This is a genomic window from Bacillus thermotolerans, from assembly GCF_000812025.2.
Taxonomy (GTDB): Bacteria; Bacillota; Bacilli; order Bacillales; family Domibacillaceae; genus Quasibacillus; species Quasibacillus thermotolerans.
Genome location: NZ_JWJE02000002.1, coordinates 115,343 through 173,013 on the forward strand (window position 1 = coordinate 115,343; position 57,671 = coordinate 173,013).

Below are 57,671 nucleotides of genomic sequence, written 5' to 3' on the forward strand. Positions count from 1 at the left end.
CTGCATCCCGCTGAATGTAGCGGCCATGCCGCACAGCCATCCGGTCTCTCAGCTTAGGCTCTCTCAGCTTAATAATTTCGATCGTGCCCATCTTCTCCAAGATGGACTCTAGCCTTCTAATTTGATCCTCGCTTTCAGCAAGCATCAGCAGACCGCGGCTTGCTTCATCCACGCCGTTAATAGTGACAATGTTAATGGAAAGCATACCTAACAAGGACGAAATATCACCTAATAGTCCCGGCCGGTTTTTGGTAATTCTGTACTCTAAATACCACTCTTTTTTAGACATAACAAACGCTCCTAATGGCTTTCCCGTAAAAGCCCAATTATTATTGATGTCTAAAGTCTATGATATATGATTTACGCGGCGAATGAAAGAAAAAAGAGAGGGAAAAGTTCCCCTCTCCTTACAATCTAATTAACCTTATCGCTGCACCAGCTTTACCATGATGCTGGCAATTGCTTTTTGCTCTTCTTCAGAAGCAACAGACCACAAATCAGCTAACACTCGCTCCTGCTCATTTTTAGGATCTACTTGAGCTGCAAGATAATCACCAACTTGATAAGCGATGTTATTAATTGTGTCGTTATTCATTCCTGCAGTCGTTGCTTGATTTAATTTGTCTCCTAAGAAGCTTTTCCATTCTTGCCAGTTGTCAAGTACAGACATCTGCAGTCCCTCCTTTATTGAGTTACAACAGTAGTTTGCCCCGCAAAAATGAGTTTATGCATTTATTATGTGTACCAGCCTCCATTTACTCCCAGAACCTGGCCGGTAACATAAGAAGAAGCAGACGAGCAAACGAAATGAACAGCTTCAGCGATTTCAGCTGCCGTGCCTAGCCGCCCAAGCGGAATGTCGTCTGCAATTTCTTGTTTTTCCTCCGGCGAAAACTGGCCCATCATTGGTGTGTCTACTGCTCCGGGGGCTACTGCATTGATTCGAATCCCCGAGGGGGCCAGCTCTTTTGCCAGTGCCTTAACAAAAGCAATTTGAGCTCCCTTTACAGTGGAGTAAGCAACCTCACAAGCAGCCCCTGTTTGTCCCCATACCGAGGAAACCAATACGACAGATGGCGCTGCCGCCCTTCTCAGCTTCGGAATAAGCTTCTGGATAATGACCATCGGGCTCTTTACGTGCAGCTGCCACAATTCGTCAATTTCCTCCTCTTTTATGTCCTGGAACAGGCTGTAATGAGCAGTTCCCCCTGCAAAGACAGCTGCCTCCACTGCAAACAGCTGCTCTGCCAGGAGAGCGGCGCTGCCGTGTTCCGTTAAATCTGCTTGTATGGTTATGACCTCTGCCCCCATGGCCGCTAAATCCGCTTGCAGGCGCCTTACCTTTTCTTTGTTTTTAAAGTACTGCAAATATAAGTTCCAGCCTTCTGCCGCCAGCTTGCGGGCAATTTCCGCTCCAATGCCGCCGCTTGCGCCAGTGACAAGCGCCCATTTCTCCATTATGTATTCTCCTCTATTTACAAAACTTATGGCAGCAGGAGGTGTCTGTCAATTAGATGGACATCTCCTGCTGCCTATTTCAGTTATTTCGGTAAAATTTGAAACGTGCTTAACCGGTCCTCGGAGATCATATGTTTCGCTGTATCCATTACATCAGTTAACGTAACACTCTCATACACCGGCACTACATCAAATAGGTTCATCCCATTAAAGGCGTAACGTGTAAATTGGTTTGCAATATATTCAGGCGAGTTAATGGATCGCAAGAACGATCCGATTTTCTTCTTAACAGACCGCTGCAATGCTTCTTCTGTTAAGTGCTTGCCTGCTGAAGCTTCCATCAGAATTTGTTTCACCCGTTCTGCCAGCTCTTCAGGTTTGGCTGTATTTCCGCCGACCATAGCGAAGCCAAACCCTTTCTCCTGGGTAAAGTCATAATAAAAAGTTTCATCAATCAGACCTTCCCGGTAAAGCTGGTAGTAAAGCGGCGAGCTCTTTCCAAACAGCGCATCCAATAAAACATTCATCACAGCTTCCCGTTTTTGCAGCTCTTTGCCTTGCAAATTCGTATCGACAGCCTTGAGCCCCACTTCACACTTAGCTGTTTGTACGTTCATTTGACGTACCTGCTTTGGTTCTTTCACCTGCTCCGGTTCTTCCTCGAATGCACGCTTCACCTCTGGCTGCTCCTTATAATCTTTCTTTCCTTGGTTCGCTCTGACAAATTCAATCGTCTCTTTAGGATCAACGGAGCCGACAACGAATAAGAGCATGTTGCTCGGATGATAGAAGGTGCGGTAGCATTCATATAAATGATCTTTCGTAATATCCGCAATGGATTCCACTGTTCCTGCAATATCAATTTTAACCGGGTGATGGTGATACATATTTTGAATAAGACCAAAATAGGCTTGCCAATCCGGATTATCGTCGTACATGCGAATTTCCTGTCCGATAATCCCTTTTTCTTTCTCTACCGTTTGTTCTGTAAAATACGGCTCCTGCACAAAATTAAGCAATGTTTCTAAATTCTCGTGTACACGGCTCGTGCTTGAAAATAAATAGGCCGTCCGTGTAAAAGAAGTAAAGGCATTCGCCGAGGCCCCTTGCTTGCTAAAGTGCTGAAACACATCTCCATCTTCCTTCTCGAACATCTTGTGCTCTAGAAAGTGAGCAATCCCATCCGGAACACGGACATAGTCATCTTTCCCTAGAGGAATAAAACGGTTATCGATGGAACCGTATTTCGTTGTAAAGGTGGCATATGTTTTGTTAAAGCCTTTTTTCTGGAGAACGTATACCTCTAAACCATTATCCATCTTCTCATAAAACAGTTCCTCCTGAAGCTGGTCAAATGCGATCTTCTCCATTATTCTCCCTCCGTTCCCGACAAGAAATAAATCGTATCCATTTCCACTTTGCCTGCAGCGGAAACTACTTCCTCTTTCGTTGTTCTTTCCACGGCCTCGAGCCATTGATCGATTGTAATCTCGCGTCCTCCGACCACATTCTGATAAAGCATTTCGATAATCCCTCTCGCTGTATCAACTGTTTCAAGCAGCTGGTTACGCAGCACAGCCTTTGTCTGCTCAAGCTCGTTGTCAGAAATTTTCCCGTCCTTCATATCTGAGAGCTGTTCGCGAATAATCGCAACTGCTTGCTCATAGTTTTTACTGTCAATGCCTGATAAGATCATCAAAAAGCCTTTGTGGCTCTCCAAGCGGCTGGCTGCATAATAAGCCAGGCTCGCCTTCTCTCTGACATTGGTGAACAGCTTAGAATGAGAAAAGCCGCCAAAAATACCGTTAAACAGCTGCATAGCAAAGTAATCTTCGTCCTTGTAAGCTACATAGGTGCGGCAGCCAATATGAAGCTTGCCCTGCTTGATATCCTGTTTTTCTTTTACTTCTTTCACTTCAGCAGGCTGGGAAGAGGATGAGGATGCGTCGGCAAGTTGAGGAGTTCGAGCGGTAAACTGAAGGAAGCTATCTGCCATTGTCTCCACCTGATCCGCTTGCACATCTCCAACTACATATAAGTCCAGTTCATCTTCTGCAAATGCTTGCTCATAGTATTGATAAAGATTAGATGCATTTAACTGATCAATATCATCAAGCCGGCCATTGACATGAAGAGAATACGGATCGTCTTTATACATCTCTTCAAGCAGACGTGCATTCGCATAACGCATTTTGTCGTCATACACGGATTCGATACGCTGTTTTAGGCTCCGTTTTTCATCGTCTACGATATCTTGATTAAAAGAACCATTTTCAACGAGCGGCTTTTGTAACACTTCGTGCATAAAAGAAAATGCACGTTCAAGCAGTGATTCACTTTCTTTTAAGAATTTTTCATTGGCCACTTCCATCGTAAAATTAATGACATGATAATTTCCTTTTTTGCCCAAGTCCACATAGAAGCTTGCCCCATATAGGTCATCCAAATATGAACGTAAATCTGTCGATGTGGGATATTTCTCTGATCCGCCCTGAAGCACATAAGGCAGCAAAGCTCTTTTCGTTATCGTTTCTTCTTTAAGCGGGGCTTTCATTTTCCACATAAGGGTGATCGTTTTATACTTATCCGTTGGTACAATGTGCAGCTTGTATCCATTCTTATCAATAATTGTTTCATTTACTAATGCCATTGAAATTCCCTCCTTCTCCAAACAGCTATGTCTTTATTTTTATCCGTTTATTCATAGATTCATGCTTGTATTTAACGAAATCTTACTTTTTACTATACAGAAACGTCAAAAGATTGAAAAAGAAAATGCTCTACACAAAAACCGTCCTACAGCGGACGGTCTTTCATGTAAAGCATTAGTTCGGATAGATGCAGACTGAGAGGCTACAGTCGCTTTCTCAAAACATGAAAGCGAAACTTGTCTGCTTTAAAATAGTTCACGGAATAAAGAACAGCTTTATCCTGCTCATCATAGTGAAGCTGCTTTAGCGCGAGCAAAGCCGTTTCCGGGTCACATTCTAAGATAGGAGAAACCTTCTCATGATAGCCGAACGGTTCGATATGAGCGACTGCATAAGAAATTTTACGGTTGCTTGAACGATCAAACAGAGAAAAAAGCGACTCCTCCTTGTATTGATGATCTTCAGGATAATATTTGAAAGGGATCTTATCCAGACAGTATACAACTGGTTCGCCGTTTGCCGTGCGCACCCGTTCGACAACGAACAATTCTTCATCGGAGCTGCATCCTAAACGGCGCTGCTCTTCTTCTGACGGCAGCTCGGTGCTCGAGCTTAGGAAAATAGTGCCCGGCTTCATACCAGCCTGAACAATCATATCTGTTACACTCGTGAGCTGCTCAATTCCTGAAGTAAACAACGGTTTAGCATTTACAAATGTTCCAACACCGTGTCTGCGGATAATGACATTCTCCTCTTCAAGAATACGCAATGCTTCTCTCAAAGTAGCCCGGCTAACTCCCAGCTGCTTAGAAAGCTCAAATTCAGAGGGGAGCTTTTCCTTTTCCTTGTAAACGCCGGCTTCAATATCTCTTTTTAAATGATCAATCACTTGGAGATATAAATGCCGGCTATCCGGCTTAATTGTCATGTTATCACCCGCTTTCTTTCTGTCTATTCTTTAGTTTTCCACACTTATAATATCATACGCTTTACCCTGTCTTTTTAACGGAAACGGCCAGCAGCACCTGATAACAGGTCTATCTATTGAATGGTCTCCTCCGTCGGCTTAGGAATTAAAACAGTACGCGGTTTGCTGCCTTCATAAGGGCCCACAACTCCACGCATTTCCATTTCATCAATCAGCCTGGCAGCTCTGCTGTAGCCGATCCGGAAACGCCGTTGAAGCATGGAAACTGAAGCGGTCTGCATTTCGGCCACCAGCTGTACGGCCTCCTCGTACAGTTCATCCTCTGCCTTCTCCTTCTTCTCAGGGACCTCCTCTGGAATCATGTCTTCCTGATACTGAGCTTTTTGTTGAGAGATCACGTAATCAACAACCTCTTCCACCTCTTCATCCGACAGAAAGGCCCCTTGTACGCGAACCGGCTTTGAAGCGCCTGCTGGGAAGAAGAGCATATCTCCCCGGCCAAGCAGCTTCTCTGCTCCGCTCATGTCCAAGATTGTTCGTGAATCTGTAGCCGAAGAAACAGCAAACGCAATCCTTGAAGGGATATTTGCTTTAATAACGCCGGTAATTACATCGACCGATGGGCGCTGAGTAGCGATAATTAAATGGATCCCTGCTGCTCTCGCCATTTGAGCTAAACGCATAATGGCGTCTTCTACATCATTGGAAGCGACCATCATTAAATCAGCAAGCTCATCTACGATGACAACAATATATGGAAGGAGCGGCTGTTTTTCGCCGGTCTCTTCGTTTTGGCGCCTCACATAGGCATTGTAGCCTTCAATATTTCTTGTGCCGCTGTGCGAAAACAGATCATATCGGCGCTCCATTTCACCGACTACCTTCTTTAATGCCTGTGAAGCTTTTTTCGCATCCGTTACAACTGGAGCGAGCAGGTGCGGAATACCGTTATATACATTCAATTCCACCATTTTCGGGTCAATCATCATCATCTTGACTTCATGGGGCTTTGCACGCATGAGGATACTTGTAATAATGCCATTAATGCAAACGCTTTTTCCGCTGCCGGTTGCCCCAGCTACTAACAGATGGGGCATTTTGTTTAGTTCCGCCGTAATTGCTTTGCCGGTAATATCACGACCAAAGGCGATCTGCAGCTTTGCACTCGGCTTCTCATTAACAGTAGCTTCAAGTACCTCCCTCAAGGAAACCATCGCTACTTCGGAATTAGGCACCTCGATACCAATAGCCGACTTGCCAGGGATCGGGGCTTCCATCCGGATATCCTTTGCTGCCAAGGCAAGCGCTAGGTCGTCGCTTAAATTAACGATCTTGCTGACCTTTACACCAATGTCTGGATGCACCTCATACTTTGTAACCGCCGGACCAAGGTGTACTTGAGTGACCTTTGCTTTTACGCCGAAGCTCTGGAAAGTCCTCTCCAGCTTTGCAGCATTCGCATGGATTTGTTTATATTCCTTGCTTTGATCCGTTTGTTTCGGCTTTCCCAGTAAATTTAATGAAGGAAGCTTGTAATCTTTATTCTCTACTTCTGTAAAAGACATCGAAGGAGCCTGAGCATCTTCTTGCTCATTGTCAATAGTTTGTGACGGGGCTGCCTGTTCCTTTTGCCCCGAAGAGGCAGCCGTACTTTGGTACGCCTCCTCCGCAAAGCTTGAAATGATCGGCTCTGAAGCCGTATAAGAGCTGTCCTCTATTTCTGTCTTTGAAACAGCTTCAGAACTAGGGGATGGCTCATCCTGTACAGCTTGCTTTGATTTTTTCGTTTGTCTTTCTTCCTTCCAATCTTTCATATCCTGAAGAAACGCCTGCCATTGCTTTTGCCATCCCTTCTTCAATGCGGCAAACAGCTTATTAAAGGTGTCGCCAAGAGAGCGGCCAGTGATCAGGATTAAACCAATAACAATCAGAACAAAGCTTAATATCCTTGTACCTAACGTATCAAATAAAAAGTAAGAAACAGCAAACAGCAAGGCACCGACCATACCTCCGCCTAGATCTTTATTAATCGTCATACCTTCTCTCACTTCAAGCCAATACAGTTCCCACGTATTAATAATGACACTAGGATCATTAAATGGACGCCCGCTGCCTAAGAGCTCAAACAGCTTTACATGGCTTAACAGCAAAATACTAATAAGGATAATATAGCCTCCTGCTTGTCTCCTCGAAAATAAAAATGGCTTCTTTCGTTTCATCATGATGTAAACACCATAGGCAATCATCCCAATAAAGCCTAACATGTACCATTCTCCTAGGAAAAAGCGAAAAAAGTAAACAAAGGCTGTTCCTACTGCGCCGAGTTGAATAATCCCGATAATACTTAAAGCAACCATAATAATTCCGCTCAATTCTAGCTGAATTGCTTGTTTTAGCTGGGCTGACTTCTTCGTCGTCCGTTTAGAAGGTTTTCTCTTTTTATTCGCCATATTCCCCACCTAACCCTTAGATTAAAACAAAAAAATAAGAAAGCAGCCGGCGTATGGCTGCTTTCCCTATTATAACATATTATGCATATTTACAGCATTTGAACCTGATCTACATAGAGATGAATTGTCCGGGGGCAATCGATTCATCTAGATAGTGGACAGGATCGGTACTCATGATACGGATCACTTTGTATTGGTTCTCTGCTCGCTCAACCATTAAGGGGATCCCTTTCCAGTTTACCAGCTCCATGCCGTTCTCCTCATAATTTGGCGGAAAGACTTGCTCTAGGGGCATCATCGTATATAAAATCATTGAATCATCGTCCCTTTTGTTTCCCTTGCTGCAATCAGCTCATTCAGCTTACTCATTGCTTCGCCGATCCCTCCTGTCTCCTGGATCAGCCCATATTTCACCGCATCCCTGCCCACGACATTTGTCCCGATATCTCTCGTTAAATTCCCCTTGGCCAGCATTAGATTTTTAAAGGTTTCTTCGGTAATAGAAGAATGCTTCGTAACGAAATTGACGACTCTTTCCTGCATCTTATCCAGGTATTCAAAGCTTTGAGGCACACCAATAACTAATCCCGTTAAACGAATTGGATGAATGGTCATAGTAGCCGATTCTGCAATGAAGGAATAATCACACGAAACAGCGATAGGCACCCCAATTGAATGCCCTCCTCCAAGAACAATGGAAACTGTCGGCTTAGACAAAGAGGCGATCATTTCTGAGATAGCCAGTCCCGCTTCCACGTCGCCGCCAACGGTGTTTAATACAATTAACACACCTTTGATAGACGGGTTTTGTTCAATGGCTACAAGCTGCGGGATCACATGCTCATATTTAGTTGTCTTGTTCTGAGGCGGAAGCTGCATGTGACCTTCAATTTGTCCAATAATCGTCAAGCAGTGAATAGGTGTATCATTCGAAAGCTGCGGCACATTCGTTTGTCCGAGCTGCTGAATCTTTTCCATTAGCGAGGAAGATGTTTTTTCAGACGGCTCCCCTTGCCCTGCTTCCTCTGGCGGTTTTTTCTCCATATCCATATGCGTTAACTCCTTTCAGCACTTAGCCAGCGGATTCATATAGATATTCTTTTCATCTTAGCCGTTATTATACAGTGGAAGTAAAAGGAGAGCCCAGCAGGCACTATTTGAAAGCAAATACTCTCCCCTCCGCAAAGCTGAAAACAGCATCCCGAAGAGGAGAGTATTTAATGATAGGGCAAACTAAGCGCTTTCTATACTTCCATAATGATCGGCAGGATCATTGGTCTCCGCTTTGTTTTTTCAAACAGGAAGGAGTTCAACTGGTCCTTAATGTCTTGCTTAATGCTAGACCAATCAAATGATTCGCCTGCCATATTTTTTTCTACTGTATTTGTGATTAGGGTTGTGGATTGCTCCATTAGTTTTTCTGATTCTCTTACATATACAAAGCCACGTGAAATGATTTCCGGGCCGGATACGATTCGTCTATGCTTCTTGCTGAGTGTAATAACCACAATAAAGATACCATCCTGAGAAAGCAGCTTGCGGTCACGCAAAACAATATTGCCTACATCGCCAACACCAATACCGTCAATTAGCACATTGCCGGCAGGCACCTTTGCGCTCATTTGCATTTTGCCGTTCTTATATTCAATGACATCTCCCTTTTCCGGAATGAAAATATGTTCTTCCGGAATTCCGACTTTAGCAGCAAGCTTTGCATGTGATGTGAGCATGCGGTATTCTCCTTGAATCGGAATAAAGTAGCGCGGTTTCATCAGGTTCAGCATCAGCTTTAAGTCTTCCTGAGACCCATGACCTGATACATGCACTTTCCGGCTTCCTGTCAGCACATTAGCTCCTGCTCGCGCGAGTAAATCTACAGTTTTAGCCATGAGCACTTCCAGCCCTGGTGAAGGTGTGGCTGTAATCAGCACGGTATCACCCTCTTTAATTTTGACATGCTTATTGGCGCCTTTTGCCATCTTTTGCAACGCTTCAATCGGCTCTCCCTGCAGGCCGGTCGTTAAAATCACAACCTCATCCTCAGGGTATTTATGAATATCCTGGAGGCTGATAAGCACGTCTTCCTGCACAGTTAAATATCCAAGCTTCATAGCAATGTCATTTACCCGCTGTATGCTTTTTCCGCTAGTTGCAATTTTTCGCCCATTTTCATAAGCCGCGTCAAACACCTGCTGCACACGAATTAAATTAGACGCAAAAGAGGCAACAATAATTCTTCCTTTCGCTGAGTGGAATGCATCGGATAATTGCCTAGCAATAACTTCTTCAGAAGTCGTATACCCGGGACGCTCTGCCTCTGTTGAATCAGATAACAGCAAAAACACGCCTTCTTTGCCGAGTTGAGCCATCTTTCCGATATCAGGCTCATAGGCTCCTGTTGCCGCCTGATCAAATTTAAATTCACCCGTATGAACGATCGCTCCCTCTGATGTGTGAATCGCTACACCGACAGAATCCGGAATACTGTGGGTAGTCCGGAAGAACGTTACCTCTACTCCGTCAAACCGCAAACGCGAATTAGAATGAACGGTATAATATTTAACCTCTTCTCTTACATTCTCTTCTCTCAGCCGCATTTTAGCCAAAGCAAGCGTCAGCTTCGTTCCGTACACTGGCGCTTTAACTTGTCGGAGGATATATCCTAAAGAGCCGATCGCATCTTCATGTCCATGTGTTAGGAAAATTCCTTTAATTCGGTCTTTATTTTCGACTAAATAAGAAATGTCAGGGATGACAATATCAATTCCCAGCATTTCATTCTCAGGGAACATTAAGCCGCTATCAATAATAAAAATTTCTTCATCCACTTCGATGACTGTCATGTTCTTTCCAATTTCCCCCACTCCGCCAAGCGGAATGACTTTTATTAATTCATTTTTCTTCTTGCCCACTCTAGATTTCCTCCTATACTTAAGAACAACCCGTCCTATCACAACATTACGTCTATTATAAAGTATCTAGGAAAGTAAAGCCAATACTATCTATCGGAAGAGGAAAAGGAAGCAAAAAAAAACCTCACTCTGCGCTTTTGATGGCACAGAGTGAGGAGGGATTATAATAGCTTTTGCAGGGAAGCTCTCTCTTCCTCCGTAAGAGGAATGAGCGGCAGCCGAACGGATCCCATATCAAGTCCTTTAATCTGTAAAGCTGTTTTCACTGGAACTGGGCTCGGTGCAGCAAACAAACCTTTTACTAACGGAACAAATTTTTGATGCAGCTTGGCAGCCTGCTTAAAGTCTCCATTTAAGAAAGCGGCAACCATTTGCTGCATTTCATTCCCGGCAACATGAGACGCGACTGATACGACACCGTCTCCGCCGATTGCCAGCATAGGAAGTGTAAGACTATCATCCCCACTGTATACTTGGAAATCATCGTCTGTTCCCGCAATAATAGCTGTAGCAGCATCTAGATCTCCGCTGGCTTCTTTGACAGCAATGATGTTTGGTACTTTCGACAGCCGAATAATAGTTTCCGGGGCAATATTCACACTCGTTCTGCCAGGAACATTATACACCATCACCGGCAGGCTGGTAGCCTCAGCAATCACCTTAAAGTGCTGGTACAGCCCTTCTTGACTCGGCTTATTATAGTAAGGAGCAACAAGCATAATCGCATCTACGCCTGCTGCCTCTGCTTTTTTCGTCAATTCAATTGACTGGTGTGTGTTGTTGCTTCCTGTTCCCGCAATTACCGGCACACGTCCAGCCGATGCCTTTACCGCATGCTGGAACAGAGCGACTTTCTCTTCTGCCGTTAAAGTAGGTGACTCTCCCGTTGTACCGGCAACAACAAGGGAGTCCGTTCCATTGTTAATTAAATAATCGATTAATCTAGTTGTTTTTTCAAAATCGATGTTTCCTTTTGAGTCAAATGGCGTCACCATTGCCGTCGACACCCGTCCGAAAGAAACCATACGAATTCCTCCTTCATTCAAACACTGACTTACTTATTCTCTTCGTATTCTACGTGGTCCTCGTGCAGGAGAAAAGCGTCGTGAAGGGCATTAACTGCTGTTACGAGCTCCTCATTTTTCACAAGAACCCAAATGGTTGTATGGCTATCGGCAGATTGGAGAATGCGGACACCCTGCTCAGAGAGGGCCGTGACGATTTTGGATGTTACGCCTGGAACACCTGTCATTCCTGCACCTACTACTGATACTTTCGCGCACTCTCTTTCTACTTCCGGTTTGTAACCCATATCTTCTAGCACTTCAATCGCCCGATCAGCTGTGTTTCCGGCAACAGTATATATTACACCTGTAGGAGAGATATTAATAAAATCTACACTAATCTTTTCATTAGCCATTGCTTTAAACACTTCCGCCTGTACATCGTATCGATCTTTTTTCGCTTGCACCTTAATTTGAGCTACATCGCTAACATGCGCAATACCAGTTACAAGCCGCTCTCTTACATCAAGCCCTTGGTTCGGTTTTGTAATAGAAGTTACAAGCGTGCCAACGCCAGAAGAATAGGTAGAACGTATGCGGATAGGCACCTTTGCCTGCATAGCAATTTCTACCGCACGAGGATGGATCACCTTTGCCCCTTGATACGCCATGTTGCACACTTCATTATATGTTACAACAGACAGCGGGCGTGCCTTTTTAGTCAGACGCGGGTCGGCCGTCATGATTCCTTCCACGTCGGTAAAGATGTCTACCCATTCTGCTTTCAATGCAGCACCAAGAGCGGCAGCGGAGGTATCGCTTCCTCCGCGGCCGATTGTTGTTACGTCGCCCGTTTTTGCAGCTCCCTGAAAGCCAGCTACAACTACTACATCATGTGATTCTAATTCCTTTAATAGTCGGTCGCATCTCATTTTAAGGATTTTGGCATTCGTGTGATCATCATTTGTGATAAATCCTGCTTGAGTGCCATTTAACGCACAAGCGGCAATATCGCTCTCAAGAAGCATATTCGTGAAGACAAGACTGGATATGACTTCCCCGCATGATAGGAGAGCATCCTGTTCCCTGGCTGACAGCCTTGTGTCTGTCCCGTTTACTAAAGAGTAAAGCGTGTCTGTTGCATACGGATCCCCTTTACGGCCCATAGCAGATACGACTACGACTACTTTATAGCCTTCTTTCATCGCTGCTTCGATATGACGTTTGGCATGCTCGCGTGCTTCTTTATCGCGAACGGATGTGCCACCAAATTTTTGCACAATAATTTTCACTATCAAACACCTCTGCGTTTCCTTAATGAGATTATCCGGCTATTACTTTTCCTTTACAATTTCCATATCAATAAGCGTTTCAGCAATTTGGACAGAGTTCCAGGCAGCGCCTTTCAGCAGGTTGTCAGCAACGACCCACATATGGAAGCCTGTATCCTCATCCAGGTCTTTACGCACCCGTCCAACAAATATTTCTTTCTTGCCTACGCAATCAGCAGGCATTGGATAGATTTGCTCTTCAGGCTGGTCCTGTAAAACCACGCCGGGCGCGCCAGATAACTTGCTTTTGATGTCTTCTGCTGACAGACCTTGCGTTTCCACTTCAAAGTAAACAGACTCTGAATGGCCTGTTTCTACCGGAAGACGCACACAGGTAGCTGCTACACTAAGCTCAGGCATATGCATAATTTTCTTTGTTTCATTGATCATTTTCATTTCCTCGAAAGTAAAACCGTTATCTTGGAATTTATCAATTTGCGGAATCGCATTGAAAGCAATTTGGTAGTGCTTTTTGTCGCCTCCTACCGGCAGAATTTCCGGCTTGATCTCTTTTCCATCAAGAATTTCCTGAGTCTGGTTATACATTTCATCAATTGCTTCTTTACCCGCACCTGATACAGCCTGGTAGGTTGAAACGAGAACCTTCTTCAAGCCGTATGCCTGGCGAATCGGCTCTAACGCAGCAACCATTTGAATGGTTGAGCAGTTCGGGTTGGCAATAATCCCTTTATGATTCTTCAAATCTTCTTTATTCACTTCCGGCACAACAAGGGGTACCTCTTCATCCATCCGGTATGCACTTGTGTTATCTACGACGATCGCACCGCGCTTTACAGCTTCCGGTGCAAACTTCTTAGATACACTGCCCCCTGCACTGAACAGGGCGATGTCTACTCCTTCAAAGCTTTCCGGCTTTGCTTCTTGAACGACAATTTCTTCCCCTTTATAGCTTACCGTTTTTCCGGCAGAACGGGCCGATGAAAGCAGCGTTAGCTGACGAATTGGAAAATCTCTCTCTTCTAGAGTGCGAATCATTTGCTGGCCAACTGCTCCAGTCGCACCTACAACGGCTACGTGAAACCCTTTATTAGTCATCATCCATTTCCCCTTTCCCTATTCTGTAAATAAATTCGTGCCTATGTAATTCATATAAATACTATAATATTCAGCACATTCAATAGCTACTATTTTAACACAATAACATCATAAATGGTCTAGTTCTAAAAAAAAAGAGAAAAAAGAGGGAGACATCAACTCCCATCTTTAAAACGTTCAATAACAACTGGCTGTATCTGTTTGCCCTGCAGAGCTGCCTCAATCGTCTCTGGCAGACTGCTCATACGCGCAACCATTGAATTTGGCTTTTTAACGGGATCATCCTGACCAAAGGGAATGAAATAAATATTCTTTACAGACATCAGTCTCATAATGTTCACACCATTTAGTCCGAGAGCGTCGTTCGTAGAAATACCAACAACCACCGGCTTCAAATTACGAAGCGTCGCTTTGGTAGCCATGAGAACCGGAGAGTCCGTAAGAGCATTGGCTAACTTGCTGAGAGAATTTCCTGTCAACGGAGCAATGACCATGCAGTCAAGTGGATACTTTGGGCCAAGCGGTTCGGCATCCACAATAGAATCAATAACTTTTTTTCCTGTAACCTTTTCAATCTTCTCTACCCATTCTCCCGCTTCACCGAAGCGAGTGCCTGTTCCCTTCACCGTCGCTGAAACAACGGGAACTACTTCTGCCCCCAACTCCATGAGCTTCTTAATCTGAGGATAAACCTCCTCGTACGTACAATGAGAGCCTGTAATTCCAAAACCAATCCGCTTTCCTTTTAGCGACAATTCGCTTCTCTCCTTTCATTGCAAATTATTATCTTTTAATAATTCCGTCAGCACTCCTGCTAGAATCTGTCCCGCTGTTTTCGGGGCTACAATCCCAGGCAGGCCGAGGGCAAGAATCGCTTTAATTCCACGCTTTTGAGCAAACCGAAAATCAGTTCCACCCGGTTTAGAAGCAAGGTCAATGATCAGTGTATGTGGTTTCATTCTTGCAATTGATTGAGGGGTAATAACTAGAGAAGGTATGGTGTTAATGATGATATCTAGTGATTCCGACTGTTGGGGAAGCTGATCGATAGCAAACGGGGTTAAGCCCATCTCTATCGCCCGGGCAAAGTGCTCGCTTTTTCTGGCACCCGCTTTCACCTTTGCACCTAGATTATGAAAAACTCTTGCTGTGCTCATTCCTACTCGCCCCATACCGAGGACAGCCACAGTAGAGCCGTGAATGGTGAAATCAGTGTGCTGGATAGCCATCATGACGGCCCCTTCTGCCGTTGGAATAGAATTGTAAATGGCCACGTCATTGCGATCGAACAAGCGAATAAGCTTTCTATCAGCCTCTTTTGCCATCTCTGTCAGAAGCGGCGGGCTAATCCCTGTAAAAATAGAACAGTGTGCTGGCGTTTTCTTAAGCATCTCTCTTGTTAAATAGATGGGTTCAGATGAAAAAACTGTTTCAATTTCACCTGTCGCCTTTATACCGGCTACCGGCAGCACGAGCGCATCTAGATGTTCAAAAGGCAGGTCCTCTACCCTTTCCTTTACTGCCCCCGTAAAACTCTGCTCGAGCTGGTCAAATCCTGCTAGATACACCTTGGCATCAAGCTCTGTTAGCTTTCTAATAATCTCTATCTGACGAGCATCTCCTCCTAAAACGGCTACTTGAAGATCAGTCAGCATTCCCTCCACCGTCCTTTTGTCTCTCCTTTCTACTTTTATATTGTATGAAGGAGGCTCATTTCGGTGAGCTATTTCGCCTAGCTTATAGAAAAAAGCTTCTGCCGGGTAAGCAGAAGCTTTTTGTGGATATATTTTATTACATATTTATGGGCAGCTTGCCCTCTGGACTGATCAGTGAAGCAGAGAAGTCACCCTCGAACATGCGATTGCCCAGTTTATTTACACTATCAATGCTGACTTGATCAATCAAACGGACAATCTCATCAAGCGAGCGATGCTCCTTGAGCAGCAATTCATTCTTGCCATTCCGGCTCATCCGGCTATTCGTACTCTCAAGGCTCATCATTAAACTGGCTTTGAGCTGCTCCTTGCTGTTACGTACCTCTTTCTCGTTGACTCCCTTTTCCTTTAAGGAAGCCAGCGTCCTTTGAATAGTCGAGAAGAGTTCGTCCAGCTGGTTTGCTCCTGTTCCACCATATATTGTCATCAAGCCGCTGTCACGGAAAGCGGAATGATAAGAGAAAACTGAATAGGCAAGCCCGCGTTCCTCGCGTACTTCCTGGAATAAGCGTGAGGACATGCTTCCCCCTAGAATATTGTTTAACACAATTAAACTGTAGACACTTTCATGCCCAATCGGCAAGCCTTCAAAACCAAGGCAAAGATGAGCCTGCTCGGTATCCTTCTTCCGAGTCATCTTTTCCGTTGCTACCTGTGGCGGTGCACTAGCAGCTGGCCGGCTGCCTCCTTTAAAGGAACCGAAAAGCTCCGACGCTTTTTCGATCAATTCAGGCTTTACATTACCTGCAATCGAAATGACAATCCGATCAGGCGTATACATATCATGCATATATTGCTTTAATTTGTCCCTTGTAAAGGAAGCGAGCGTCTCTTCCGTTCCGAGAATGGAGTAGCCGAGCGGGTGATCCTGGAATACAGCCTTACTTAACATATCGTGCACAATATCATCAGGTGTATCTTCATACATCTTAATTTCTTCAGCTACGACACTTTTCTCTTTATCCATTTCTTCCTTAATAAAAGTAGAATTAAAAAACATATCAGCGAGCATATTCAGTGCATATGGCGCATGATTATCAAGAACCTTCGCATAATAGCATGTGTACTCTTTCGACGTGAACGCATTCACTTGACCGCCGATGCTGTCAAAACCCTCGGCTATATCCTTCGCCGACTTCGTCTCGGTCCCTTTAAAAAACATATGTTCTAGAAAATGAGAAATCCCGTTGTTTTCCGGTGTCTCATCTCTTGAACCTGTTCCAATCCAGACACCGATCGCTGCTGAGCGCACAGTTGGTATTTCTTCTAGTACAATTCTAACTCCGTTATCACAAACAAACTTTTTTATCAATGTAATCCTCCTAGTCGTGCAGCTGTTGTAAAATTCATCTTTAATTACTGATCAGTCGCTTTATGTGAAATGATTCTTGTTTCATTTAACAAGTTTGTTACAGTATCTACTTTAAACTGTTTTGCTTTGAGTTGCTTAATTAATGTATCTAAGGAGGAAGAAGTAACCTCAGTTGGATGCATCAAGATGATCGCACCGGGATGGACGCGGCTCATGACACGGTTAATCAGCACATCAGGCGATGGTTTCTTCCAGTCAACCGTATCCACTGTCCATAAAATCGTATACATATCTAGCTGGCGGGCAGCTTTGACCGTTTGGTCAGTAAAGCTTCCGCTCGGGGGAGCAAATAACGAAGGTCGCATACCTGTTACTGATTCGATCACCTCATTGGTTTTTTCCATCTCTTCTTTGGTGCGCACTTCACTTAAAACAGCCATATCTGGATGAGTATAGGAATGATTTCCCCCTTCATGCCCGGCTTTTATTACCATTTTAGCCAGATCTGGGTTCTTTTTTACCCATTGACCCTCAAAGAAAAAAGTAGCATGAACGGAATGCTTTTTCAACACTTCCAGCATTTTCGGTAAATATTCTTCTCCCCATGCCACATTAATAGCCAGACTGACCATCGGCTTGTCTGGATGTCCTCTGTAAATAGGGGAAGGTGGAAGATCATCTAAGTGAACCTTAGGTGGTATTTGCTTATAAATTAAGCGGCTCTCTGTGAACTCCCCTTCCTCCTTCATTGATTGATAGGACTTTTCTATATCAACTTCTATTCCATTATAACCGGGGGTAGCTTTCCACACAGGATCAACCTTGGCATCTTGAGGCTCTTTTTTTCGTTCTTCCGCTTCTTTCTTTATTTTAGCCAGCAGCGGCTGGGTCGGTTTGTATACAAATTCTGCTTCACTTTTTAATTGACCGAGGTAGCTCTCTACTGCTTGACTCCCAATGAGCAGCCAACTGATCATAAGCATGATTAATATACTCATCATATGTTTTATTTTCTGCATTGTCCATGCCCCCTTCTATAGTTTTAAAATTATGAATAATTTAAAAGAAGTAGAACATGACAAAAAACCAGAGGAAATACCCTCTGGTTTCTTAACAATACAGAAAGAAGATGTGTATCAATGAATGGTGTACCGCGAGACAGCCTACCATTTAAAGAAAGATTGTTACTGTACCTCCAAGGTCACTTCAATGTTCCCTCTTGTTGCTTTGGAGTAAGGACAAACTTGATGTGCTTGATGAACCAATTCTTCTAATTGACTTTTTTCAATATCGGTTCCTTTTACCTGCAGGGTGACCGCTAATTTAAAGCCTTGATCGGCATCATCTTTCATCAAGCTCACATTTGCTGTCACCTCTGACTCAAACTTCACCCGAGCTTTGCTGGCAACTAATTGAAGCGCGCTATCAAAGCAAGCTGCATATCCAGCCGCAAATAATTGTTCCGGGTTTGTGGCTGCATCGAGCTTCTTAGCTCTTGGAGTACCTGGCATGGCAGTGTCCATATTAATAACATCATCCGATGATTGAACTCTTCCTTCTCGTCCTCCAGAAGCCGTTGCTGTTGCGGTAAATAAAGTATCTGACATCTTGCAGTCTCATCTCCTTTATCTAATTTCCAACCCTGCTTGCTCTACGCACATTACTATTCCCCTATCTAGAAAGCCTAAACAAAAGGAAACAGCTTGCAGCACGGAGAGACAGAAATCAAAATAAAGATAAAGGCTTTATATTTTAGATCCCTGGAAAAGTTAAGCGTTCTCGTTCGTATCAGCCGCTTCTTTCTGCTCCTTTAAGACAGCTTTACGAGAAAGATTCACGCGTCCCTGGTTATCGATCTCGATGACCTTAACTAACAGCTTATCTCCGATGGATACGACATCTTCGACCTTGCGCACTCTCTCTTCAGCAAGCTCGGAAATATGAACAAGACCATCTTTGCCAGGGAAGAGTTCTACAAACGCACCAAACTTCTCAATACGCTTGACAGTTCCGTCATATAACTGTCCTACTTCTACTTCACGAACAATGTCTTCAATAATTTTCTTCGCTGCTTGGTTGTTCTTGGCATTTACAGAAGAAATGAAAATTGTACCATCTTGTTCGATATCAATTTTTACGTCTGTTTCTTCAATAATCTTGTTAATTTGCTTGCCGCTTGGCCCAATAACATCACGGATTTTATCCGGGTTAATGGTCATTGTTAAGATCTTCGGCGCATAAGCGGACAATTCCTCACGCGGCTCTGAAATCGTCTCATTCATATGCTCTAGAATATACATTCGGCCCTGCTTTGCTTGTTGAAGCGCCTCTTCTAGAATTTCCCGGTTCAAGCCCTCAATCTTAATATCCATCTGCAGGGCAGTTACACCTTTAGACGTACCAGCAACCTTGAAATCCATGTCGCCCAAATGGTCTTCCATACCTTGAATATCTGATAAAACCGTATAATGTTCTCCAGATTTCACAAGACCCATCGCAATCCCAGCGACCGATGCTTTAATCGGTACACCTGCATCCATCATCGCCATCGTACTGGCACAAATACTTGCTTGTGAAGAGGATCCATTCGACTCAAGCACCTCAGAAACAAGGCGAATCGTATATGGAAAATCCTTTTCGCTTGGAATAACCGGTTCAAGTGCACGTTCACCAAGAGCCCCATGGCCAATTTCGCGGCGGCCTGGTGCACGGAGCGGACGTGTTTCCCCGACACTAAACGCAGGGAAGTTATAATGATGCATAAAGCGCTTCGATTCTTCTACACCAAGCCCATCTAGGATTTGAACATCTCCTAATGCTCCGAGTGTACATATGCTAAGCACTTGGGTTTGTCCACGTGTAAATAATCCAGAGCCGTGCGTGCGAGGCAGTAACCCGACTTCGGAAGCAAGCGGGCGAATTTCATCCACTTTCCGGCCATCTGGTCTTACTTTCTCTTCAGTAATCAAGCGACGGACTTCTTCTTTTACAATCTTATCCAGAATTTGAGACACTTGTTTCATCGTTTCTTCATCTGCTTCTTTAGCAGTGAATTCTTCAATGACGGATTGCTTAACAGCTTGAATCGCATCTTCACGAGCATGCTTTTCCTGCACTTGAATAGCTTGAATCATTTCCGTTTCACACATAGAGCGAACTTGCCCTTCGATGTCTGCATCGACTTCATAAAGAGTAATTTCCATCTTCTCTTTGCCGACTGCTGCTGCAATCTCCTCCTGGAAAGCGACCAGGCGTTTGATTTCTTCATGGCCAAACATAATGGCTTCAAGCATAACTTCTTCCGGCACCTCATCAGCGCCTGCCTCGACCATGTTGATAGCGTCTTTTGTACCGGCAACTGTTAGATGCAAATCACTCTGTTCAAGCTACTCTACAGATGGATTAATAATGAACTCATCATTAATGCGTCCGACAATCACGCCAGCAATTGGGCCTTCAAACGGAATGTCAGAGATGCTCAGTGCAAGTGATGAACCAAACATAGCTGCCATTTCCGATGAACAGTTTTGATCTACACTCATTACCATGCTGATTACCTGCACTTCGTTACGGAAGCCTTCCGCAAATAGCGGACGGATCGGCCGGTCAATCAAACGGCTTGCTAAAGTCGCTTTCTCACTAGGGCGTCCCTCACGCTTGATAAATCCCCCAGGAATTTTACCTACTGCATATAAACGTTCCTCATAATTTACTGTTAACGGAAAAAAGTCAAACGGCTTTGCTTCTTTTGAAGCCGTAGCTGTACTCAAAACGACCGTCTCTCCGTAGCGGATAAGCGCCGCTCCATTTGCTTGCTTAGCGACCTGACCAACTTCAACAGTTAGTTCACGGCCTGCCCATTCTATGGAAAATGTTTGTTTCCCTTGCTCCATAAATGAACCCCTCTCTATATCGATAAAATATAACATGTCTGTTAATCCTAACTAATAGCATAGCATTCGTTTTCCCTCATGCAAAGCCAAATCCCTCGGATTTACTTATCTTATGTATTTTTCACTAAAAATCATAAGTTAGTCATGTTTTATTAAAAAATATGTGTTATTTATTTCCATTTATTTTTACCCTAACAAAAAAGCGGGAGTGTATCCCGCTTTTTGGCAGCTTAGCGACGTAAGCCAAGTCTTTGAATTAATTCACGATAGCGTTGAACATCTTTGTTACGAAGGTATGTTAATAGGTTACGACGGCGTCCAACCATTTTTAACAAACCGCGACGTGAATGATGGTCTTTTTTATGAGTACGTAAATGCTCATTCAATGTATTGATTTGCTCTGTAAGTACAGCCACCTGTACTTCTGGTGAACCTGTATCGTTCTCGTGAGTTTTGAACTCATTGATAATTTCGTTTTTACGTTCTTGTGTTAATGCCATTTTAATTCCTCCTTAATTTTTAAAAATCCCCTGTTACCAAGCAGGCGCTGGAGTGGCGTACTGCCTCGCAAAGGTTCCTTGTAATGACTCACTTATCATACATGATTTTTCTCTTTAACGCAACCATTTAATCAAGCTTCTTCAAGTAATCTATCGCTTTTTGCTTATCCCTGTCAATTTGTGCAACCAGCGCTTCGATACCGTCAAATTTTTGCTCCCCCCGCAGGCGCGTATACCACTTTACAGTTACTTCCTCACCATATATAGACTGTTTAAAATCAAAAATATGAACTTCTATCGATAAAGAGCGCTCGTCCGGGTTTTTAAAGGTAGGGCGGTATCCGATGTTACATACTCCATTATACCATTCCTCTTTTATTTTCACCTTCACTGCATAAACACCCGATTGAGGAACTAAGCACTCTTGTTCTACCTCTATATTCGCTGTAGGGAATCCGATTTTCCGACCTCTCTTATCTCCGTGGATGACTGTGCCTTTTACTTCATACGGCCGGCCAAGCAAACGGGACGCTTCTGCTACTTCTCCTTCATTAAGAAGCTGGCGGATCCTGGTAGAGCTGATCTTCTCTTCGCTGTCCTCCAGTTTCTCGACAGTCGTGAAAGTAAAGGCCTCTCGCGAATGAAAAGGAAGGGTCTCCATCGTTCCTTTCCCTAACCTGCCATATGTATAGTCAAACCCTGCCACTACATGCCGGACATTTAAGCCAATAATATAACTATCTATAAATTCTTGAGGATTAAGTGCAGCAAAGCTGGAGGTAAACCGCACAACAAAGAAATAATCAACACCAAGCAATTCAATTCTTTTGATTTTCTCCTCGAGAGGCGTGATATATTGCACTTGTTTATGTTTATGGCCAAGCACAATCGATGGGTGCGGGTCAAAGGTCATTACTGCACTTTTCGCCCCCTGCTGATTTGCTTTCTCCACAGCTGTTCCGATTACTTGCTGGTGCCCAAGGTGCACACCATCAAAAAACCCAAGCGCCATGACTAAAGGAGGCAAATCGCTTTTTTCTATATTATGAGGATGATGAAGCGTATAGATTTTCATTTTTTCACCTGTCTTCCATCAATCAGCTAATACTTTAACCGGCTTTATCTTCCCTGTTTTCTCTGAATGCAATTGATAAATTGCCAGCAGTCTGTTCTCTTGCAGAACAGCTGCTTCCTGTGCCTGATTCGGCCAGTTTTCAGGAAGATCCAATACGGCGCCGTTTGCTACTTTCTTTGCTAATGTATCACTTATGTGCCATTTGGGCAAATCATTCACGCCTCTTTCCAAAGGGCGTAAAACAGATGAAGCCTCTTCCTTCTGAGTTAATTCTTCCAGCTCATGCAAGGTTAAGCATTCGTCTGCCGTAAACCCGCCAGAGGAGGTGCGTACAAGATTAGACATGTGGGCCGGATAGCCGAGACGCTCCCCAATCATAACAGCAAGCGTGCGTATGTAAGTTCCTTTGCTGCAGGACACGCGGAACGAAAAACGGATCTTCTCGCCTGTGAACACTTCCCTGTCGTCTAACAGCTCGATGTGATGAATAGTTACTGTTCTCGAAGGACGTTCCACCTCAATGCCTTGGCGGGCGTATTCATATAGACGTTTTCCATTGACTTTTACAGCAGAAAACATAGGAGGCGTTTGAGTGATATGGCCGGTTAAGGACTGAAGAACTTGAAGAATCTCCTTTCTAGAGATCGCTGCACGTACCGTTGTCTGTTCGACAACTTCACCGGAAGCGTCCTCTGTCGTTGTAGAGGCTCCGAGGGTCACCTCGCCTTCATACGTCTTTCCGCTGTTCATTATGTAATCAGCTAACTTTGTTGCTCGTCCTAGACAAATAGGAAGCACCCCTTCTACATCCGGGTCTAAAGTACCTGTATGACCTACCTTCTTCATCTTTAAGATTTTACGTACCTTAAAGACGCAATCGTGAGAAGTCATTCCTTTTTCTTTCCAAAGGGGAAGGATTCCATCCATCGCCATTCTCTCCTTTCAACATAGAAAAAGGCCCTGAACCCCTAAGGAAAAAGAATATAGAAAAGAGTGTCTATATTACAGTTACTATAGAGGCCAGAACCTTGTTTCGTTATTAACGGTCTGCTGAGCCGCTGTCGATCTCTCTCAACAGCGTATCAATCCTGTTGCCATATTCAACGGACTCATCAAACTCAAAAATTAATTCAGGTGTTTTGCGAAGACGGATTCTCTGTCCAACTTCCGAACGGATAAATCCCTTCGCCTTTGCTAAAGCTTTCAATGTGCCTTCACGATCCTGTTCGTTCCCGAGAACAGTAATATACACTTTCGCCTGCTGAAGATCACCTGTTACTTCCACATCCGTTACAGTTACAAAGCCGACTCGCGGATCTTTTACCTTCCGGCTCAAAATATCCGTCAGCTCTTTCTTCATTTGTTCACCTACACGGTTTGAACGAAGACTCATCTTTTTCACCTCACTATAACCATTCATAGGAAACAGAGAGCCGCTCCCACTCAGGGAAGGAATCCAGAAAATGCAAAGCATTTTCCAATTCTCTCTCTGCCGCCTTTCTAGAGGAAGCCACCGTTGCTATAGCAATTTTTGTACGCTGCCATACATCCTGGTGGTCCACTTCCGCTACGGAGACATTTAACTTTTGTTTCAAGCGCGTAGTGGTACGCTGCAAAACAGCCCGTTTTTCCTTTAATGAGTGTGCCTCATAGATGAGATACTCCACTTCAGCATAACCGATCATTTTCGCTCGATTTCTTCCTCAATAAAGGCTTCGATTATGTCGCCCTCTTTCACATCGTTGAAGTTCTTAATGGTAATTCCACACTCATATCCTTGGCTGACTTCTTTGGCGTCATCTTTAAAGCGTTTTAGTGCATCGACCTCGCCTTCAAAGATTACAATGCCATCACGGATTAAGCGTACGCCGCTGTCGCGTGTAATCTTGCCGTCTGTTACATAAGAGCCGGCAATTGTTCCTACTTTAGAAACCTTGAATGTTTGACGCACTTCCGCCTGACCAATAATTTTCTCTTGGAATTCAGGGTCCAGCATCCCTTTCATCGCCGCCTCGATCTCTTCGATGACTTTATAAATGATGCGGTGCAGACGAACATCTACTTCCTCTGCTTCCGCTGCCCGCTTCGCATTTACGTCCGGGCGAACATTAAATCCAATGACAATCGCATTGGAAGCCGAAGCAAGGATAATGTCAGATTCAGTAATAGCTCCCACACCTGTATGGATGATCTTAACATTGACACCTTCTACCTCGATTTTCTGAAGAGCAGCAGCTACAGCTTCTAATGATCCTTGTACGTCAGCTTTTAATACGATATTTAAATCTTTCATTTCCCCTTGTTTCATTTGCTCAAACAAGTTATCCAAGCTGACTCTGGACTTTTCACTGCGCTGCGCCTGTAAAGCTTCTTGGGCACGTATTTCACCAACATGGCGTGCAGTTTTCTCATCCGCGAATACCACGAAACGATCACCGGCAAGCGGTACATCCTGCAGCCCTGTAATTTCAACCGGTGTGGAAGGTCCCGCTGATTTAATCCGGCGACCAATATCATTGACCATCGCCCGTACGCGGCCAAACGTGTTACCAACAACGATTGGGTCTCCTACATGTAAAGTGCCGTTTTGGACAAGTAATGTAGCGACCGAACCGCGGCCTTTATCAAGTTCAGCTTCTACTACTGTACCAATTGCCCGCCGTTCAGGATTCGCCTTAAGTTCTTCAACTTCTGCCACAAGAAGGATCATTTCAAGAAGCTGGTCGATCCCTTCTCCTGTTAACGCTGATAGAGGAACGAAAATAGTATCGCCGCCCCAATCCTCCGGTATTAACCCGTGCTCTGTCAGTTCCTGCATCACACGGTCTGGGTTAGCTGTCGGCTTATCAATTTTGTTCACTGCTACAATGATCGGAACCTCTGCAGCCTTTGCATGGTTAATCGCTTCAACGGTTTGCGGCATGACACCATCGTCTGCAGCTACCACAAGGATCGTAATATCTGTGATTTTCGCTCCGCGAGCACGCATTGTTGTAAACGCCGCATGTCCTGGTGTATCAAGGAAAGTAATTTTCTTATCATTTGCTTCAATTTGATAAGCACCAATATGCTGAGTGATTCCTCCGGCTTCTCCTTCTGTTACTTTCGTGTGGCGGATGGAATCAAGAAGCGTCGTTTTTCCATGGTCAACGTGACCCATAATAGTTACAACAGCTGGGCGTTCCACGAGCTTACCTTCGTCTTCTTCCTCTTCGAAGTAAGTTTCAAGATCTGTTTTATCGATCAGAATTTCCTCTTCTACTTCTACGCCATATTCGCCCGCAACCAGCTCAATAGCATCGCTGTCAAGCTCCTGGTTAATTGTGGCCATTACTCCGAGCATAAATAGCTTTTTAATAATTTCAGACGGCTCGCGGTTTAATTTCTTTGCTAGTTCAGAAACCGTTAACGAGCCTGAGAACGTAATCTTCTCTGGAAGCTCCTTCACTTTCTTAGGCTGAGGAGCAACAGGCTTTGTCTGTCTTTGCTTATTGCCCTGCTTCTTTCCTCTCCCTTGAGCTTTATTATTCCCTTTTGCTTGATTAAATCCTTTTTGAGGAGAGTTTTTCTGTCCAGAAGCCCCTTTGCTTCCAGGCCGGCCATTTCCGCCGCTGGCTGCCGGCTTATTTTGACGTCCCTTTTGATTGCTTGCATTTGATTGGTTTTTTTGTTGATTTGAAATTGATTTATCCAATTTTTGTATAGCCTCCTCGTAATAACAGTCATATGGTTAGAGACTTCTACATCCGACTTCTTCAGTTGCTCTATGACCTCTTTACTTAATTTTTCTTTTTTAATTGTGACCGGTGCTGTCTTACTTCTGCTCAGGCGAGTCAAGCAGGCTCGACAGCTTTTTTGCAAATCCTGCGTCTGTCACTGCAGCTACTACGCGGGCCTCCTTGCCGATCGCCTGACCAAGAATGTAACGGTTATCGATCCACTTAAGCGGCACTTCGTAATAAGCTGTCTTATCCTGAATCTTTTTCTTTGTGTTTGGAGAAGCGTCGGCTGAAAGCAGAACCAGTTTTGCCCGGCCTTTCTGAATCTCTTTTACTGACAGCTCTTCGCCTGAGATCACTTTACGCGCTCTGTTAGCTAATCCTAACAGCTTTGCCCACTGAGGTTCATTCATCAGCTATTCGTCTCCTTCTCTGTATAGGACAGAAGCTCCTCGAATATGCTGTCTGGTATTTCCGCATTCAACTGTCTTGCTAAAATCCCCTTGGATTTGGCAAGTTCTACAGCCTCTCTGGATTTTGATACGTAAGCACCGCGTCCAGCCTTCTTGCCTGTTAGATCAAGGGACACGTCACCTTCTTTTGAACGAACCACGCGCAGCATTTCCTTCTTATCTTTCATTTCCCCGGTTGCTACACACTTTCTCAGCGGCACTTTTTTCGGACGAGCCATTCTTCTTCACCTCTTATTCGATTTCTTCGGAGAAAAAGTCATAAGCGTCTTCGTCTTTCACGCTCTTCGTATCTTCAGCTTCTTCTGAAGCGGCGGAGATGTTTTCGCGCGGATAAACTCCTTCTTCCCGGGCATCAGTCTCACTCTTAATATCAATCTTCCAACCTGTTAATTTTGCTGCCAGGCGGGCGTTCTGTCCGCGTTTTCCAATTGCAAGTGACAACTGGTAATCCGGTACGACTACCGTGGTAGCTTTCGCTTCTTCATTGACCTGCACATCCACTACCTTTGATGGACTCAGCGCATTGGCAACGAATTCCACTGGATCCTCTGACCACTTAACGATATCAATTTTCTCACCTTTTAATTCATTGACGATCGCTTGGACACGGCTGCCTTTTGGTCCAACACAAGCGCCCACCGGATCAATCTCTGGATTCTCGGCGTAAACAGAAATTTTTGAACGATCTCCTGCTTCACGGGCAACCGAACGAATCTCCACAGAGCCGTCGAAAATTTCCGGCACTTCAATTTCGAAAAGTCTCTTTAGAAGGCCCGGGTGAGTTCTTGAAACAAAGATTTGCGGTCCTTTTGTCGTCCGTTCTACTTTTGTAATGTAGACTTTAATGCGGTCATGGGGCTTGTAGCTTTCATTTGGCATTTGCTCAGAAAGCGGCAGCAGTGCTTCAATTTTGCCAAGGCTTACATAGATGAAGCGGGAATCTTGACGCTGGACGATACCGGTCATGATGTCTTCTTCGCGGTCGATAAATTCAGAATAAATAATTCCTCTTTCCGCTTCCCGCACACGTTGTGTCACCACTTGTTTTGCTGTCTGTGCAGCGATGCGTCCAAAATCTTTTGGTGTAACTTCAAGCTCGACAATATCTCCTAGCTCATAAGCCGGGTTAATTTCCCGGGCATCTGCCATTGAAATTTCAAGGCGAGAGTCAAATACTTCCTCAACCACTTCCTTGCGGGCAAACACTCTCATCGTGCCTGTTTCAAGGTTTAAATCTACACGCACATTTTGCGCCTGGTTGAAATTTCTTTTATACGCGGAAACGAGAGCAGCTTCAATTGCTTCAATAATTAAGTTGCGCTCAATTCCTTTTTCCTTCTCCAAATACAAAAGAGCATCATACAGTTCAGTGCTCATTGGACTTTCCGCCCCCTTATATAATAAATAACGCTGTCAAACAGAGAGGAGCAATGGCTGTATCACTTGTCAGCTGGCTGATCCAGCCATTAGCTCTCCTTAAGAAAAAGAGACCGCCAGACGTGCTTTCGCCACTTTTTCTAATGGAATTACTATTTGCTTCTTTCTTGTTTTCACTAAGTACTCTACTGTTAACTCTTCATCTTCAAACGATACAAGCGTACCTTCAAATTCCTTCTCGCCATCAATCGGCTCATACAGCTTTACATGAACGCGTTTACCGACCGCACGTTCATAGTCTCTTACTTTCTTCAGCGGCCGCTCAGCTCCTGGTGAAGAAACCTCAAGAAAATAATTGTGCGGAATAGGGTCTACCTCATCGAGCTTTTCGCTCAGCTGTTCGCTGACAAGGCCGCACTCTTCAATATCGACTCCTTGTTCCTTATCAATATAAACACGCAGGAACCAGCTCTGTCCTTCCTTCACGTATTCAATATCGACCAGTTCTAAATTCATCTTTTCTATAATTGGCTGTACTAACTGTTCAACTGTTTCAGTGACTTTACTCATACATACCCTCCTGGTTGAATCAAATGCTTGACCAAGATGAAACTGTTCTACAAACACGAAAGAGTGGGGGTTCCCCACTCTTTCAAAGAGAGTTATCAATTAGTATTTCCATAAAAAATATACCATACCCCTTGATTTGGTGCAACTCAGCCGTTTTTTCCTCAGAACAGCGACAGCTGATTCTGGTCAGGCAGAGCTTCTAAACAACCATGATTGTCCAAATACTCAATAAGGGTTTTTGATATTTTCCCGCGTTGCTGCAAGTCCTCTTTCGAAAGGAATTCTCCTTCCTCCCTTGCTTTTACGATATTGCGGGCCGCATTTGTTCCTAATCCCGGGATGGCATTGAATGGCGGAATAAGCGAGTCGCCATCAATAATAAACTGGTCAGCACTTGAACGATACAGGTCTACCTTCTGGAATTTAAAGCCCCGTTCACACATTTCAAGAGCTAGCTCCATCACTGTCAATAAACTCTTCTCTTTCGGAGAAGCTTCCAGTCCCTTAGCATTGATTTCTTCAATCAGTGCACGAATGGCCGTTGCTCCTTTGATCATTGTATCAATGTCAAAGTCTTCTGCACGGACCGTAAAGTACGCAGCATAATACAGAAGCGGCATATGCACCTTAAAGTAGGCAATTCTGACAGCCATTAATACATAGGCGGCCGCATGCGCTTTAGGGAACATATACTTAATCTTCTTGCACGAATCAATGTACCATTCCGGCACTTCATTTCGTCTCATCTCTGCTTCCATTTCTTCCGTCAGTCCGCGGCCTTTCCGAACAAACTCCATAATTTTAAAAGCAAACGCCGGTTCTAACCCTTGATAAATTAAATATACCATAATATCATCCCGGCAGCCGATCACATCACTCAGCTCACAAATCCCATCACGGATCAGCTCTTGAGCGTTCCCAAGCCACACATCCGTCCCGTGGGACAGACCTGAGATCTGCACAAGTTCTGAGAAGGTTGTAGGCTTCGTATCCTCCAGCATTTGACGAACGAAGCGTGTACCAAACTCAGGAATCCCCAGCGTTCCTGTCTTGCACATGATCTGTTCCTCGGTAACACCTAAGGGTTCTGTACCGCTGAAGATCTTCATGACCTCTGGATCATCCGTCGGAATTGTTTTCGGGTCAATTCCCGACAAGTCCTGAAGCATACGAATCACCGTTGGATCATCGTGACCAAGTATATCAAGCTTCAATAAATTATCATGAATGGAATGGAAATCGAAGTGGGTCGTCCGCCATTCAGATTTATCACTGTCTGCCGGGTATTGAATAGGTGAGAAATCATAAATATCCATATAATCCGGGACAACGATAATCCCCCCTGGATGCTGGCCGGTTGTCCGCTTAACACCCGTACAGCCTTTGGCAAGCCGCTCCACTTCCGCTCCCCTTAATTGAAGGTTATTGTCACCTGCATAGCCCTTCACATAGCCAAAAGCGGTTTTATCAGCGACGGTACCAATCGTACCGGCACGGTACACATAATCTTCTCCGAAGAGCACCTTCGTATAGTTATGGGCAACCGGCTGATATTCACCCGAGAAGTTCAAATCGATATCAGGGACTTTATCTCCTTTAAACCCGAGGAACGTTTCGAATGGAATATCATGCCCATCCTTCTTATAACGAACCTGGCAATCCGGACAGTTTTTATCCGGCAAGTCAAAGCCTGAGCCGACAGATCCATCATCAAAGAATTCCGATCTCCGGCAGTTTGGACACACATAATGCGGCGGCAGAGGATTCACCTCTGTGATTTCCGTCATGGTGGCAACAAATGAAGACCCGACCGATCCACGCGAACCAACGAGATACCCATCGTCTAGTGATTTCTTAACAAGCTTATGGGAAATTAAGTAGATAACAGCAAAGCCGTGGCCGATGATACTTTTAAGCTCTTTCTCCAGCCTCGCTTCTACAATCTCAGGCAATTCCTCGCCATAGATGCTTCTTGCTTTGGCATAGCTCATCTGACGGATTTCCTCGTCCGCCCCTTCAATCTTCGGCGTATACAAATCATCTTTAATCGGCTTAACTTCTTCAATCATATCAGCGATCTTATTTGTATTCTCTACCACAATCTTCTGCGCCGTTTCATTTCCTAAGAAGCTGAAGGCGTCAAGCATTTCATTTGTCGTCCGAAAATGGACATCCGGCAGCTCGTGACGGTTCAGCGGGTTGGCTCCGCCTTGAGAGTTGATTAGAATTTTGCGGTGAATTTTGTCCTTTGGCTCTAAATAATGAACGTTTCCGGTTGCTACGACCGGCCGCTGCATTCTTTCACCGAGCTCCACCGCTTTTTTTATAATGTCTTCAAGAGCGTGCTCATCCCGCACAAGCTCTAATTCGATTAAATGACTGTATACCGCTTTCGGATGCACTTCGATATAATCATAGAATTCCGCTGCCTTCTCCGCTTCTTCTACACCCTTTTGCATAAGGTTTTCAAATACTTCGCCTTTATCACACCCTGAACCGATGATTAAGCCTTCTCTATGCTTTTGAAGAATAGAGCGCGGGATTCTCGGCACCCGGTAAAAATAATCAATATGGGAAACAGACACGAGCTTAAAGAGGTTCTTCAAGCCGGTATCGTTTTGGGCAAGAATCGTGCAATGATGTGGACGGGCTCTCTTGTAGGCGCCCCCTTCTCCCATATGATTATTAAATTCATCGTGATACAAGATGCCCTTTTCATTAGCATCTTTCAGCATCTTAGCAAACAAGTACCCCGTTGCTTCTGCATCATAGATAGCGCGGTGGTGCTGGGTCAATTCAATATCAAACTTTTTAGCGAGCGTATTCAGCCGGTGATTTTTCATCGTCGGATATAGAAACCTGGCTAATTCCAGGGTGTCAATAACCGGGTTAGCCGGCTTACCCAAGCCGTAACGCGTATAGCCGGTGCTTAGGAACCCCATATCAAAGGAAGCGTTATGAGCAACGAAAACCGCGTCGCCTGTCCATTCTTTAAACTTCTGCAGCACTTCTTCCACTTCCGGAGCTTCCTGTACCATTTCATCGGTTATACCGGTTAAGTTGGTCGTTGTAGCTGACAGCGGATGGTGCGGGTTAGCAAAGGATTCAAAACGGTCAATGATTTCTCCGCCCTTCATTTTGACGGCAGCCAGCTCAATAATCGTATCGTACACGGCAGAAAGACCCGTTGTCTCTACGTCAAATACGACATAGGTATCTTCAGAAAGCAGACGGTGGGCATCATTGTAAGCAATAGGGACACCATCATCTACTAAGTTAGCCTCAAGTCCATACAATATTTTAATACCGTGCTTCTTGCCTGCATTGTAAGCGTCCGGAAAGGACTGGGCCACAGCATGATCAGTAATAGCGACAGCCTTGTGCCCCCACTTGCTTGCCTGTGCAACCAAGTCAGCTGTTGCTGAAACAGCATCCATTTGGCTCATCGGTGTATGGAGATGCAGTTCGACTCGCTTTTCCCCCTCAGGAGCTGTGTCCTGACGTGTAACCGGAGCAATTTCATTCACATCATTAGCGATCATAACAAGGTCCCTGACAAAAGTATCATTTTGCACCGTTCCCCGTGCTCTTACCCACATGCCTTTTTTCATCTGGCTGAATAAAGCGGCGTCTTCTTTATCTCTGGAAAACATTTTAATCATGATCGAATCGGTATAGTCAGTGAGCTTAAACGTCAGGAGTGTACGGCCGCTTCTGAGCTCCTTCGTCTCCGCATCAAATACATAGCCTTCCACAGCAATTCGCCGTTCTTCATCCTGAATGTCTTCGAGCTTCTTGAATTCCGCATCCTCTTTAATTTGAAGACCGATCATAAGCGGACCGCTGGCAGCTTCCCCTTCTTCATCAGCGTGGGCCTCCCGCTTCTGCATTTCCAGAACCGCCTGCATAGCCCGCTCTGCATCTTCCTTCTGCTTTTCTTCAAGAAACTGCTGGAACTCACTATTTTCCTCCTGCTTGACCACCTCTACATCAAGTGCCATTGGAGGAAAACCATAATTTTGATACAAGCGGCTAATTCGTTCTCCATACTTATTCTTTAGCGCCATTCCCTCTGTTTCATTGCTTACTTGAACCGTCAGCTTATGCCCCTTTACTACAGGAGGGCGGCTATTAAGCAAGGAAAGCATAGGCGGCGACACACCATCCAATTCTCTAATACAGTAAGACCAGTATTCACTGATCATTTCCTCTGTTACCTCAGGGGTTCTTGCTTTTATTGAAAAAGAAATACGGGCAATTTCCTTAAATGACTGGCGCAAGGCATCCGTAAATACCTCAAGCACACGCCTTGGGACAATTGTCTCTGTCATAAAGGAGAAATGCCACCGTTTCTCTTGACGTTCTACCGTTAGCTTGGCAATCTCGGCTCCCTCAAAGTACCGGACGATAGCATCTTCCGTTAGCTTCAATTGTTGTAAAAGCAATTGGAACCGCTGTCGTCTTCCTTGGGATTCTTCATTCATTTGCATGCCTCCCAATCTATATTCTCTTCTATTTTAACAGAAAATGAAGAGAAAAAAGGTACCTGTCTCAGGTACCTTTTAATGTTTAAATCGTTTGAAAAATCTTATGGAGAGCAGAAGCCAATTCATTCCGTTGCACTTCAACCATCTCTCCCGTTTTACGGATCTTCACCTCTACGATGCCTTCAGACGCTTTTTTGCCGACTGTTATACGTACAGGAAGCCCGATTAAATCACTATCCGCAAATTTCACTCCTGGACGCTCTGCGCGATCGTCGAATAAAACACTGAATCTGTTTTCCCGAAGTTCACTATAGAGCTCATCAGAAAGTGTGCGCTGAGCCTCATCTTTTCTATTTACTGCCACAAGATGTACATCAAATGGTGAGAGCTCCTTTGGCCAGATAAAACCATTTTCATCATTAAACTGCTCCGCAACGGCAGCTAATACACGGGAGACTCCAATTCCATAGCACCCCATGATCATTGGCTGTGTCCGTCCGTTTTCATCTAGGTATACAGCGTTCATCGCTTCACTGTAACGTGTGCCAAGCTTAAAGATATGGCCTACTTCAATTCCTTTTGCAAAGCGGATGGTACCTTCACCATCTGGTGAAACGTCACCTTCCTGGATAAAGCGCAAATCAGCATACTGATCTACTTGATAGTCTTTTTCGACATTCACGTTAATGAAATGGTAGCCTTCTTCATTTGCACCGCATACAGCATTTACAATAGCCTTTACTGCATGATCGGCAATCACTTTTACATCGCCTTTCACATTTACCGGTCCTAGGGATCCGACTGTGCAGCCGAGGATCTTTTCTACTTCCCCTTGCTCTGCAAGCTCTACCCCATCAGCTTGAAGAAGGTTCTTTAATTTAATGTCATTCACTTCATGGTCACCGCGAACAAGGACAATTACATGCTCCTCATCCACTTTAAACAGAAGCGTTTTTAAGCATTTTTCCGCCGGTACATCCAAAAGCTCAGCTACACTGCTGATCGTCTTCGCATTCGGCGTTTCTACTTTTTCAATGTTCAGCTCCGCCTCTTCGCTTCTTTCATACTCAGCGATTACAGGTGCCATTTCGATGTTAGCCGCATAATCTGATGTGTCGGAATAGGCAATGGTGTCTTCTCCAATTTCGGAAAGCACCATAAATTCATGGGTATCCTTTCCTCCCATTGCGCCTGAATCAGCAATAACTGCCCGGAAATTCAAGCCGCAGCGGCGGAAAATGTTCGAATACGCCGCGTAGAGCCGGTCGTATACTTCATCCAGACTTTCATGAGAGGTATGAAATGAATAAGCATCCTTCATAACAAATTCTCTTCCGCGAAGTAAACCAAAACGCGGCCGCTTCTCGTCCCGAAACTTGTTTTGAATTTGATAGAGTGTCAGCGGCAGGCGCTTATAGGACTTAATTTCGTCTCTGACAAGGCTCGTGATCACCTCTTCATGCGTCGCGCCTAAAGCGAACTCGCGCTCATGGCGGTCTTTTAAGCGCATTAATTCTGGTCCGTACGTGTACCAGCGGCCAGACTCCTGCCACAGCTCAGCTTGCTGCAAAGCAGGCATTAAGAGTTCAACCGCTCCTGCATTATCCATTTCCTCCCGCACGATCGCTTCAATTTTGTGAAGCACCTTCAATCCGAGCGGCAAATAACTGTACACACCGCTGGCGTTTTGGCGGATAAATCCTGCCTTTAACAATAGCTGATGACTTTTTACCTCTGCATCAGCTGGAACTTCTCTCATTGTAGGAATTAACGTTTGGCTTTGTCTCATCACATGCACCTCAAACTAGTTTATTGTAAAAAGAATCGTTGAATATCGTTCCAAGTAACAACAATCATTAAAAGCATCAGCAAAGCAAAACCGACAAAGTGAACCATTCCTTCTTTCTGACGGTCCAGCGGTTTCCCCCGGACAGCCTCAAAGAAGAAGAACAGCAACCGTCCTCCGTCAAGCGCAGGAAGCGGTAAAAGGTTCATGATTCCCAGGTTAATGCTCAGTGCACCCGCCCAGGTCATTAAGTTCATAATACCCGACTTAGCTACCGTATCAGTGGATACATAAATGCCAACTGGTCCAGAAAGCATATCAATAGAAAACTGACCAGTTACAAGCTGTCCCAGCAAGCGGAGAATTTCAACGGTCCATAAGTACGTTTCCTTCGCTCCATGAACAATCGAGCCAAAAAATGACTTCTCTACCGGGCTATACACACCGATCACGCCAATTCTTTGATCTTCAATTTCACGGACCTGCGGCGTAACAGGCATATCCATTACTTCGCCGTTTCGCTCGACTGTAAATTCCACTTCAGATTGGGGGTTCTCCTGAACAATTGCCACAATGTCACTCCAGCTGGCCACCCCTTGTCCATTAATACTGATCACTTTATCCCCTTCTTGGAGTCCAGCCTCCTGCGCTGCTCCATCGGATGTCAGCCTGCCCAGCTCGGGCTCATCAGTGGGTATTCCCTGAATAATTGCTACAATGGAGAACACAATAAAGGCTAAGATAAAGTTAAAGAGTGGTCCGGCAAAGATTGTCATAGCCCGCTGACCAAGTGTTTTGGAAGCAAATTGACGATCCCATGGTGAAATTTGAGTTTCCAGTCCATCCTCCACCATAACCGCTTCCCGGTGAACAGGAAATACCCTTGCTTCCTCTTCTTCCTCTTCATACCCTTTAATGAATAATTGGTGCTCAAGGTCTGCCTTCTCTACTTCGATCACACGGGCATTTGGATAACGGTCTTTCCCGTTCACAATAATTTTTGTTATTTCTTCCTCATCATTGAGAACTATACCAATTCGCCGGCCCGGCTTTAGCTCTGCCATCTCCGGGTCTTCCCCCGCCATGCGTACATAGCCGCCTAAGGGCAGGAGACGGAGTGTATAAACCGTTTCTCCCTTCTTGTATGCAAAAATCTTGGGGCCCATCCCAATCGCAAACTCGCGGCAAAGAATACCGGCGCGTTTGGCGAACAGAAAGTGACCAAACTCATGAAAAAAAACAAGAGCGCCAAATATGACAATAAAGGCTATAACCGTGTTCAATATAAATAACCACCTTTTTTATAAAAGTGAGTGGACGAAATTTCTTGCTTCCTTATCGGCATACTGAATCGTTTCCAAATCGGGATTTGCCAGCGGCTTGTGCTCACTCAGCGCACGTTCTACCATTTCATCGATTTGCAGAAACGTCATCTTTCCGTCAAGAAAGGCGGCCACTGCCGCTTCATTTGCTGCATTCAGCACAGTGGGCATTGTTCCCCCTGCTTGACCAGCTTCATAAGCCAGTGCAAGCATGCGGAAGCGCCGCTTATCAACCGGCTGAAAATGAAGCTTGCCAGCTTCAGCCAGGCTAAGACGCTTCGCATCAGGAAGCGGCAGGCGGTCCGGATAAGTAAGGGCATACTGAATAGGTATACGCATATCTGGCGTGCCCAACTGTGCAATGACTGAGCTGTCATGAAATTCGACCATCGAATGGATAATACTTTCTCGATGTAAAATAACATCTATTTGCTCATATGGCAAATCGAACAGCCAATGAGCCTCGATAACTTCCAGCCCTTTATTCATCATTGTCGCTGAATCAATTGTTATTTTAGCTCCCATAGACCAGTTAGGATGATTTAATGCCTCTTCCACTGTCACATTCTTTAGTTCCTCCCGGGTGCGGTCACGGAAGCTGCCGCCTGAAGCAGTCAAAATAAGGCGCTCAATATTTTTTTCTTTTTCTCCTTGCAGACATTGGAAAATAGCTGAATGCTCGCTGTCAACCGGTAAAAGATCGACATTGTTTTTCTTAGCAGCCGCCATTACTAGATGGCCGGCTGTTACAAGCGTTTCTTTATTGGCAATAGCTACTTTTTTGCCGGCCGCGATCGCCTGAAGTGTTGGATACAACCCTACGCTGCCAAGCACCGCGTTCACAAGAATATCTGCTGAACGAAAAATCGCTACCTCTACAAGCCCCTCTTCGCCGTGCAGAATTTGTACAGAAGGGAATTCCGTTTTTAATCGGTCTGCATCCTCTTTCAAGGCTACAGAAACCAGCCGCGGCTGAAAAGACTGGATCAGCTTTCTTGTCTCATCTATATTCCTTCCAGCTGAAAAAGCGGCAAGTGAAAATTCTTCAGGGTGCTGACGAATCACATCAATCGTCTGCCGGCCAATTGAGCCCGTCGCACCTAACAAGCTTATACTCTTCAAAAGTTTCATCTCCTCAAACAAAATACACTGCTTACACTAACTGCAGCAAATGAACAAGCGGAAAAACAAAGAGCCAGCTATCGGTCCGGTCTAGAATTCCGCCGTGGCCAGGCAATAGGGCGCCAGAATCCTTCACGCCATATTGACGCTTAAGCGCCGATTCAGCTAAATCGCCTAGCTGTCCAAAAACAGAAAGAATAGCTGACGCGATAATCAGCTTTGGCCAGGCTACACCCATGTCTGCAAATAACGCAAACAAAACAGCCACAGCCATCGCGGACAGAACACCGCCTATTGAGCCTTCAATTGTTTTCTTAGGACTAATCTCCGGCCAAAGCTTCCGCCTCCCATATGAGCGGCCAACAAAATAGGCACCAGAGTCTGTAGCCCAAGTAATAAATAGAGCGAAAAAGACAAATAGCACACCCGCTTCTCTCGTCTCCATAAAATAATAGAAGCCAAAGCCTACATATAAAGCAGCCAACACACAAAAGGCAGCTTTTTCAAAGTGGAAGCGATTTTTAGAAACAACCACATAGGCGAGCAAAAGCAAAACAAGAAGCGTCATGAGCTCCATTTTTTCATACCCTGCCTGCTGCAGTGTCTCGGTAAAGTGTTCCGGCAGTAAAATAATAAAGAGCAGAATAAGCGATAGCAGCCCTGGCAAAGAAGCCGGCGCAATCTTATTCATTTTCAATGCCTCCATTAAGCCGACAGCTGCCATAAAATAAATCAAGACCGTAAATGGCCAGCCGCCATACAGAACGATCGGTATAAAAGCAGCCGCGGCAATGAGAGCGGTTATTATACGTTGTTTCATTTTCTAAACTCCTAACTTTCTCCCTTGCGAAGGTACTTATGAGAGCCCCCCGAACCGGCGCGAACGCTTTTGAAAAGCTTCCACTGCCTCAAATAAATGAACGTCCTTGAAATCGGGCCAATTGACATCCGTAAACCAGAACTCTGTATAGGCTAGCTGCCAAAGCATAAAATTGCTCAGGCGGACTTCTCCGCTCGTCCGGATTAATAAATCAGGGTCTTTCAGCTGGTTTGTCATTAAATAACTGGAAAACAGATCTTCATTTAAGTTTTCCTCTAACAGTATATCATTCTTCGCATCCTGAATAATATTCTTTACGGCCATTAAAATTTCCGCTCTGCTCCCATAATTTAAGGCGAAATTTAGTATAAGACCATCATTGCCGCTCGTTTCCTCCATTGCCCTCTGTACAGCCTTAAGTGTGTAGGAGGGAATTTGCGTTTCATCACCCATCATTTCCACACGAATATTTTCTTCCATAAGGTCTGGCAAAAAGGAGTTAAGGAATTCTTGCGGCAGTTTCATTAGAAATTCAACCTCCGCCTTTGGCCGCTTCCAGTTTTCTGTAGAAAAGGCATAAAGGGTTAGAACCTTGACACCTAGCCTATTAGCCAGCTTTGCGATTCTTTTTACAGTTTTCATGCCCTCATGGTGGCCTGCCACCCTGGGCAGCGCCCTTTTTTTGGCCCACCGGCCATTGCCATCCATAATAATCGCAATATGCTCAGGAACTGGAGCACTTTGAATCTTTCTCATTCTTTCTTCGATATTATGGTTGTCCGCTGTTTTCCATAAATTTTTTTTATTAATCATGAAATATCCTCCACAGTGTAGCATGCCAATTTCTAATCGAGCTATTACCTATTATAATACCAAATTTCTGGTTTGATTACTTTGCAAAAGCAGATGTAATTTTTCTTCCTCGGCTAGAAAGAAGGAATAAATAGGCTTGAACGTAAAAAAGAGATATACGAATTCAACTAGTTTAACAATAGACTGGCAGTTCACCAGAAGAAATAAAAATATACCCCTCTTCTTACTTGAAGAGGGGTTGTTGTACAGACAATGTCTGTTTTTATGACATGCCTAGCTGACCAAAACCACCTGTCCTTCAGATAATGAAAAAACAAATGCATTCCAATCATCTGGCACTCCTCTCAATTCGAGAGCAGAATCAAACTTCCATAATTTCTTTTTCTTTATCCTTTGCAATTTCATCAATTTCTTTAATAAAATTGTCTGTTTGCTTTTGGACATCGTCCGTTAGGCCGCGAAGCTCATCCTCTGTAATGTCTCCGGCTTTTTCCTGTTTTTTCAGTTCATCATTCGCATCACGACGTACATTACGGATAGCTACTTTTGCATCTTCTGCCTCTTTTTTAACCACCTTAACTAGTTCTTTACGACGCTCTTCCGTTAAAGGAGGGAAGGAAAGGCGGAGAATAGAACCGTCGTTTGCAGGAGTGAGGCCAAGGTCTGATTTTAAAAGGGCTTTCTCAATATCGCCCAATACTGTTTTATCATAAGGCTGGATTGTGAGCAGCCGCGCTTCAGGAACAGAAACAGACGCAAGCTGATTAATCGGTGTCGGTGCCCCGTAATAATCAACCATGACACGGTCTAATAAAGAGGCACTCGCACGGCCTGCGCGAATAGAAGCTAATTCTCTCGTATAAGCCTGTATTGCTTTCCTCATTCTTTCTTTTGTTTGTTCAATAACATCGTTTGCCATTATTCTTTCCCCCTTACAAAGGTTCCGATTTTTTCACCCATAACTGCCCGCTTGATATTTCCATTCTCCATGATAGAAAAGACAATTAAAGGAATATCATTATCCATACATAAAGACGAAGCTGTAGAATCCATTACAGCCAATCCTTTCTTAATTACATCCAGGTAAGAAAGCTGTTCATATTTCACAGCATCTTTATCCGTGCGAGGATCAGCAGAATATACACCATCTACGTTATTTTTCGCCATCAGGATCACTTCTGCCTCAATTTCAGCTGCGCGCAGTGCTGCCGTGGTATCTGTAGAGAAATATGGGTTTCCTGTACCAGCTGCAAAGATAACTACCCTCTTCTTTTCCAGGTGACGAATCGCGCGTCGGCGAATATAAGGCTCGGCTACTTGACGCATTTCAATAGAGGTCTGTACACGCGTCTCGATGCCCAGCTGTTCTAGGCTGTCTTGAAGAGCCATTGAGTTCATCACAGTTGCCAGCATTCCCATATAATCAGCTGTAGCCCGGTCCATGCCCATTTCACTGCCGATTTTCCCTCTCCAAATGTTTCCGCCGCCCACAACGACAGCCACTTCTACATCCAGCTCGGCAATCTCTTTCACCTGCTCAGCAATTGACTTAATGACCTCTGGATTAATGCCAAAGCCAGCGTCTCCTGCTAAAGCCTCTCCGCTTAACTTTAATACTACACGTTTATATTTTGGAATGCTCATGTAAACCTCCGTATGTATCGTATTCACTGCTTCCATCCCTGTATTGTGGGCAATTGCCAAACTGTAGAGGAAATCCCTCACCAGCAACCGGCAAGGGACTCCATTTCTTGTTCTTTATTCCGTTCCCCTGTAGGAAAACTTATTTTTTCACTTGGTTCATAACTTCTTCAGCAAAGTTATCTTGACGCTTCTCGATGCCTTCTCCAACCTCATAGCGCACGAAGCTTACTACCTCTGCACCTTTAGATTGAACATATTTGCCTACTTTCTCGTCAGGGTTTTTAACAAACGCTTGGTCTACGAGGCAAATATCTTCGAAGAACTTGCTAAGGCGTCCTTCAACCATTTTTGCTACGATTTTTTCAGGCTTGCCTTCATTTAATGCTTGCTGAGTTAATACTTCACGCTCACGGTCAACTTCCTCTTGGGAGACTTGATCGCGGGAAACATATTTAGGGTTTAACGCAGCTGCATGCATAGCTACATCTCTTGCTACGCTTTCATCCGTTGTGCCTTCTAACACAGCTAACACACCGATACGGCCGCCCATGTGAAGGTATTCGCCGAACGCACCATTGTCAGTTTTTGTTTTCACTTCAAAGCGGCGAAGAGTGATTTTTTCACCAATTTTTGCGATCGCTTCGTTAATATATTCGCCAACTGTTTGGCCGTTATCCATTTTTTGTTCAGCTGCTTCTTCTACATTTGCAGGCTTGTTAGCAAGCAAGTGTGAAGCAAGTTCTTTTACAAGTGTTTGGAAGTTTTCGTTCTTCGCTACGAAATCTGTTTCTGCGTTTACTTCTAGAATGACAGCTTCGTTGCCTTCGCTTTGAATGAAAGTTGTACCCTCTGCAGCAATACGGTCAGATTTCTTAGCCGCTTTTGCGATTCCTTTCTCACGAAGGAAATCAATTGCTTTTTCAAGATCGCCATCAGTTTCTGTTAGCGCTTTTTTACAATCCATCATTCCAGCACCAGTTTTTTCACGAAGTTCTTTAACCATTTGAGCAGTAATTGCCATTATTATTTCCTCCTTTAACACGTATAACCCTTTTTTAGGAAGTAAAACTTCTTATAAAAAAGGTGATAAGAGTTTTCCCACTTATCACCTTTTCAGCCATTCTTACTCGGCAGCTGCTGTTTCTTCTGCTTGTGTCGCTTCTTCTGCTTCTGCCACTTCTTCTCCCTGTCTTGCTTCAAGGATAGCATCTGCCATTTTACCAGTTAAAAGCTTAACGGCACGGATGGCATCATCGTTTGCCGGGATCACGTAATCGATTTCGTCTGGATCACAGTTTGTATCAACGATACCGACAATAGGGATATTCAATTTGCGTGCTTCAGCAACAGCAATGCGCTCTTTGCGAGGATCGATAATAAATAGTGCATCAGGAAGTTCTTTCATATCTCTGATACCGCCAAGGAATTTCACTAGGCGCTCATGTTCTTTTTTCAATTGAACGACTTCTTTTTTAGGAAGGACATCAAATGTACCGTCTTCTTCCATTCTTTCGATATCTTTTAAACGTCTTACACGCTTTTGGATTGTTGAGAAGTTTGTTAATGTACCGCCTAACCAGCGTTGGTTTACATAATACATTCCTGAACGTTCCGCTTCGTCTTTAACAGACTCTTGCGCTTGTTTTTTAGTTCCAACGAAAAGAACTTTTCCGCCGTTTTCAGCGAGTTCTTTCACGAACTTGTATGCTTCATCAACTTTTCTTACTGTTTTTTGAAGGTCGATAATATAAATCCCGTTACGTTCTTGGAAAATATACTTCTTCATTTTTGGATTCCAGCGGCGTGTTTGGTGACCGAAATGTACACCAGCTTCAAGCAGTTGCTTCATTGAAATTACTGACATGTTTAATTTCCTCCTAATGGTTTTTAAAATTTCCTCCGCCCCCATCATCTTTGACTGGAAACTGACAATATAATCAGCACCATCCAATCAAATCAGCGAGCGTGTGTGATAACACCGTTAGTAAATATACCACAGCTTTCGTGCCCAATCAACTTTTTTTGGCAGGTTCGGCAAATTTCAAGGCCAACTCTACTTCTGTCCGCCCTTTTCCCAGCTGTTTAGCTATATCATCAGCCGATAAACCTTCCTCCCGCAAAGAAAGGACTTGTTTGATCAAGCCGCTGCCTTCCTGTATGAAGGGAGCCGATTCCTCCTGTTGCCGGGAAGTATTCATGTTCCGTTGGTATGCCTTTTGAACATGAGCCTTCTGTACCCTCGGTAAAGAAATCGAAGGTATTCCTTCGTCCGTTTCCAGTTCTTCTTTTTTTAGAAACACCGTAGAATGCCTGTCCTGCTCCTGATGGACCTCTGCTTCTCCTCTGCCTTTATCCTCTTGTCGATGCAAAGCGGCAAGATCGTTGATAAAGGCTTCGTTTTCTTCCTTCAAAGCCAGCAGGTAAGACTCCATTATTCCCTCAGTTTCTTTTATAAGCTTCTTTTGGCGCTTTTCTATATTATATAACCGGTTTTGCCTTGTAAATAACAGCACAATGGCTAGTAATGACAGGACATTCAACATAAACGAAATAAAAATAAGTACAGCAGTCATCTGTTCTCCCTATACTCTGTTTATCTATGGTTTGGGTCGTTAATTTTCATTAAGCAGTTTCTCAGTTTAAATATGGACTTAGAATGAATTTGAGAGATTCGTGAAGTGGATAAATTCATCACTTCCCCAATCTCCGTTAATGTGAGCTCTTCATGGTAGAACAAGCTAAGCACAAGCTGTTCTTTCTCTGAGAGCTTTGTTATCTCTGAAGCTATCTCCTTCAGAAGTTCCTTTTTTACTAAAGTTTCCTCCGGGGTAGACGCTCTTTCATCCTTTATAACAAAGCTTTTTCCTTCCGGTTCATCATTGCCGGATGCTTGTTCATCCATTGACAGCACATTAGCGACTAAATGCTCAGACATCGTGCGATGCACTTCACCTTCTGAAAGATCAAGCTGCTCTGCGACTTCTGAGGCTGTGACCGTCCGCAGGTATTTCTGCTCCAGCTCTTCAATCTTTGCTTCAATTTTCTTTGCCTTTTCTCTCATTCCCCGAGGCAGCCAGTCTTCTTTACGCAGACCATCTAAAATAGCTCCTCGGATACGAAAAGAGGCGTACGTATCAAATTTCAAATCACGTGCCGGGTCAAATTTCTTTAGCGCATCATATAACCCCATCAACCCGAGGCTTTTAATATCTTCCTTATCCACATTCTTCGGCAGACTGGCTGAAATACGCTGGGCATGGAAAGAAACAAGCGGCATATATCTCTTTACGAGCAGGTTGCCTGCCTGGGGGTCTTCTGACTCTTTCCAGACAGCCCACAGCTGCTGTTCATCATTTGTATTCTGCTTAGCCATAAATTACGTCTTTCCTCCTCGGATTGACCCCTCCAGCTTTTCTTGGAGAAAGGCACTTAAACATTTTATTCTTCACTTTCCATATTTTAAGAAAAACAATGTTACAAAGCAACTAAAATGTGAAAATATAACAAAAGGGACACACCTATGTCCCATCCTCTTTCTTATATTACACTGCTTCCCTTATTGACCGTCCGAATGTGCAGCTCAAATGTTGCCGGATCGAACTCGATCGTACGGCCATTGCTGCCTCCTGTATCCTCAGCCATGACAGGAATACGAAACCCTTTAAGTTCTCTTTTCACCGCTTGAACATTTCTTAAACCGATTTGGAAGGTATCGCTTTGTGATTGAAAAGAAAACATTTGGGCCCCACCCGCCATTTTTGCTTTCAGCCGGTAAAGCATAGCTCCGCGCGCTTGAAGCAAATGAACAAGCTCACTAATGCCTGTATCTGCAAATTTGGCTTTGTTTGTGTCGCCTTCTCTAGCAAGCCGGGAATCCGGCAGCATGATGTGAACCATTCCGGCAACCGGTACTCGCTCATCATAAATAACCACTCCTACGCACGACCCCAAACCTGATGTTCTTATCACATCAGGCGGACTGACCATGCCTATATCTGCTATTCCAACCTTCACTATTTTCCTCAAGCTACTCATCTCATTCAGCCCCAAGCGCCTGAAAGATTGTTCGAAAAGCTGGAGGGTCCGGAAGCAGAAAGAAGTACCCCGTCGTCTCACTTGCTTCTTCCTCGTCCAGCTCCGTTAGAATTGTTTCAATCATAATCGCTTTGTCTCCATAACGAGAAGCTTCAATTAGCCCGTAACTAATAATGGCGCCAAACATATCAATTACAAGTTCCGGAACCGATGGTTGTACCTGAAGGCGGGTGAAATCAGCAAGAGCTGATAAGTATGTCCCCGATAGTATATTGCCCAGCTCCTGTAAAGCAGAGCGCCTGAGACTTTCACTATCGGAAGACAGCTTGCCTTGACCTAGCAGCTTCTCTGTAAAGGTTTCAGCTTGTTGAAGAGATAACACAAAAAACATGCTTCCTGTAATGTCTCCTTCCATCCTTAAGCTGATGCTCACTACCTCTCTTTCGCTGCCGCCGGCCAGCTCCACCATGTCATCGAACGAGGAAACTCTTACATTAGGGACTTTCATATCAACCGCTCTATTAAGCAAAGCAGAAAGAGCAGCAGCTGCATGCCCAGCACCTATGTTGCCTATTTCTTTTAAAATATCTAAATGAATAGAGTGAAGCTTATTTATATAATCCATTGTCAGCCCTGCCTTTAACTAAAGAACCTTCTCCAAATCCAAAAGAATAATTAACCTTTTTTCCAGCTTTGCTACCCCCACAATGTAATCTTCCTCCGCACCGCCAACTCCCTCCGGCTGGAGTTCAATCACACTGCCAGGAATATCAAGCACGTCATTCGCTCCATCTACAATCAGACCGATCTCCGTGTCACCGGATACAGTAATAATGATTCTTGCTTGTTCATTATATTCTTCCGGCAGTTGAAAACGGCTTCTTAGATCCACAATCGGGGTAACAACCCCTCTCAAATTAATGACTCCTTTGATAAAAGGAGAAGTGCCAGGCACACGTGTGATGTGCATTAACTTTTCGATGGATTGGACCTGCTGTACAGGAAAAGCGTATTCCTTATCCTTTAGCTGAAAAGCAATGACCTTAGTCGCTGATGATGTCAATATTTCGCTCATTTTCCCCGTTCCTCCCTATAACCGGCCTCATTTAATTAGTGCGTTGCAATCAATGATTAATGCAACCTGGCCGTCGCCTAATATCGTTGCTCCCGAAATGGCAAATACACCGGACAAGTAGTTACCAAGGGACTTCAATACGACCTCTTGTTGGCCAATAAAAGAATCGACGACTAAACCGGCCATTTTATCACCTTTTCGAACGATGACGACAGAGTAAAATGACTCTTCCTTCTGCTCCTTCGGTACTTCAAACAAATCTTCTAAAAACAGCAAAGGAACAATCTTCCCACGGTAATCGATTACACGCTGCGCATGTGTATTCAAGATATCTTCTTTCTGCACAATCGCTGTTTCAATGATGGACGAAAGAGGGACCGCATATTTTTCACTGCCAATCTCAACAAGCATCACTGAAATAATAGAAAGTGTAAGCGGGAGCTGAATCAGAAATTTTGATCCGTTACCGAATTCCGATTGAATGCTAATGGCGCCTCCAAGAGATTCAATTGTCGTCTTAACCACGTCAAGGCCCACTCCGCGTCCGGAGATATCAGAAATTACATCGGCTGTTGAAAAGCCGGATGCTAAGATTAATTCGTAGATTTGACCATCTGTTAACGAGGCTGCCTGTTCCTTAGTAATGATGCCTTTTGTTAACGCTTTTTCGAGAACCTTCTCTTTGTCAATTCCTGCTCCGTCATCCTCAATTTCAATGAATACATGGTTACCGCTGTGATAAGCTTTTAGCTTGACAGTCCCCTCTTCATTCTTACCTTTTGCTTTCCTTTCAGCCGGCATCTCAATTCCATGATCGATTGCATTGCGGATTAAATGTACAAGCGGATCACCAATCTCATCAATGACTGTACGGTCAAGCTCCGTCTCCGCTCCGATGATTTCCAGGTTCATCTGTTTATTCAAGTCTTTTGCCAGCTGACGCACCATTCTTGGAAAACGGTTGAACACCGTCTCTACAGGCACCATGCGCATAGAAAGAATAATCTCTTGCAAATCCCCTGAAATTCTCGACATCCGCTCAACTGTTTCATTTAATTCCGGATGGTTCAGCTCACTTGAAATTTGCTCAAGACGTCCACGGTCAATAACAAGCTCTTCAAACAAATTCATTAAACTATCAAGACGCTCAATATTCACCCGAATGGTTTTATTCGAAGCAGCCGCTTTGCTCGCTGCCGGTTCATTCACTGTTTTTGTTTCCTTCTTTTCCACAGGAGTATCCTGTTTAAGCGCAGCCTCCTCTTGAGCCAGCATGATATCCTCTACTGCCTTCCTAGGAGTCTCTGATACATCCGCTTGCACAACTTCGGATATCTTCTCTATCTTATCCTTGAGACTTGAAGCTGTTTCCTTCGTAATAAAAGCGACGGTAAAACGATCCTCAAATTGCTCATTTTCCAGCTGCTCCACGGAAGGAAGAGATTTGATGACCTCGCCGTACTTTTCAAGCACTTCAAAGACCATGAACACTCGGGCAGCCTTCAATACACACTCGCTATGCAGCTGAATGCTGATCTCGTAGCATTCAAATCCCTGATCCTTCGACTGTTGAATAATGGCTTCCTCAAACTCATCGTATTCCATATGTAAAGCATTCGTATCAGGCGACTTTTGGAGAGAGGAGTCAAAAGCCGCCCCACCCTGTTCGATTTTCAGCAGTTTTTTTACAATCGACGTAACATCCCTTTTTCCATCGCCGCCGGAGGCAATATCATGCACCATGGCTTCTAAGTCATCAACCGATTCAAACACAACATCCAACATATCAGTAGAAACCTGAAGCTTGTGGTTACGCACGGCATCAAGGACATTTTCCATTTTGTGCGTTAAGTTTGCTAAATCATCATAGCCCATCGTTGCAGACATTCCTTTTAATGTGTGGGCAGCCCGAAAGATCTCGTTCACAATGCCGAGGTCCTCCGGGCTTTTCTCTAACAGCAATAAGTTTTCGTTGATGGCCTGTAAATGCTCCTTGCTCTCATCAATGAAAATATCTAAGTATTGGCTCACTTCCATCAGCCGCTCACCTTCCTACCTATTAATATATGTTAAAATTTTCTCAGCTATATTTTCTACCGGAGCAACACAATCAACCAACTGTGTGGAGATGGCGGCTTTAGGCATCCCAAATACGACACACGATTCTTCTGATTCTGCAATCGCATGCACACCTCCCGCTTTCTTTAATTGTATTAAGCCATTTACTCCGTCTGAGCCCATTCCGGTCATAATCACCGCAATGACTTGATAGTTATCCATGCGGCTGACGGATTCAAATAAAACATCAACAGCCGGACGGTGGCCATTTATAGAAGGTTCTTCCGTAAGCCAAGCAGTTGCCTTGCCTTCACTTTCTTTTACCTTTAAATGAAAGCCGCCAGGTGCAATATATACTACCCCTCTTTGAAGAGTTTCCTTATGATCCGCCTCTTTGACGTGGACGGCTGACAGAGAGTCGAGCCTCTGCGCGAGTGTTTTCGTAAAGCCTGGAGGCATATGCTGCACAACCAAGATGGGGGCAGCAATATCGTCTGGGAGCCTCGTGACTACCTGCTGCAGGGCTCTTGGACCACCGGTAGATGTTCCGATCACGACTATATTTCGGCTGCTTCTCTGGCTCGTTACTTTCCCTTTCTCTATCTCTTCTCTAGATCTTCTTCCTGCTATTGCTTCAGCTGGCTTTTGACCAGCTGGATAAACCTTTGCCTTAGAGGCAGCAAGAACCTTTTCAATGATTTCACGCTTTACCTTATAGAGGTCAAGAGAAATCGTGCCCGAAGGCTTGGCAATAAAATCAACGGCCCCTTTCTCTATGGCCTCGAAAGTCACTTCCGCTCCTTCTTTCGTTAAGCTTGATAGCATAACAACCGGTGTAGGCATATGCTCCATAATCCAGCTTAACGCATGAAGACCATCTAATTCAGGCATCTCCACATCCATCGTGACGACATCCGGACGAAACTGTTTCACTTTCTCGATTGCTTCCTTGCCGTTTCTAGCTGCAGCTACTACATCCATTTCAGGGTGCGAAGATAGAAATTCCCGTATGACCTTGCGCATAAAGGCTGAGTCATCGGCTATGACTACTTTTTTTCTTCTCATTTTCCCATCCCTCTTTCCTGCAAAAAGCGACGGAACTTGAAGATAAAGGACTCTCTTCCGGTATTCCCTACATAGGGCTGCTCATTATCCATATATGTTTTGACCGCTTGACGTAAACAGATGGAAACCTTCTTGTTCGGATGAGCAACGATGAAAGGAATCTGATCATACACCGCCTGCTTAACGGCAGCACTCTCAGGAAGCACGCCTAACAGACGACAATTCCTTCCTAGAAACTTGCGCACCGCTTCCTGCAGTCTGTATAGCGTGTCTCTTCCTTCCTTCATCGAACCCGCCCGATTACAGAGCAAATGGAGGGAGCTTTCTTCTTGCTGAACACAAATGTATTTCATTATAGAATAAGCATCCATAACAGCTGTGGGCTCAGGGGTAGTGACGACGAATACATCCTCAACCGACATTAAAATGGCAAGCGCCTCTTTGGATGCCCCTGCTCCCATATCAAATAACAAATAATCATAATTCCGGCTTAACCTCTCCATCTCATACAGCCATTTCTGAAGTGTTTCATCCTTCCAGTCTACTAGCCGGCTAAGACCTGAACCGCCTGAAATATAAGAAAAACCTTGGTCACCTTTTATAACTAATTCGGAAAGTGGTATATTCTTCTCAAAGAAATCAGCCATAGACCGATCTGTCTGCTGTCCTGTCAGCAAATGAATGTTGCCCATGCCGACATCCATATCTGCTATTAATACCCTATTGCCGTTCCTTGTTAATTCAACAGCTATATTGACACAAATATTGGATTTACCTACGCCGCCTTTCCCGCTAACAATGGCAATGGTCTTTGCCTGCTTTTGCGAGAGACGGCTTATTTTGCGGCGTAATCCAGCTGCCTGATCATCATGCATCATAATATTCACCTAACATCATTGCCGCTAATTGGTCAGTAGTTGGCTTGATAAGATCCTCTGGTACGCTTTGTCCATTGGTTATATAAGCAATTGGCTTTTGGTAATAGTACAGCATATTAATCATGGAGCCGTGGCTTGCTGTTTCATCTGCTTTCGTAAAAACAAACCGATGAATTGGTACAGCGGAAAACCTTTCGATCACTTCACGCATGTCCTGCTCCTTGGCAGCAAGAGATAGGACCAAAAAATTGCACATATTTTCAAAAGGAAGGATTTCCTGCAATTCATTTACAAACTGTTCCTCGCGGTAATTCCTTCCTGCTGTATCGATGTATACGATATCGCAGCCTTTCAGCCGCTCCATCGCTTCCTTCACTTCCCTAGGTTCATAGACAACTTCTAACGGAATTTTCAGCAAGTCAGCATACGTCTTCAATTGTTCAATCGCAGCAATCCGATATGTGTCTGCCGAGATAAAAGCAGTCTTAAGCCCTTGATCCAACACGTGTTCGGCTGCCAGCTTGGCGATTGTTGTCGTCTTGCCAACACCGGTAGGACCTAGCATATTGATGAACGGAGCTTGAAGGAGGTCCTCCCTCTCTTGTATAGGTCGAAGTTTCTCAGCCAGCCACTGCTTGCTCCACTTTATCGCTTGTTCCCCGCTCGCCTGGCCTCCAGCCATCCTCCATCTATCCAGAAGGTAATTCTTTAACTCTGAAACCAGCTCTTCCGCAACTCCCTGGCGCTGAAGCTGCCAAACGGGGCGTTCCAGTTCATTCGGATAAGCCACTGCAGCTAGGCTATTTGCCTGGGGAAACTTTTGAACTGTTTCCTTTAATTCCTTTATTTCCTGTACGAGATTTTCAACATTCTCTTCCGAAGAATGCAACGGTAAAGGCCTCTGCTCAGCTTTACGAACAGTACGAGACTCTTCATTCGATTTCTGCATTGGTGCAGCGTGATCGACCCCTGCCGTTACCTCAATCATTTTCTTCTTGAACAGTCCAAGAAAGCCTTTCTTATAAATGGTCTTGGAATGCAGAAGTACCGCTTCTTCCCCAAGGTCGCTGCGGACTTTTTTGATCGCCTCCGGCATGGTTGCTGCCCGGTACCTTTTCACTCTCAATCCAAGTTCACCACCCCTATGCTCTGCACTTCGATGCTTGGCTCCAGTTCATTGTAGGAAAGAATCGGAAGCTGTGGGAAATACCTTTCCGCCAGTTGACGAATATACATCCGAACAGCTGGTGAACAAAGAATAATAGGCGTTTGCTGCATGAAGGAAACTTGTTCTACCTGGCCAGCCATCGCCTCTAGTATCCTTTGAGAATCCATTGGATCTAAAGATAGGAAGTTGCCGTGTTCTGTCTGCTGCACGCTGTCAGCAACGAGCTTCTCGATTTTTCCGGATAAGGTGATCGCTTTTAGAGATTCTCCCTCTTCTGTGAATTGCCGGGTAATCTGCTTAGCGAGCGCTTGGCGTACATATTCCGTCAGCAAATCCGTATCAGATGTCATCTTCCCGAAATCAGCCAGGGTTTCAAAGATGATCGGCAAATTTCTGATGGAGACACCTTCCTTCAATAGTTTTGCTAATACTTTCTGTATCTCTCCTACTGTTAGCGGGTTTGGTGTTACTTCATCCACTAAGATTGGATAGGATTCTTTTAAGTGGTCGATCAGCTGCTGCGTTTCTTGGCGGCCGATCAGTTCATGTGCATGCGCTTTGATTGCCTCTGTCAAATGGGTAGACACAACGCTCGGCGGATCTACGACAGTATAGCCAAGAATCTCCGCCTGCTCCTTCACTTCTTCTGTAATCCATTTAGCTGGCAAACCAAAGGAGGGTTCAACTGTGTCGATCCCCTCTATCGTGCCATCATCCTCTCCTGGACTCATAGCTAAATAATGGTCCAGTAGCAAGTCACCTGAGGCTGCCGTACTTCCCTTAATCTTAATACGATATTCATTAGGGCGAAGCTGAATGTTATCTCGGATACGGACAACCGGAATGACGAGACCAAGCTCAATAGCCAGCTGGCGGCGTATCATGACAACCCGGTCCAGCAGGTCGCCCCCCTGGCTTGCATCAGCTAATGGAATTAATCCATAGCCGAATTCGAATTCAATGGGGTCTATATTTAACAAGCTGACTACGCTCTCCGGGCTCTTCAGCTCCTCTGTCTCCATTTCCTCCACCGCTTCAAGGTCATTAGCTTCTTCCTGCTTCGGCGAACGCTGCAGTATATATCCGCCTACAGCTAGTGCAGCAGCTATTGGAATCGTTAATATATCATTAATTGGTGTAACCAGCCCAAGAAGGAAGATCGTGCCGGCTGCGATATACAGCATCATAGGAAAGGCAAGGAGCTGCGACATAATGTCTTCGCCGAGATTTCCGGAGGAAGCCGCTCTCGTCACGACTATCCCCGTAGCCGTAGAGATCAACAGTGCAGGGATCTGGGAAACAATTCCGTCGCCTACTGTTAACAGCGAATAGCGGGAAGCCGCTTCTGCCATAGGCAGTCCTTGCTGCACCACGCCGATCACCATTCCGAAAATGAGGTTAATGAGCACGATAATAATCCCAGCAATGGCATCTCCCTTTACAAACTTCGTCGCCCCATCCATTGCTCCGTAAAAGTCAGCTTCACGGCTGACTTTCTCACGCCGCTCTCTAGCTTCCTGCTCCGAAATCATTCCTGCATTTAAATCTGCATCAATACTCATCTGCTTTCCTGGCATCGCATCAAGCGTGAAACGGGCAGCTACCTCAGATACACGCTCGGATCCCTTTGTAATAACGACGAATTGAATAATAACAAGAATTAAGAAAACGACCATACCAACAATAATATTTCCGCCGACTACGAAGGTACCAAACGTTTCAACGACTCCGCCGGCTTCTCCATTGCTTAAAATCGAGCGAGTGGTTGACACATTTAAGCCAAGGCGAAACAGTGTTAACAGTAATAACAAAGACGGGAAAACTGAGAACTCCAAAGCCTCTCGCATATTCATGGAAATAAGCAGGACTAACAGCGCTAAAGATATATTAACGATGATTAGTACACTCAGCATCCAGGATGGCAGCGGGACAACGAGCATGGCTACGATTAAAATGACACTTAACAAGACGGAGACGTCTCTTGGCTTCATTTCTTTTCTCTCCTAACAGTGAACTTACAATTTATTCTTTAATCGGTATACGTAAGCCAGAATTTCAGCTACTGCCTTAAAAAATTCCTCGGGAATCGGCTGGCCAATGTCAGCCTGATCGTAAAGCGCTCGAGCCAGAGGGCGATTCTCTACCAGCTCTACTTCATTTTCACCTGCAATATACTTAATCTTTTGTGCAAGGTAATCTACGCCTTTGGCAACAACAATTGGTGCATCAGCTTTTTTTTCGTCGTATTTAAGTGCGATGGCATAATGAGTAGGATTTGTGATAACAACATCCGCCTGAGGTACTTCCTGCATCATACGGCTCATAGCCATTTCGCGCTGCCGCTGCTTAATTTTCGACTTAATCAGCGGGTCACCCTCCATGTTCTTATATTCATCCTTTATATCTTGCTTGGACATACGGATACTTTTTTCAAAATCATACCTTTGGTAGAAGTAATCAATTAAAGCGATGAACAGCAAGGAAATAGAAGCAGCAGCTCCCATCTGGAGTGTGAGTGAGCCGACCGATGTTAAAGCTTCACCAACCGATTTAAATGGCAGTTTTAGCACCTCTTCAATGTTCAGCCAGAGAACAAAGAATGCAGCCGCACCGACAAAAGTAATTTTCAAAATTGACTTAAGCAGTTCTACTATGGCTCTGGCTGCAAAAATTCGCTTTAAGCCTTTAATCGGGTCCAGCTTCTCTAGCTTAGGCTTGATTGGTTCCAGGGTGAATAAAAAGCCGACCTGCAAGTAGTTGGACGTCACTCCCGCGAGAAGAGCAACAGCCATAATGGGTCCCAGAATAAAGATAAGCTGTCCCATTACTTCAAGCACCACGACTTTCAAATTTGCTTCCGTGACAGACATGACGAGATAATGCTCAAGTGAATGCTGGAACAAATGAAGGAGATGGTTGCCCATAAAAGAAGCACCTGCTAATAAAAAACCAAACAAAGCCAGTAAACTAATGGCTGTTGTTACGTCCTGGCTTTTCGCTACCTGTCCTTTTTGGCGAGTGTCCTTTTTCTTCTTCGGGGTGGCTTTTTCTGTCTTCTCCCCGGCAAAGAACTGAAGATCAAGCTTTAACATTTCCATTATGTTCCTCCCAGTAAGGTCATCACGTCACGCATCGTGTACAGCATCATTTCGAACAATTCCTCAACAACAGCGAAAATGGCCCCCATGACCACAACCATGACAATAAAGGCGACAGCAATCTTGATTGGAAAGCCGACAACAAAAATATTGATCTGCGGAACAGTTCTCGCCACGATGCCAAGAGCCACATCTACAAGGAACAGAACAGCCACGACTGGCATAGCCATTTGCAAAGCGAGCATGAACATCATCCCGAAGGCTCTGCTTATATAATTGGCTAAGCTGCCATCCCCAAAGTGAAGAGCAATTTGATCCACTGGAATATACTGATAACTGTAATAAATGCCATCCAAAATTAAATGATGGCCATCTAAGGCAAGAAGCAGTAAAAGGGCAAACATATTTAAATATTGGCCGGTGAGTGGTGTTTGCGCTCCTGTTTGCGGATCAATCACATTTGCAATGATAAAGCCCATCTGAAAGTCAATTAGGGCACCCGCAATTTGAATAGCGGCCAAAATAATGTAAGCAGCAAGGCCAATTGACAAACCGACTAACGCTTCCTTTAAAACAAGCAAGACATATCTTCCATCGATCTCTAGCATCGGTACTTCCACTGTGTAGTACATCATCCAGGAAAGCAGAATGGCAAAACCGATTCGATGCATAGCTGGTATCGTCCGATGAGAAAATAAAGGAATCACTATAAAAAAAGAAGTGACCCGAACAATCACTAATAGCAGAACAGAAAGCTCTGGTATTATTTCTTCCATTCAATCAACCTACAAACCTTGTTAGATTCGTGAATATATCCATAGCATAAGAAAGCATCGTACCAAGCATCCACGGACCAAAGAATACAAGACCGACGAGTACAGCAACAATCTTTGGAATGAAAGCTAAAGTTTGCTCCTGAATCTGTGTAGTGGCTTGAAAGATGCTTACTAAAAGGCCGACAATAAGTGCTACCAGAAGCAGCGGCCCGCAAATAACAATAGTGGTATATACGCCTTGTTCAGCTAACGAAATGACCGATTCCGCATTCATGTGTTTCACCTACTTAGTTAGAAGCTTTGCAGCAAGGATTGAATAACTAAATACCATCCATCTACAAGTACAAATAATAATATTTTAAAAGGAAGAGAGATCATGACCGGCGGCAGCATCATCATTCCCATAGACATAAGCACGCTAGCGACCACCATATCAATGACAAGAAAAGGGATGAAAATCATAAATCCAATTTGAAAGGCTGTTTTAATCTCACTTAAGGCAAAGGCCGGAACAAGCGATGTTAAAGGAATATCCTCAATCGATGCCGGACGCTCCGCTCCTGAATAATTCAAAAACAGCTCTAAGTCTTTCTGCCTCGTATGCTCACTCATGAAATCCTTCAGCGGCAAGCTGGCCCGGTCATATGCTTCCTCCAAATTAATTTCTTCATTAAATAATGGCGTCAAGGCTTCATCATTAATCTGCTGAAACACAGGAGCCATGATAAAAAAAGTTAAAAATAAAGAAAGACCAATCAGTACCTGGGTAGGTGGCGTCTGCTGCGTACCAAGGGCTGAACGGACAAAGGAAAGCACAATCACAATCCTTGTAAAGGAAGTCATCAAAATTAAAATGCTCGGAGCCAGCGACAAAACTGTTAATAACAAAAGCAGCTTTACGGATGTCGAAACATTCTCCGGTGAGCTCGTATTAAAAAGTTCTATCGCCTCATTCATCGCGTTTCTTCTCCTTGTTGGTGATCTTCTCGATTTGTTCTTTTCGATCTCGCTTCAATTCGCTTAATTTCTCCTCAAACAGCGTCTCAAACGAATTGGATTGACTCTTAGCATGCTCATCTTTCTTCTTCCATTTATTGAGTATATTTGTTAAGGCATCTTTCGGCTGCAGCAATTGATCGACCTGATCGTTATACTGGCTCACGATATGTTCAACTTCCTTTGGGTCATCCAGCTCTTTAATCAGCTGGATGTTCTCCCCCACACCTAGAATAAACAGGCGGTCGCCTGTCTTCACGACCTGGATGGACCTGTTTCCTCCCAAAGAAGAACCGCCTAAGTGCTGAATGACTTTCGTCTGCTGATAAGAATGTGTATTTTTATTAACAAAGCGCAGTAAAAAGTAAATAAGAGCTACTACTAAAAGGAGAGCTCCCATCATTTTCAGCATATCCCAGATGGTTACACCCACGGTTTCTGTTCGTTCTGTCTGCTGGTCTTGCCCGATCTGTCCATCCTGCTTTGTTTCTGCTTCCTGCCCGCATTTCTCCGGTGCTTCCAAGCAGTCCTTTACATTACTATCAAATGGCTCTGCCTGGACAGCGGTCACGCTGCCTGCCAACAGAGCCACGCATACAGAGATGAACATAAAGGGCTTAAAAAGCGTTTTTATCAAAAGAACACCCTCTTAAGCTAATGTTTTTGAAATCGCTTCAATGACGCGGTCAGGCTGAAAGGGCTTCACAATAAAATCCTTTGCACCTGCTTGAATCGCGTCGATGACCATCGCCTGCTGCCCCATAGCCGAGCACATGATAACCTTCGCGCCTGCATCGATTTCCTTAATTTCCTTTAGTGCAGCGATGCCGTCTTTTTCAGGCATGGTAATATCCATCGTGACTAAATCCGGCTTCAGTTCCTGGTATTTTTCTACAGCCTGGACTCCGTCAGCTGCTTCTCCTACTACTTCATAGCCGTTCTTCGTTAAAATATCTTTAATCATCATGCGCATGAATGCAGCATCGTCTACAATCAAAATACGGTTTCCCATTTCCATTACCCCCAATATTTCCTATAAATTCTTCAATCTGTCCTTTTCGTTTAAAATATCGGTGATTCTTACACCGAAATTTTCATCAATTACCACTACTTCACCTTTAGCGATAAGGCGGCTGTTAATGAAGACATCCACGGGTTCCCCGGCCAATTTATCCAACTCGATAATAGAGCCGGCAGATAGCTCCAGCACCTCTTTGACAGAACGGCTGGTACGTCCAAGTTCGACTGTTACCTGCAGCGGAATATCCATCAGCATATTTAGATTGCGGCTTTCACCTGTTTCAGACGGAGCGGTATCAAAGGAAGAGAAAACAGCCGGTTGAATATTTACCTCTTTCTGCTGAACTCTCATATTTTCTGAAGGTTGATTCTGCCGAACAGGCATTGTTTTCTGAGCTCTACCCGCCTGGTTACCTTCGGGATGTCTGTCTGCAACAGGCGCTGGCTGTGGCTGTATACGCTCATCTTTCTCCGGCTGCTCAATACCCGCACCCATCAATTCAGCCACGAGACCTTTCGCAAAGTCTAACGGGACAAGTTGCATAATATTCGAGTCAATTAAATGACCAACCCTCAGCCGAAAAGAAATCTTCACAAGCAGCTCTAAGTCTTGAATTTTTTCTTCTCCTGTTCCTTCATTTAAATCTAGTAAATTAATTGAAGGGGGAGAGATATCTACACGCTTATTGAATATAGTAGACATAGAGGTTGCAGCTGAGCCCATCATTTGGTTCATCGCTTCCTGCACAGCACTCAGCTGCAGCTCCCCTAACTCAGGACTCGTATCTAGTCCAGTACCGCCAAGCATGAGGTCAGCAATAATCGCCGCATCCTTCTGCTGGATGACCAGCAAATTTGTTGCTCCCGTAAAGCCCTGTGTATATTCCACTTCAATCGCTACATAAGGAAGAGGAAACTCATCCTTTAAATTATGGCGATTAATAACTGTAACGGCCGGGGTGGTAATATCCACCTTTTGATTCAACAAGCTAGAAAGAGCAGTTGCCGAACTTCCAAAGGAAATGTTCCCAATCTCCCCAAGTGCATCTTTCTCAAATCCTTCTAAGTACTTATCTGTGTCTTG

Annotated in this window: 54 protein-coding genes and 2 pseudogenes (2 of these 56 running past the window's edge); all 56 read right to left on the bottom strand. The window is 44.5% G+C overall.

Going from position 1 to position 57,671, the window contains the following annotated elements; genetic code table 11:
- Window positions 1-289 carry the beginning of a YmfK family protein gene (locus tag QY97_RS01630; RefSeq protein WP_039232585.1) on the bottom strand. 503 nt of this gene lie to the left of the window's left edge, so 289 of the gene's 792 nt are visible here — the first part of the coding sequence; the start codon lies at window positions 287-289; its stop codon lies beyond the left edge, outside the window.
- A gap of 135 nt (window positions 290-424) precedes the next feature.
- On the bottom strand, window positions 425-670 hold the full coding sequence (locus QY97_RS01635) for a DUF3243 domain-containing protein (RefSeq protein WP_039232587.1): 246 nt from the start codon (window positions 668-670) through the stop codon (window positions 425-427).
- Window positions 671-735: 65 nt separating this feature from the next.
- Complete coding sequence (gene ymfI / locus QY97_RS01640; protein WP_039232590.1) at window positions 736-1,458, bottom strand: elongation factor P 5-aminopentanone reductase; 723 nt, start codon at window positions 1,456-1,458, stop codon at window positions 736-738.
- A gap of 83 nt (window positions 1,459-1,541) precedes the next feature.
- A complete protein-coding gene (gene yfmH / locus QY97_RS01645; protein WP_039232593.1) occupies window positions 1,542-2,828 on the bottom strand; it encodes an EF-P 5-aminopentanol modification-associated protein YfmH in 1,287 nt (428 codons plus the stop codon).
- A complete protein-coding gene (gene yfmF, locus QY97_RS01650) occupies window positions 2,828-4,108 on the bottom strand; it encodes an EF-P 5-aminopentanol modification-associated protein YfmF (protein ID WP_039232595.1) in 1,281 nt (426 codons plus the stop codon). The genes yfmH and yfmF overlap by 1 nt, the downstream gene beginning before the upstream one ends.
- A 203-nt stretch (window positions 4,109-4,311) precedes the next feature.
- The gene (locus tag QY97_RS01655) at window positions 4,312-5,037 is read right to left on the bottom strand and encodes a GntR family transcriptional regulator (protein WP_039232597.1); all 726 of its coding nucleotides are present in this window, start codon (window positions 5,035-5,037) and stop codon (window positions 4,312-4,314) included.
- 113 nt (window positions 5,038-5,150) lie between these two features.
- A complete protein-coding gene (locus tag QY97_RS01660) occupies window positions 5,151-7,487 on the bottom strand; it encodes a DNA translocase FtsK (protein ID WP_039232599.1) in 2,337 nt (778 codons plus the stop codon).
- A 109-nt stretch (window positions 7,488-7,596) separates the two neighbouring features.
- On the bottom strand, window positions 7,597-7,800 hold the full coding sequence (locus tag QY97_RS01665; protein WP_039232602.1) for a YlzJ-like family protein: 204 nt from the start codon (window positions 7,798-7,800) through the stop codon (window positions 7,597-7,599).
- Entirely contained in the window at window positions 7,797-8,531 is a 735-nt protein-coding gene (locus QY97_RS01670) for a ClpP family protease (RefSeq protein WP_125444156.1), read from the bottom strand. The genes QY97_RS01665 and QY97_RS01670 overlap by 4 nt, the downstream gene beginning before the upstream one ends.
- A gap of 200 nt (window positions 8,532-8,731) precedes the next feature.
- On the bottom strand, window positions 8,732-10,399 hold the full coding sequence (locus tag QY97_RS01675; protein WP_039232608.1) for a ribonuclease J: 1,668 nt from the start codon (window positions 10,397-10,399) through the stop codon (window positions 8,732-8,734).
- A 161-nt stretch (window positions 10,400-10,560) separates the two neighbouring features.
- A complete protein-coding gene (dapA, locus tag QY97_RS01680) occupies window positions 10,561-11,424 on the bottom strand; it encodes a 4-hydroxy-tetrahydrodipicolinate synthase (RefSeq protein ID WP_039232610.1) in 864 nt (287 codons plus the stop codon).
- A gap of 29 nt (window positions 11,425-11,453) precedes the next feature.
- The gene (gene dapG, locus QY97_RS01685; protein WP_039232613.1) at window positions 11,454-12,695 is read right to left on the bottom strand and encodes an aspartate kinase; all 1,242 of its coding nucleotides are present in this window, start codon (window positions 12,693-12,695) and stop codon (window positions 11,454-11,456) included.
- A 42-nt stretch (window positions 12,696-12,737) separates the two neighbouring features.
- Window positions 12,738-13,790, bottom strand: coding sequence for an aspartate-semialdehyde dehydrogenase (gene asd, locus QY97_RS01690; protein WP_039232617.1), 1,053 nt, complete (start codon window positions 13,788-13,790; stop codon window positions 12,738-12,740).
- 155 nt (window positions 13,791-13,945) lie between these two features.
- A complete protein-coding gene (locus tag QY97_RS01695) occupies window positions 13,946-14,545 on the bottom strand; it encodes a dipicolinate synthase subunit B (RefSeq protein WP_039232621.1) in 600 nt (199 codons plus the stop codon).
- Between the two features lie 15 nt (window positions 14,546-14,560).
- Window positions 14,561-15,445: a dipicolinic acid synthetase subunit A gene (gene dpaA, locus QY97_RS01700; RefSeq protein WP_039232792.1), complete on the bottom strand. Its 885-nt coding sequence runs from the start codon at window positions 15,443-15,445 to the stop codon at window positions 14,561-14,563.
- 136 nt (window positions 15,446-15,581) lie between these two features.
- Entirely contained in the window at window positions 15,582-16,817 is a 1,236-nt protein-coding gene (locus QY97_RS01705) for a M16 family metallopeptidase (RefSeq protein ID WP_039232623.1), read from the bottom strand.
- 44 nt (window positions 16,818-16,861) lie between these two features.
- Window positions 16,862-17,836 (bottom strand): polysaccharide deacetylase family protein, encoded by a 975-nt coding sequence (locus tag QY97_RS01710; RefSeq protein WP_039232625.1) that lies wholly within the window; start codon window positions 17,834-17,836, stop codon window positions 16,862-16,864.
- Between the two features lie 165 nt (window positions 17,837-18,001).
- Window positions 18,002-18,424 (bottom strand): organic hydroperoxide resistance protein, encoded by a 423-nt coding sequence (locus tag QY97_RS01715; RefSeq protein ID WP_039232627.1) that lies wholly within the window; start codon window positions 18,422-18,424, stop codon window positions 18,002-18,004.
- A gap of 162 nt (window positions 18,425-18,586) precedes the next feature.
- A pseudogene (gene pnp, locus QY97_RS01720) lies at window positions 18,587-20,710 on the bottom strand (polyribonucleotide nucleotidyltransferase).
- A gap of 230 nt (window positions 20,711-20,940) precedes the next feature.
- Entirely contained in the window at window positions 20,941-21,210 is a 270-nt protein-coding gene (gene rpsO, locus QY97_RS01725; RefSeq protein WP_039232630.1) for a 30S ribosomal protein S15, read from the bottom strand.
- 127 nt (window positions 21,211-21,337) lie between these two features.
- Window positions 21,338-22,285, bottom strand: coding sequence for a bifunctional riboflavin kinase/FAD synthetase (gene ribF / locus QY97_RS01730; RefSeq protein ID WP_039232634.1), 948 nt, complete (start codon window positions 22,283-22,285; stop codon window positions 21,338-21,340).
- Between the two features lie 18 nt (window positions 22,286-22,303).
- Window positions 22,304-23,212, bottom strand: a complete 909-nt coding sequence (gene truB / locus QY97_RS01735) for a tRNA pseudouridine(55) synthase TruB (RefSeq protein WP_039232638.1) — start codon at window positions 23,210-23,212, stop codon at window positions 22,304-22,306.
- Window positions 23,213-23,324: 112 nt separating this feature from the next.
- Complete coding sequence (rbfA, locus tag QY97_RS01740; protein WP_039232641.1) at window positions 23,325-23,678, bottom strand: 30S ribosome-binding factor RbfA; 354 nt, start codon at window positions 23,676-23,678, stop codon at window positions 23,325-23,327.
- Between the two features lie 13 nt (window positions 23,679-23,691).
- On the bottom strand, window positions 23,692-23,970 hold the full coding sequence (locus QY97_RS01745; protein ID WP_039232644.1) for a DUF503 domain-containing protein: 279 nt from the start codon (window positions 23,968-23,970) through the stop codon (window positions 23,692-23,694).
- Window positions 23,967-25,862 (bottom strand): annotated as a pseudogene (gene infB / locus QY97_RS01750) (translation initiation factor IF-2); the annotation flags it as partial. The gene QY97_RS01745 and the pseudogene infB, both read right to left, overlap by 4 nt.
- A 237-nt stretch (window positions 25,863-26,099) precedes the next feature.
- Window positions 26,100-26,417: a YlxQ family RNA-binding protein gene (locus tag QY97_RS01755; RefSeq protein WP_039232646.1), complete on the bottom strand. Its 318-nt coding sequence runs from the start codon at window positions 26,415-26,417 to the stop codon at window positions 26,100-26,102.
- Window positions 26,417-26,695, bottom strand: coding sequence for an RNase P modulator RnpM (gene rnpM, locus QY97_RS01760; RefSeq protein ID WP_039232648.1), 279 nt, complete (start codon window positions 26,693-26,695; stop codon window positions 26,417-26,419). The genes QY97_RS01755 and rnpM overlap by 1 nt, the downstream gene beginning before the upstream one ends.
- A 13-nt stretch (window positions 26,696-26,708) precedes the next feature.
- Window positions 26,709-27,854 (bottom strand): transcription termination factor NusA, encoded by a 1,146-nt coding sequence (gene nusA / locus QY97_RS01765; RefSeq protein ID WP_039232651.1) that lies wholly within the window; start codon window positions 27,852-27,854, stop codon window positions 26,709-26,711.
- 99 nt (window positions 27,855-27,953) lie between these two features.
- Window positions 27,954-28,424, bottom strand: coding sequence for a ribosome maturation factor RimP (gene rimP / locus QY97_RS01770; RefSeq protein ID WP_039232655.1), 471 nt, complete (start codon window positions 28,422-28,424; stop codon window positions 27,954-27,956).
- Between the two features lie 161 nt (window positions 28,425-28,585).
- A complete protein-coding gene (locus QY97_RS01775) occupies window positions 28,586-32,908 on the bottom strand; it encodes a PolC-type DNA polymerase III (protein WP_052725832.1) in 4,323 nt (1,440 codons plus the stop codon).
- An 85-nt stretch (window positions 32,909-32,993) separates the two neighbouring features.
- Window positions 32,994-34,700, bottom strand: a complete 1,707-nt coding sequence (locus QY97_RS01780; protein WP_039232658.1) for a proline--tRNA ligase — start codon at window positions 34,698-34,700, stop codon at window positions 32,994-32,996.
- A 20-nt stretch (window positions 34,701-34,720) separates the two neighbouring features.
- Complete coding sequence (gene rseP / locus QY97_RS01785) at window positions 34,721-35,980, bottom strand: RIP metalloprotease RseP (RefSeq protein ID WP_039232660.1); 1,260 nt, start codon at window positions 35,978-35,980, stop codon at window positions 34,721-34,723.
- An 18-nt stretch (window positions 35,981-35,998) separates the two neighbouring features.
- Window positions 35,999-37,141: a 1-deoxy-D-xylulose-5-phosphate reductoisomerase gene (dxr, locus tag QY97_RS01790; RefSeq protein ID WP_039232663.1), complete on the bottom strand. Its 1,143-nt coding sequence runs from the start codon at window positions 37,139-37,141 to the stop codon at window positions 35,999-36,001.
- A gap of 31 nt (window positions 37,142-37,172) precedes the next feature.
- On the bottom strand, window positions 37,173-37,961 hold the full coding sequence (locus QY97_RS01795; protein WP_039232666.1) for a phosphatidate cytidylyltransferase: 789 nt from the start codon (window positions 37,959-37,961) through the stop codon (window positions 37,173-37,175).
- Between the two features lie 36 nt (window positions 37,962-37,997).
- Entirely contained in the window at window positions 37,998-38,774 is a 777-nt protein-coding gene (locus tag QY97_RS01800; protein WP_039232668.1) for an isoprenyl transferase, read from the bottom strand.
- A gap of 361 nt (window positions 38,775-39,135) precedes the next feature.
- Entirely contained in the window at window positions 39,136-39,693 is a 558-nt protein-coding gene (frr, locus tag QY97_RS01805; RefSeq protein ID WP_039232669.1) for a ribosome recycling factor, read from the bottom strand.
- Entirely contained in the window at window positions 39,693-40,418 is a 726-nt protein-coding gene (pyrH, locus tag QY97_RS01810; protein WP_039232672.1) for a UMP kinase, read from the bottom strand. The genes frr and pyrH overlap by 1 nt, the downstream gene beginning before the upstream one ends.
- Window positions 40,419-40,557: 139 nt before the next feature.
- Window positions 40,558-41,439, bottom strand: coding sequence for a translation elongation factor Ts (gene tsf / locus QY97_RS01815; protein WP_039232674.1), 882 nt, complete (start codon window positions 41,437-41,439; stop codon window positions 40,558-40,560).
- 102 nt (window positions 41,440-41,541) lie between these two features.
- Window positions 41,542-42,282 carry a 30S ribosomal protein S2 gene (gene rpsB / locus QY97_RS01820; RefSeq protein WP_039232676.1) on the bottom strand — a complete coding sequence of 247 codons (741 nt, stop codon included), beginning with the start codon at window positions 42,280-42,282 and terminating at the stop codon, window positions 41,542-41,544.
- 148 nt (window positions 42,283-42,430) lie between these two features.
- On the bottom strand, window positions 42,431-42,991 hold the full coding sequence (locus QY97_RS01825) for a hypothetical protein (protein ID WP_039232679.1): 561 nt from the start codon (window positions 42,989-42,991) through the stop codon (window positions 42,431-42,433).
- 20 nt (window positions 42,992-43,011) lie between these two features.
- Window positions 43,012-43,791: a FliA/WhiG family RNA polymerase sigma factor gene (locus QY97_RS01830; protein ID WP_039232682.1), complete on the bottom strand. Its 780-nt coding sequence runs from the start codon at window positions 43,789-43,791 to the stop codon at window positions 43,012-43,014.
- 164 nt (window positions 43,792-43,955) lie between these two features.
- Window positions 43,956-44,453: a chemotaxis protein CheD gene (locus QY97_RS01835; protein ID WP_039232684.1), complete on the bottom strand. Its 498-nt coding sequence runs from the start codon at window positions 44,451-44,453 to the stop codon at window positions 43,956-43,958.
- A gap of 1 nt (window position 44,454) precedes the next feature.
- Window positions 44,455-45,078: a chemotaxis protein CheC gene (locus tag QY97_RS01840; protein WP_039232686.1), complete on the bottom strand. Its 624-nt coding sequence runs from the start codon at window positions 45,076-45,078 to the stop codon at window positions 44,455-44,457.
- A gap of 18 nt (window positions 45,079-45,096) precedes the next feature.
- Window positions 45,097-45,528 carry a chemotaxis protein CheW gene (locus QY97_RS01845; protein WP_039232688.1) on the bottom strand — a complete coding sequence of 144 codons (432 nt, stop codon included), beginning with the start codon at window positions 45,526-45,528 and terminating at the stop codon, window positions 45,097-45,099.
- Window positions 45,529-45,555: 27 nt separating this feature from the next.
- Window positions 45,556-47,565 carry a chemotaxis protein CheA gene (locus QY97_RS01850; protein WP_039232691.1) on the bottom strand — a complete coding sequence of 670 codons (2,010 nt, stop codon included), beginning with the start codon at window positions 47,563-47,565 and terminating at the stop codon, window positions 45,556-45,558.
- A gap of 15 nt (window positions 47,566-47,580) precedes the next feature.
- Window positions 47,581-48,651, bottom strand: coding sequence for a protein-glutamate methylesterase/protein-glutamine glutaminase (locus QY97_RS01855; RefSeq protein ID WP_039232693.1), 1,071 nt, complete (start codon window positions 48,649-48,651; stop codon window positions 47,581-47,583).
- Entirely contained in the window at window positions 48,648-49,526 is an 879-nt protein-coding gene (locus QY97_RS01860) for a MinD/ParA family protein (RefSeq protein WP_039232697.1), read from the bottom strand. Before QY97_RS01860 ends, QY97_RS01855 begins: the two co-directional genes overlap by 4 nt.
- Window positions 49,519-50,649 (bottom strand): flagellar biosynthesis protein FlhF, encoded by a 1,131-nt coding sequence (gene flhF / locus QY97_RS01865; RefSeq protein WP_229731516.1) that lies wholly within the window; start codon window positions 50,647-50,649, stop codon window positions 49,519-49,521. The genes QY97_RS01860 and flhF overlap by 8 nt, the downstream gene beginning before the upstream one ends.
- 2 nt (window positions 50,650-50,651) lie before the next feature.
- Window positions 50,652-52,688 carry a flagellar biosynthesis protein FlhA gene (gene flhA / locus QY97_RS01870; protein WP_039232703.1) on the bottom strand — a complete coding sequence of 679 codons (2,037 nt, stop codon included), beginning with the start codon at window positions 52,686-52,688 and terminating at the stop codon, window positions 50,652-50,654.
- 24 nt (window positions 52,689-52,712) lie between these two features.
- On the bottom strand, window positions 52,713-53,795 hold the full coding sequence (gene flhB / locus QY97_RS01875; RefSeq protein ID WP_039232706.1) for a flagellar biosynthesis protein FlhB: 1,083 nt from the start codon (window positions 53,793-53,795) through the stop codon (window positions 52,713-52,715).
- Window positions 53,795-54,571, bottom strand: a complete 777-nt coding sequence (gene fliR, locus QY97_RS01880; RefSeq protein WP_039232708.1) for a flagellar biosynthetic protein FliR — start codon at window positions 54,569-54,571, stop codon at window positions 53,795-53,797. The genes flhB and fliR overlap by 1 nt, the downstream gene beginning before the upstream one ends.
- A gap of 4 nt (window positions 54,572-54,575) precedes the next feature.
- Entirely contained in the window at window positions 54,576-54,845 is a 270-nt protein-coding gene (gene fliQ / locus QY97_RS01885) for a flagellar biosynthesis protein FliQ (protein ID WP_039232712.1), read from the bottom strand.
- A gap of 17 nt (window positions 54,846-54,862) precedes the next feature.
- The gene (gene fliP, locus QY97_RS01890) at window positions 54,863-55,528 is read right to left on the bottom strand and encodes a flagellar type III secretion system pore protein FliP (RefSeq protein ID WP_039232714.1); all 666 of its coding nucleotides are present in this window, start codon (window positions 55,526-55,528) and stop codon (window positions 54,863-54,865) included.
- Window positions 55,521-56,204, bottom strand: a complete 684-nt coding sequence (locus QY97_RS01895) for a flagellar biosynthetic protein FliO (protein WP_052728906.1) — start codon at window positions 56,202-56,204, stop codon at window positions 55,521-55,523. The genes fliP and QY97_RS01895 overlap by 8 nt, the downstream gene beginning before the upstream one ends.
- A 12-nt stretch (window positions 56,205-56,216) precedes the next feature.
- A complete protein-coding gene (locus tag QY97_RS01900) occupies window positions 56,217-56,579 on the bottom strand; it encodes a response regulator (RefSeq protein WP_039232717.1) in 363 nt (120 codons plus the stop codon).
- A gap of 21 nt (window positions 56,580-56,600) precedes the next feature.
- A protein-coding gene (fliY, locus tag QY97_RS01905) for a flagellar motor switch phosphatase FliY (RefSeq protein ID WP_039232720.1) crosses the window boundary here: on the bottom strand, window positions 56,601-57,671 show its 3' portion. The gene runs 90 nt beyond the window's last position; only the last 1,071 of its 1,161 coding nucleotides appear in the window; its start codon lies beyond the right edge, outside the window; it ends in the stop codon at window positions 56,601-56,603.

Coding starts and splice junctions, on each gene's coding strand:
- QY97_RS01635 (WP_039232587.1), bottom strand. CDS start 670: ATGTCTGTACTTGACAACTGGCAAGAATGGAAAAGCTTCTTAGGAGAC.
- ymfI (WP_039232590.1), bottom strand. CDS start 1,458: ATGGAGAAATGGGCGCTTGTCACTGGCGCAAGCGGCGGCATTGGAGCG.
- yfmH (WP_039232593.1), bottom strand. CDS start 2,828: ATGGAGAAGATCGCATTTGACCAGCTTCAGGAGGAACTGTTTTATGAG.
- yfmF (WP_039232595.1), bottom strand. CDS start 4,108: ATGGCATTAGTAAATGAAACAATTATTGATAAGAATGGATACAAGCTG.
- QY97_RS01655 (WP_039232597.1), bottom strand. CDS start 5,037: ATGACAATTAAGCCGGATAGCCGGCATTTATATCTCCAAGTGATTGAT.
- QY97_RS01660 (WP_039232599.1), bottom strand. CDS start 7,487: ATGGCGAATAAAAAGAGAAAACCTTCTAAACGGACGACGAAGAAGTCA.
- QY97_RS01665 (WP_039232602.1), bottom strand. CDS start 7,800: ATGATTTTATATACGATGATGCCCCTAGAGCAAGTCTTTCCGCCAAAT.
- QY97_RS01670 (WP_125444156.1), bottom strand. CDS start 8,531: ATGGAGAAAAAACCGCCAGAGGAAGCAGGGCAAGGGGAGCCGTCTGAA.
- dapA (WP_039232610.1), bottom strand. CDS start 11,424: ATGGTTTCTTTCGGACGGGTGTCGACGGCAATGGTGACGCCATTTGAC.
- asd (WP_039232617.1), bottom strand. CDS start 13,790: ATGACTAATAAAGGGTTTCACGTAGCCGTTGTAGGTGCGACTGGAGCA.
- dpaA (WP_039232792.1), bottom strand. CDS start 15,445: ATGCTGACTGATCTTCAAGTAGCCGTTTTAGGAGGAGATGCTCGTCAG.
- QY97_RS01710 (WP_039232625.1), bottom strand. CDS start 17,836: ATGCAGAAAATAAAACATATGATGAGTATATTAATCATGCTTATGATC.
- QY97_RS01715 (WP_039232627.1), bottom strand. CDS start 18,424: ATGTCAGATACTTTATTTACCGCAACAGCAACGGCTTCTGGAGGACGA.
- rpsO (WP_039232630.1), bottom strand. CDS start 21,210: ATGGCATTAACACAAGAACGTAAAAACGAAATTATCAATGAGTTCAAA.
- ribF (WP_039232634.1), bottom strand. CDS start 22,285: ATGAAAATCTATACGCTTCATCATCCTCATAATATAGAAAAAAGCGAT.
- truB (WP_039232638.1), bottom strand. CDS start 23,212: ATGGATGGAATCCTTCCCCTTTGGAAAGAAAAAGGAATGACTTCTCAC.
- rbfA (WP_039232641.1), bottom strand. CDS start 23,678: ATGAGTCTTCGTTCAAACCGTGTAGGTGAACAAATGAAGAAAGAGCTG.
- QY97_RS01745 (WP_039232644.1), bottom strand. CDS start 23,970: ATGATCGGTTATGCTGAAGTGGAGTATCTCATCTATGAGGCACACTCA.
- QY97_RS01755 (WP_039232646.1), bottom strand. CDS start 26,417: ATGAATGAACCTCAGTGGGCAAAGCTGTTAGGATTAGCTAACAGAGCG.
- rnpM (WP_039232648.1), bottom strand. CDS start 26,695: ATGGCTCGTCCGAAAAAAGTGCCGCTGAGAAAGTGTGTAGCAACCGGG.
- nusA (WP_039232651.1), bottom strand. CDS start 27,854: ATGAGCACTGAACTGTATGATGCTCTTTTGTATTTGGAGAAGGAAAAA.
- rimP (WP_039232655.1), bottom strand. CDS start 28,424: ATGAGTAAAGTCACTGAAACAGTTGAACAGTTAGTACAGCCAATTATA.
- QY97_RS01775 (WP_052725832.1), bottom strand. CDS start 32,908: ATGAATGAAGAATCCCAAGGAAGACGACAGCGGTTCCAATTGCTTTTA.
- QY97_RS01780 (WP_039232658.1), bottom strand. CDS start 34,700: ATGAGACAAAGCCAAACGTTAATTCCTACAATGAGAGAAGTTCCAGCT.
- QY97_RS01795 (WP_039232666.1), bottom strand. CDS start 37,961: ATGAAACAACGTATAATAACCGCTCTCATTGCCGCGGCTGCTTTTATA.
- QY97_RS01800 (WP_039232668.1), bottom strand. CDS start 38,774: ATGATTAATAAAAAAAATTTATGGAAAACAGCGGACAACCATAATATC.
- frr (WP_039232669.1), bottom strand. CDS start 39,693: ATGGCAAACGATGTTATTGAACAAACAAAAGAAAGAATGAGGAAAGCA.
- pyrH (WP_039232672.1), bottom strand. CDS start 40,418: ATGAGCATTCCAAAATATAAACGTGTAGTATTAAAGTTAAGCGGAGAG.
- tsf (WP_039232674.1), bottom strand. CDS start 41,439: ATGGCAATTACTGCTCAAATGGTTAAAGAACTTCGTGAAAAAACTGGT.
- rpsB (WP_039232676.1), bottom strand. CDS start 42,282: ATGTCAGTAATTTCAATGAAGCAACTGCTTGAAGCTGGTGTACATTTC.
- QY97_RS01825 (WP_039232679.1), bottom strand. CDS start 42,991: ATGACTGCTGTACTTATTTTTATTTCGTTTATGTTGAATGTCCTGTCA.
- QY97_RS01830 (WP_039232682.1), bottom strand. CDS start 43,791: ATGGCTAAGCAGAATACAAATGATGAACAGCAGCTGTGGGCTGTCTGG.
- QY97_RS01835 (WP_039232684.1), bottom strand. CDS start 44,453: ATGAGTAGCTTGAGGAAAATAGTGAAGGTTGGAATAGCAGATATAGGC.
- QY97_RS01840 (WP_039232686.1), bottom strand. CDS start 45,078: ATGGATTATATAAATAAGCTTCACTCTATTCATTTAGATATTTTAAAA.
- QY97_RS01845 (WP_039232688.1), bottom strand. CDS start 45,528: ATGAGCGAAATATTGACATCATCAGCGACTAAGGTCATTGCTTTTCAG.
- QY97_RS01850 (WP_039232691.1), bottom strand. CDS start 47,565: ATGGAAGTGAGCCAATACTTAGATATTTTCATTGATGAGAGCAAGGAG.
- QY97_RS01855 (WP_039232693.1), bottom strand. CDS start 48,651: ATGAGAAGAAAAAAAGTAGTCATAGCCGATGACTCAGCCTTTATGCGC.
- QY97_RS01860 (WP_039232697.1), bottom strand. CDS start 49,526: ATGCATGATGATCAGGCAGCTGGATTACGCCGCAAAATAAGCCGTCTC.
- flhA (WP_039232703.1), bottom strand. CDS start 52,688: ATGAAGCCAAGAGACGTCTCCGTCTTGTTAAGTGTCATTTTAATCGTA.
- flhB (WP_039232706.1), bottom strand. CDS start 53,795: ATGGAAATGTTAAAGCTTGATCTTCAGTTCTTTGCCGGGGAGAAGACA.
- fliR (WP_039232708.1), bottom strand. CDS start 54,571: ATGGAAGAAATAATACCAGAGCTTTCTGTTCTGCTATTAGTGATTGTT.
- fliQ (WP_039232712.1), bottom strand. CDS start 54,845: ATGAATGCGGAATCGGTCATTTCGTTAGCTGAACAAGGCGTATATACC.
- fliP (WP_039232714.1), bottom strand. CDS start 55,528: ATGAATGAGGCGATAGAACTTTTTAATACGAGCTCACCGGAGAATGTT.
- QY97_RS01900 (WP_039232717.1), bottom strand. CDS start 56,579: ATGGGAAACCGTATTTTGATTGTAGACGATGCTGCATTCATGCGCATG.